This is a genomic window from Achromobacter sp. 1014246743 (assembly GCF_059760725.1).
In genome coordinates, this window is the sequence record NZ_JCBANA010000039.1 from 1 (window position 1) to 55040 (window position 55040).

General features: G+C 68.7%; 53 protein-coding genes and 1 pseudogene (1 of these 54 running past the window's edge). 28 read left to right on the forward strand and 26 right to left on the reverse strand.

The features are described 5' to 3' along the window. Window positions 1-400 (reverse strand): annotated as a pseudogene (locus tag AC6LJ2_RS17315) (NADP-dependent malic enzyme); the annotation flags it as partial. 106 nt (window positions 401-506) lie between these two features. Here AC6LJ2_RS17315 and AC6LJ2_RS17320 point away from each other — a divergent pair. The 6 genes from AC6LJ2_RS17320 (at window position 507) to AC6LJ2_RS17345 (ending at window position 5298) form a co-directional block, all read left to right on the forward strand. Next, window positions 507-1466, forward strand: coding sequence for a LysR substrate-binding domain-containing protein (locus tag AC6LJ2_RS17320; RefSeq protein ID WP_498151801.1), 960 nt, complete (start codon window positions 507-509; stop codon window positions 1464-1466). A 138-nt stretch (window positions 1467-1604) separates the two neighbouring features. Further along, window positions 1605-2144, forward strand: coding sequence for a hypothetical protein (locus tag AC6LJ2_RS17325; RefSeq protein WP_445657365.1), 540 nt, complete (start codon window positions 1605-1607; stop codon window positions 2142-2144). Beyond that, window positions 2072-2638 (forward strand): hypothetical protein, encoded by a 567-nt coding sequence (locus tag AC6LJ2_RS17330; RefSeq protein ID WP_263910166.1) that lies wholly within the window; start codon window positions 2072-2074, stop codon window positions 2636-2638. Before AC6LJ2_RS17325 ends, AC6LJ2_RS17330 begins: the two co-directional genes overlap by 73 nt. A gap of 107 nt (window positions 2639-2745) precedes the next feature. Further along, window positions 2746-3540, forward strand: a complete 795-nt coding sequence (locus AC6LJ2_RS17335) for an AraC family transcriptional regulator (protein ID WP_498151802.1) — start codon at window positions 2746-2748, stop codon at window positions 3538-3540. Window positions 3541-3687: 147 nt separating this feature from the next. Next, window positions 3688-4578, forward strand: coding sequence for a DMT family transporter (locus AC6LJ2_RS17340; RefSeq protein ID WP_498151803.1), 891 nt, complete (start codon window positions 3688-3690; stop codon window positions 4576-4578). Window positions 4579-4581: 3 nt separating this feature from the next. Continuing rightward, window positions 4582-5298, forward strand: a complete 717-nt coding sequence (locus AC6LJ2_RS17345; protein WP_263910162.1) for a phenylalanine--tRNA ligase beta subunit-related protein — start codon at window positions 4582-4584, stop codon at window positions 5296-5298. Between the two features lie 7 nt (window positions 5299-5305). Here AC6LJ2_RS17345 and AC6LJ2_RS17350 read toward each other — a convergent pair whose 3' ends face one another. Further along, window positions 5306-5782, reverse strand: coding sequence for a MarR family winged helix-turn-helix transcriptional regulator (locus AC6LJ2_RS17350; RefSeq protein WP_263910161.1), 477 nt, complete (start codon window positions 5780-5782; stop codon window positions 5306-5308). A 284-nt stretch (window positions 5783-6066) separates the two neighbouring features. On the opposite strand from AC6LJ2_RS17350, the gene AC6LJ2_RS17355 reads away from it, so the two are divergent. Beyond that, a complete protein-coding gene (locus tag AC6LJ2_RS17355) occupies window positions 6067-7419 on the forward strand; it encodes an MATE family efflux transporter (RefSeq protein ID WP_498151828.1) in 1353 nt (450 codons plus the stop codon). A gap of 73 nt (window positions 7420-7492) precedes the next feature. Here AC6LJ2_RS17355 and AC6LJ2_RS17360 read toward each other — a convergent pair whose 3' ends face one another. Then, on the reverse strand, window positions 7493-8383 hold the full coding sequence (locus AC6LJ2_RS17360; RefSeq protein ID WP_263910158.1) for a LysR family transcriptional regulator: 891 nt from the start codon (window positions 8381-8383) through the stop codon (window positions 7493-7495). A 124-nt stretch (window positions 8384-8507) separates the two neighbouring features. Here AC6LJ2_RS17360 and AC6LJ2_RS17365 point away from each other — a divergent pair, with 124 nt between their 5' ends. Together AC6LJ2_RS17365 and AC6LJ2_RS17370 are read left to right on the forward strand one after the other, a co-directional pair. After that, window positions 8508-8924, forward strand: coding sequence for a sel1 repeat family protein (locus AC6LJ2_RS17365; protein WP_498151804.1), 417 nt, complete (start codon window positions 8508-8510; stop codon window positions 8922-8924). Continuing rightward, window positions 8921-9691, forward strand: coding sequence for a sulfite exporter TauE/SafE family protein (locus tag AC6LJ2_RS17370; protein WP_263910156.1), 771 nt, complete (start codon window positions 8921-8923; stop codon window positions 9689-9691). Before AC6LJ2_RS17365 ends, AC6LJ2_RS17370 begins: the two co-directional genes overlap by 4 nt. Before the next feature lie 13 nt (window positions 9692-9704). On the opposite strand, the gene AC6LJ2_RS17375 is transcribed toward AC6LJ2_RS17370, so the two are convergent. From AC6LJ2_RS17375 to AC6LJ2_RS17385, 3 genes are all read right to left on the reverse strand, one after another. After that, window positions 9705-10565: an SDR family NAD(P)-dependent oxidoreductase gene (locus AC6LJ2_RS17375; protein WP_263910154.1), complete on the reverse strand. Its 861-nt coding sequence runs from the start codon at window positions 10563-10565 to the stop codon at window positions 9705-9707. Between the two features lie 246 nt (window positions 10566-10811). After that, complete coding sequence (locus AC6LJ2_RS17380) at window positions 10812-10967, reverse strand: hypothetical protein (RefSeq protein WP_263910153.1); 156 nt, start codon at window positions 10965-10967, stop codon at window positions 10812-10814. Window positions 10968-11140: 173 nt separating this feature from the next. Then, on the reverse strand, window positions 11141-12028 hold the full coding sequence (locus tag AC6LJ2_RS17385; RefSeq protein WP_263910152.1) for a LysR family transcriptional regulator: 888 nt from the start codon (window positions 12026-12028) through the stop codon (window positions 11141-11143). A gap of 112 nt (window positions 12029-12140) precedes the next feature. On the opposite strand from AC6LJ2_RS17385, the gene AC6LJ2_RS17390 reads away from it, so the two are divergent. Together AC6LJ2_RS17390 and AC6LJ2_RS17395 are read left to right on the forward strand one after the other, a co-directional pair. Then, window positions 12141-13043: an alpha/beta fold hydrolase gene (locus AC6LJ2_RS17390; protein WP_263910150.1), complete on the forward strand. Its 903-nt coding sequence runs from the start codon at window positions 12141-12143 to the stop codon at window positions 13041-13043. A gap of 139 nt (window positions 13044-13182) precedes the next feature. After that, complete coding sequence (locus AC6LJ2_RS17395) at window positions 13183-13515, forward strand: hypothetical protein (RefSeq protein WP_263910149.1); 333 nt, start codon at window positions 13183-13185, stop codon at window positions 13513-13515. A gap of 94 nt (window positions 13516-13609) precedes the next feature. Here AC6LJ2_RS17395 and AC6LJ2_RS17400 read toward each other — a convergent pair whose 3' ends face one another. Together AC6LJ2_RS17400 and AC6LJ2_RS17405 are read right to left on the reverse strand one after the other, a co-directional pair. Next, entirely contained in the window at window positions 13610-14146 is a 537-nt protein-coding gene (locus AC6LJ2_RS17400; protein WP_498151805.1) for a GNAT family N-acetyltransferase, read from the reverse strand. Between the two features lie 9 nt (window positions 14147-14155). Beyond that, the gene (locus AC6LJ2_RS17405) at window positions 14156-14743 is read right to left on the reverse strand and encodes a helix-turn-helix domain-containing protein (protein WP_498151806.1); all 588 of its coding nucleotides are present in this window, start codon (window positions 14741-14743) and stop codon (window positions 14156-14158) included. A 91-nt stretch (window positions 14744-14834) separates the two neighbouring features. Here AC6LJ2_RS17405 and AC6LJ2_RS17410 point away from each other — a divergent pair, with 91 nt between their 5' ends. From AC6LJ2_RS17410 to alkB, 3 genes are all read left to right on the forward strand, one after another. Continuing rightward, entirely contained in the window at window positions 14835-16376 is a 1542-nt protein-coding gene (locus AC6LJ2_RS17410; protein ID WP_498151807.1) for a phospholipase D family protein, read from the forward strand. Window positions 16377-16476: 100 nt separating this feature from the next. Continuing rightward, entirely contained in the window at window positions 16477-17172 is a 696-nt protein-coding gene (locus AC6LJ2_RS17415) for a 2OG-Fe(II) oxygenase (protein ID WP_263910141.1), read from the forward strand. Window position 17173: 1 nt separating this feature from the next. Beyond that, window positions 17174-17833 (forward strand): DNA oxidative demethylase AlkB, encoded by a 660-nt coding sequence (alkB, locus tag AC6LJ2_RS17420; protein WP_498151808.1) that lies wholly within the window; start codon window positions 17174-17176, stop codon window positions 17831-17833. A gap of 2 nt (window positions 17834-17835) precedes the next feature. On the opposite strand, the gene AC6LJ2_RS17425 is transcribed toward alkB, so the two are convergent. Next, complete coding sequence (locus AC6LJ2_RS17425; protein ID WP_445657373.1) at window positions 17836-18378, reverse strand: carboxymuconolactone decarboxylase family protein; 543 nt, start codon at window positions 18376-18378, stop codon at window positions 17836-17838. 116 nt (window positions 18379-18494) lie between these two features. On the opposite strand from AC6LJ2_RS17425, the gene AC6LJ2_RS17430 reads away from it, so the two are divergent. From AC6LJ2_RS17430 to AC6LJ2_RS17440, 3 genes are all read left to right on the forward strand, one after another. Beyond that, window positions 18495-19373, forward strand: a complete 879-nt coding sequence (locus AC6LJ2_RS17430) for an AraC family transcriptional regulator (protein WP_263910136.1) — start codon at window positions 18495-18497, stop codon at window positions 19371-19373. 81 nt (window positions 19374-19454) lie between these two features. After that, entirely contained in the window at window positions 19455-20447 is a 993-nt protein-coding gene (locus tag AC6LJ2_RS17435) for a formylglycine-generating enzyme family protein (protein ID WP_498151809.1), read from the forward strand. A 95-nt stretch (window positions 20448-20542) separates the two neighbouring features. Next, entirely contained in the window at window positions 20543-20929 is a 387-nt protein-coding gene (locus AC6LJ2_RS17440; protein ID WP_498151810.1) for a VOC family protein, read from the forward strand. A gap of 43 nt (window positions 20930-20972) precedes the next feature. Here the strand turns inward: AC6LJ2_RS17440 and AC6LJ2_RS17445 are convergent, their stop codons facing one another. Beyond that, window positions 20973-21512: an MgtC/SapB family protein gene (locus AC6LJ2_RS17445; RefSeq protein WP_263910132.1), complete on the reverse strand. Its 540-nt coding sequence runs from the start codon at window positions 21510-21512 to the stop codon at window positions 20973-20975. 94 nt (window positions 21513-21606) lie between these two features. Beyond that, window positions 21607-23235: an RNA repair transcriptional activator RtcR gene (gene rtcR, locus AC6LJ2_RS17450; protein WP_263910131.1), complete on the reverse strand. Its 1629-nt coding sequence runs from the start codon at window positions 23233-23235 to the stop codon at window positions 21607-21609. 200 nt (window positions 23236-23435) lie between these two features. Between rtcR and AC6LJ2_RS17455 the strand changes: the two genes are divergently transcribed. The 3 genes from AC6LJ2_RS17455 (at window position 23436) to AC6LJ2_RS17465 (ending at window position 26706) form a co-directional block, all read left to right on the forward strand. Next, complete coding sequence (locus tag AC6LJ2_RS17455) at window positions 23436-24665, forward strand: RtcB family protein (RefSeq protein ID WP_263910130.1); 1230 nt, start codon at window positions 23436-23438, stop codon at window positions 24663-24665. Window positions 24666-24720: 55 nt separating this feature from the next. Continuing rightward, entirely contained in the window at window positions 24721-25758 is a 1038-nt protein-coding gene (rtcA, locus tag AC6LJ2_RS17460) for an RNA 3'-terminal phosphate cyclase (protein ID WP_498151811.1), read from the forward strand. A 174-nt stretch (window positions 25759-25932) separates the two neighbouring features. Further along, a complete protein-coding gene (locus AC6LJ2_RS17465) occupies window positions 25933-26706 on the forward strand; it encodes an SDR family oxidoreductase (RefSeq protein ID WP_445657375.1) in 774 nt (257 codons plus the stop codon). Between the two features lie 75 nt (window positions 26707-26781). Here the strand turns inward: AC6LJ2_RS17465 and AC6LJ2_RS17470 are convergent, their stop codons facing one another. Next, window positions 26782-27471, reverse strand: a complete 690-nt coding sequence (locus AC6LJ2_RS17470; RefSeq protein ID WP_263910127.1) for an HAD family hydrolase — start codon at window positions 27469-27471, stop codon at window positions 26782-26784. 137 nt (window positions 27472-27608) lie between these two features. On the opposite strand from AC6LJ2_RS17470, the gene AC6LJ2_RS17475 reads away from it, so the two are divergent. From AC6LJ2_RS17475 to AC6LJ2_RS17485, 3 genes are all read left to right on the forward strand, one after another. Next, window positions 27609-28364 (forward strand): DNA-3-methyladenine glycosylase family protein, encoded by a 756-nt coding sequence (locus AC6LJ2_RS17475; protein WP_498151812.1) that lies wholly within the window; start codon window positions 27609-27611, stop codon window positions 28362-28364. After that, window positions 28361-29035 carry a 2OG-Fe(II) oxygenase gene (locus AC6LJ2_RS17480; protein ID WP_498151813.1) on the forward strand — a complete coding sequence of 225 codons (675 nt, stop codon included), beginning with the start codon at window positions 28361-28363 and terminating at the stop codon, window positions 29033-29035. The genes AC6LJ2_RS17475 and AC6LJ2_RS17480 overlap by 4 nt, the downstream gene beginning before the upstream one ends. Before the next feature lie 288 nt (window positions 29036-29323). Next, window positions 29324-29710: a helix-turn-helix domain-containing protein gene (locus AC6LJ2_RS17485; RefSeq protein ID WP_498151814.1), complete on the forward strand. Its 387-nt coding sequence runs from the start codon at window positions 29324-29326 to the stop codon at window positions 29708-29710. A gap of 93 nt (window positions 29711-29803) precedes the next feature. Here AC6LJ2_RS17485 and AC6LJ2_RS17490 read toward each other — a convergent pair whose 3' ends face one another. Beyond that, window positions 29804-30802, reverse strand: coding sequence for a Bug family tripartite tricarboxylate transporter substrate binding protein (locus AC6LJ2_RS17490; RefSeq protein ID WP_445657380.1), 999 nt, complete (start codon window positions 30800-30802; stop codon window positions 29804-29806). An 86-nt stretch (window positions 30803-30888) separates the two neighbouring features. Between AC6LJ2_RS17490 and acnA the strand changes: the two genes are divergently transcribed. Genes acnA through AC6LJ2_RS17505 form a run of 3 tightly spaced genes read left to right on the forward strand, consistent with a single transcriptional unit; the run spans window position 30889 to window position 35621 of the window. Then, window positions 30889-33594, forward strand: coding sequence for an aconitate hydratase AcnA (gene acnA / locus AC6LJ2_RS17495; RefSeq protein WP_498151815.1), 2706 nt, complete (start codon window positions 30889-30891; stop codon window positions 33592-33594). 24 nt (window positions 33595-33618) lie between these two features. Then, on the forward strand, window positions 33619-34515 hold the full coding sequence (locus tag AC6LJ2_RS17500; protein WP_498151816.1) for a GntR family transcriptional regulator: 897 nt from the start codon (window positions 33619-33621) through the stop codon (window positions 34513-34515). A 50-nt stretch (window positions 34516-34565) separates the two neighbouring features. Continuing rightward, window positions 34566-35621, forward strand: a complete 1056-nt coding sequence (locus tag AC6LJ2_RS17505; RefSeq protein WP_445657382.1) for a lactonase family protein — start codon at window positions 34566-34568, stop codon at window positions 35619-35621. Between the two features lie 52 nt (window positions 35622-35673). Here AC6LJ2_RS17505 and AC6LJ2_RS17510 read toward each other — a convergent pair whose 3' ends face one another. The 10 genes from AC6LJ2_RS17510 to AC6LJ2_RS17555 form a co-directional block, all read right to left on the reverse strand. Continuing rightward, the gene (locus tag AC6LJ2_RS17510) at window positions 35674-38136 is read right to left on the reverse strand and encodes a TonB-dependent siderophore receptor (protein WP_498151817.1); all 2463 of its coding nucleotides are present in this window, start codon (window positions 38134-38136) and stop codon (window positions 35674-35676) included. Window positions 38137-38319: 183 nt separating this feature from the next. Then, the gene (locus AC6LJ2_RS17515; protein WP_263910115.1) at window positions 38320-39273 is read right to left on the reverse strand and encodes a FecR domain-containing protein; all 954 of its coding nucleotides are present in this window, start codon (window positions 39271-39273) and stop codon (window positions 38320-38322) included. Beyond that, window positions 39270-39791, reverse strand: coding sequence for a sigma-70 family RNA polymerase sigma factor (locus tag AC6LJ2_RS17520; RefSeq protein ID WP_498151818.1), 522 nt, complete (start codon window positions 39789-39791; stop codon window positions 39270-39272). The genes AC6LJ2_RS17515 and AC6LJ2_RS17520 overlap by 4 nt, the downstream gene beginning before the upstream one ends. A 72-nt stretch (window positions 39792-39863) precedes the next feature. Beyond that, window positions 39864-42335, reverse strand: a complete 2472-nt coding sequence (locus AC6LJ2_RS17525; RefSeq protein WP_498151819.1) for a TonB-dependent siderophore receptor — start codon at window positions 42333-42335, stop codon at window positions 39864-39866. Between the two features lie 109 nt (window positions 42336-42444). Continuing rightward, window positions 42445-43458, reverse strand: coding sequence for a FecR domain-containing protein (locus tag AC6LJ2_RS17530; protein ID WP_498151820.1), 1014 nt, complete (start codon window positions 43456-43458; stop codon window positions 42445-42447). Next, window positions 43455-43964 (reverse strand): sigma-70 family RNA polymerase sigma factor, encoded by a 510-nt coding sequence (locus AC6LJ2_RS17535; RefSeq protein WP_263910112.1) that lies wholly within the window; start codon window positions 43962-43964, stop codon window positions 43455-43457. The genes AC6LJ2_RS17530 and AC6LJ2_RS17535 overlap by 4 nt, the downstream gene beginning before the upstream one ends. 153 nt (window positions 43965-44117) lie before the next feature. Then, on the reverse strand, window positions 44118-46439 hold the full coding sequence (gene fhuE / locus AC6LJ2_RS17540) for a ferric-rhodotorulic acid/ferric-coprogen receptor FhuE (protein WP_498151829.1): 2322 nt from the start codon (window positions 46437-46439) through the stop codon (window positions 44118-44120). Between the two features lie 208 nt (window positions 46440-46647). Then, complete coding sequence (locus AC6LJ2_RS17545) at window positions 46648-47652, reverse strand: FecR family protein (RefSeq protein ID WP_263910110.1); 1005 nt, start codon at window positions 47650-47652, stop codon at window positions 46648-46650. A gap of 52 nt (window positions 47653-47704) precedes the next feature. Beyond that, a complete protein-coding gene (locus tag AC6LJ2_RS17550) occupies window positions 47705-48208 on the reverse strand; it encodes a sigma-70 family RNA polymerase sigma factor (protein ID WP_263910109.1) in 504 nt (167 codons plus the stop codon). A gap of 154 nt (window positions 48209-48362) precedes the next feature. After that, window positions 48363-48605, reverse strand: coding sequence for a hypothetical protein (locus AC6LJ2_RS17555; RefSeq protein ID WP_263910108.1), 243 nt, complete (start codon window positions 48603-48605; stop codon window positions 48363-48365). A gap of 305 nt (window positions 48606-48910) precedes the next feature. On the opposite strand from AC6LJ2_RS17555, the gene AC6LJ2_RS17560 reads away from it, so the two are divergent. Next, a complete protein-coding gene (locus tag AC6LJ2_RS17560) occupies window positions 48911-50986 on the forward strand; it encodes a PTS sugar transporter subunit IIC/EAL domain-containing protein (protein ID WP_498151821.1) in 2076 nt (691 codons plus the stop codon). On the opposite strand, the gene AC6LJ2_RS17565 is transcribed toward AC6LJ2_RS17560, so the two are convergent. Continuing rightward, a complete protein-coding gene (locus AC6LJ2_RS17565; protein ID WP_175191481.1) occupies window positions 50979-51821 on the reverse strand; it encodes a prohibitin family protein in 843 nt (280 codons plus the stop codon). The two genes, AC6LJ2_RS17560 and AC6LJ2_RS17565, sit on opposite strands and share 8 nt — an antisense overlap. 234 nt (window positions 51822-52055) lie before the next feature. Continuing rightward, window positions 52056-52856 (reverse strand): arylamine N-acetyltransferase family protein, encoded by an 801-nt coding sequence (locus AC6LJ2_RS17570; RefSeq protein WP_498151822.1) that lies wholly within the window; start codon window positions 52854-52856, stop codon window positions 52056-52058. Window positions 52857-52979: 123 nt separating this feature from the next. On the opposite strand from AC6LJ2_RS17570, the gene AC6LJ2_RS17575 reads away from it, so the two are divergent. Next, entirely contained in the window at window positions 52980-54434 is a 1455-nt protein-coding gene (locus AC6LJ2_RS17575; protein ID WP_498151823.1) for an aminotransferase-like domain-containing protein, read from the forward strand. 6 nt (window positions 54435-54440) lie between these two features. Here AC6LJ2_RS17575 and AC6LJ2_RS17580 read toward each other — a convergent pair whose 3' ends face one another. Beyond that, window positions 54441-55040, reverse strand: the 3' portion of a protein-coding gene (locus AC6LJ2_RS17580; protein WP_498151824.1) for a DMP19 family protein. 45 nt of this gene lie beyond the right edge of the window; only the last 600 of its 645 coding nucleotides appear in the window; its start codon lies off the right edge, out of view; it ends in the stop codon at window positions 54441-54443.

Genomic DNA, 55040 nt, shown 5'->3' on the forward strand with positions numbered 1-55040 from the left:
TGCCGCCGAAGGTGGCTTCCAGGCCGGCAATGATCTCGACCAGCTTGTCCGGGTCGGTTTCGTTGATTTCGATGTCGAACACGTCCAGGCCGGCGAACTTCTTGAACAGCACCGCCTTGCCTTCCATGACCGGCTTGGAAGCCAACGCGCCGATGTTGCCCAGGCCCAGCACCGCGGTGCCGTTGGTGATCACGCCCACCAGGTTGCCGCGGCCGGTGTAACGGAACACGTTGGCCGGATCCGCCACGATTTCCTCGCAGGCCGCCGCCACGCCCGGCGAGTACGCCAGGGCCAGGTCACGCTGGTTGGTCAGCGGCTTGGACGCCACGACGGAGATCTTTCCCGGGGTGGGAAACTCGTGATAGTCCAGAGCGGCCTGGCGGTCGGATTGCGAATTCATGGGGCGGCGCCTCCTCGTCTTGAATAGGGAAAATTCTAGGGCCGAAGACATAAGGCGATCATTCAGATTTAATATTGTCACATCACCTTTTCATTATGGCTTGTCTATGACGCCGTTTTCCCCGGACGAGGTTATCCGGAAACTGACCTCGCGGCTGAAGATGCGGCACCTGATGCTGCTGCTGCAGATCGAGCAGCACGGTTCGCTGACGCGGGTGGCCGAGCACATGGCCACGAGCCAGCCGGCCGTGACCAATGCGCTGGCCGAGCTGGAAAGCATGTTCGACGTGCCGCTGTTCGAACGCTCGGTACGCGGCATGACGCCCACGCCGCTGGGCGCGGTGGTGCTGGCCCGTGCCCGCGCCCTGGTGCACGACCTGGGCCACCTGGTGCAGGAAATGGAAGCCGTGGCCGCCGGCCATGCCGCCCACCTGCACATCGGCGTGATTCCGTTCGTGTCGGGGCAGATGCTGTCAGCGGCCATCGCCCGCACCGTGCCGCAGGGGCGCGGCATTACCGCCACCATCCACGAGGGCCAGGGGCCGGCGCTGCTGCGCCAACTGCGCGACCACACGCTGGACGTGGTGGTGGGCTGGGCCACGCCGTCGGTGGACCTGCGCCAGATCGATTTCGAGGTGCTGTACCACCAGCCGCCGCGCCTGATCGCCAGCCGCCGCCTGGCCGCGCGGCTGGGCCGCACGCGGCTGGAATGGAACATGCTGGCCGACCTGGACTGGATTCTGGGCACGCCGGACAGCCCGATCCGCGAGCAAGTCGCCGACATTTTCCTGCGCGCCGGGCTGGCACCGCCGACGCCATCGGTGCAAAGCGATTCGTCCAAGCTGATCGGCGAGATGATCGTGGCCAGCGACCGCGCCGTGTCCATCCTGCCGGCCGACATCGCCGATGAGCTGGTGCGCATCGCCGGCGCGGCGATCGTGCCCTATTCGTTCGACTGGACCCTGCCGCCCATTTCATTGTTCACCCGCGCCGACGGCCTGCGTCGCAATGTCGACGCGCTGTTTGCCGCCGCGCTACGCGAGGTGTTCGATCGCGCAGGACGCTAATGGATACATTTATGTACGCATAGCAATACATTTGGTATCCGTAGCCAGCGATTCATCAAGAACTGTAAAGACTCGTCAACCCGGCCCTGCTGCACTCCTATACTGCCCCGCGCATAGCATTCCAGGAGGCCTGTAGCAGTGTTCACCCGTCAACGTTTGTTTCTGCGGTGCGTGGCGCTTGCCACGCTTTGTACCGGCACACTGTCAGGCTGCAATTCGCTGCTATCCGAAGGTACCGGTGCCGGCGCGGGCATTGCCGGCGCCGCCATCGCCAACCAGATCACCGACAACGCCACCGTCGCCACCGGCATCGGCTTGGGCGTGCAGGCCGGTGCGAAGGCGGCCCTGGCCTATGCCCAACGCAAAACGCGCGGCGAAGAACAAGACGCCATCGCACGCGCAGCCGGCCCCCTGGCGGTCGGCGATGTGGCGCCCTGGAGCGTCGAGCATCAATTGCCGCTTGACCGTGACGCCCAGGGGCAGGTGGCCATCAGCCGGCTCATGGGCAATGACGACCTGCAATGCAAAGAGGTCGTGTTTTCGATCGACACGCCCGCCGAAAAACCGCAGACCGATCCGCAACGAGCGTTCTACGTCACCACGATATGCCGCGACGGCGAGACCTGGCGCTGGGCCAGCGCCGAACCGGCGACGGCCCGCTGGGGGGCATTGCAGTGAGGCCGGTCGGCATCGCCCTGCTGACGATCGCTGCGACGCTGGGCCTGGCCGGGTGCCAGAGTTCGTCCATCGGCAGCGCCACCGGCGCCATCGTGGGCACGGCCAGCGGTGCCGCCACCGCCAATCCGGTGGCCGGCTTCGCCATCGGCGTCGGCGTGCAGGCGGCGGTCGATGCCAGCGTCAAGTACGTCATGCGCGAATGGAAGAACGACCAGCAGAACGTCATGGCCAACGCCGCCGGCCAGCTGGACCCCGGCCAGGTGCGCCAGTGGCAGATCCGCCGCTGGCTGCCGTTCGGCAATGAACAAGGCAGCATCCAGGTGCTGCGCGAGATCGACACGCCGCTGGCGCGTTGCCGCGAAGTGCTGTTCACCGTGACGGCAGACAAGACGGCGGCGCAGGCCTACGTGAGCCAGATCTGCCGGCAGCCGGCCGGGCAATGGAAATGGGCCGCCGCCGAGCCGGCCGTGACGCGCTGGGACGGCCTGCAATAACCCGGGCCGGACGGCCCCAGGCCGCCCCCCCCCCCCAGCGCGCTCGCTTGATCCCGGACTTGCCGCGCGGCGATACTGCACGTTCGCCCCTGTTATCCGGACCGCCCATGCCCCACAGCCAGTTCGTCATGCCGCGCAGCGCCCTGGCGGGCGTGCAGGCGGTGGCCGCGCGCAGCGGACGCACCTTCGCACGGCATACCCACGACCAGTTCGGCATCGGCGTGATGTGCCACGGCGCGCAGGTCTCGCACAGCGGCCGCGGACAAGTCGAGGCCGGCCCGGGACAAGTCATCACGGTCAACCCCGGCGAAGTGCACGATGGCGCGCCCATCGGCGGCGAACGAGCCTGGCAGATGCTGTACCTGGACCCCGCCGTGGTCGCGGATGCGGCAGAGGGCCTGCCGCGCAGCGGCGAGTTTGCCTTCGAACACCCCGTCCTGGACGCCCCTGCGCTGGCCGCGGACGTGCAGGCCCTGTATGCGCAGGCCATCTCGCCTGCCTCGCCCCTGGCGTGCGATGCGCTGCTGCGGCGGATTCTGGCGCGCGCGGGCGGGCGCGCCCTCCCGGTGCGCGAGGCCGGCGCGCCCGCCGCCATTCGCCATGCCATCGGCCTGATCGACGATGCGCCCGCCGCGGTGCTGTCGCTGGCCGATCTGGCCCATGCCAGCGGCCTGAGCCGCTTCCAGGTGCTGCGCGCGTTCAGCCGCGCCACGGGCATGACGCCGCACGCCTATCAATTGCAGCGGCGCCTGCTCCTGGCGCGCAGCCTGCTGCGCCAGGGCACGGCGCTGGCCGAGGCAGCCGCCGCGGCAGGCTTTGCCGACCAGAGCCACATGACCCGGCTGTTCGCGCGCGCCTATGGGGTGTCGCCAGGGCGCTACGCGCAGGCGGTCGCGCGCTGAATCACCGCAGGCGGCCGCGGCCCGGGGGACGCCCCGCTACGCGCGGCGGACCCGTCGAACAGACCTGGGCGGCCCTGCAATTTCGTTCAAGACCGCGCCGCGCGCTGGCGTCTACGCTGCGGTTCTCGTTGAACACAGCCGCACTTCATGAACAGAACTTTGCAGGGCCACGCCTGCCTGGCCGCGGCCATGGCGCTGGTGGGCAGCACGGTGGTGGCCAGCAAGATCATCGCCGCCGGGCTGCCGCCGTTCACCGCCACGGCGTTGCGCTTCGCCGCGGCATTGCCTTGCTTCGCGCTGCTATGGCGCCTGACCGGCACACGGCTGCCGCGCCTGCAATGGCGCGACTGGCTGCTGCTGACGGCGCAGGCCATTGCCGGCAGCGTGGGCTACACCACCTTGCTGATCGCGGGCCTGCAGCGCACGTCCGCGGTGGACGCCGGGGTGATCCTGGGCACCCTGCCCCTGGTGTCGGCCGGCATCGCCATCGTGGTGCTGGGCGAACGGCCTGGCCGGGCCACCCTGCTGGCGATTGGCGCGGCGGCAGCCGGCGTCTGGCTGATGACGCGCAGCGGCGCGGCGGACAGGGCGGGCTCCCTGGCCGGCAACGCGCTGGTGCTGGGCGCGGTGCTTTGCGAAGGGCTGTTCATCCTGCTGCACAAGCGCCTGCGCTCGCCGGTGCCGCCCTTGGCGCTGTCGACCCTCCTGTGCGCCATCGGCCTGGCGGTGTGCGTGCCGGCCAGCCTGGTGGAAGCGCCCTGGACCCTGGCGGTTTCCGCCGACGCGTTGATCGCGGTAGCCTATTACGCGCTGGTGCCGACGGTGGGCGGGTTCCTGCTGTGGTACGCGGGGGCTGCCCGTGTGCCCGGATCGGACGCCGCGCTATTCACCGCTATTGCGCCGGTATCGGCCGTGCTGCTGGCGGCCGCGTTGCTGGGCGAAAGCCTGTCGGCCAGCCAGTTCTGGGGCATGGCCTGCGTGCTGGGCGCCGTCTTCATCCTGGGTGGGGCACGCAAGCCCGCCGCCGTCACGAGGTAAGCCATGCTGTTCCGCCATGCAAGCGCCATCTGGCGCGATTACCCGCAGTTGTCCGCCGGCGTGCTGCACCTGCGCGGCGTCCACGCGCAAGCGTCCGTCGCCGCTCATGCCGAACCCTTCATCGCGCGGGCCCGCGCGCGGCTGGCGCAAGGCAGTGAATCCGACCTGCCCGAGATCCAGGCCTGGCGGCGCGCCTTTGCCAGCATGGGCGTCAAGCCCACGCAGTACCGCTGCGCCTCGGAAGCGCTGCTGCGGCGCCTGCGCAAGGACGGCGCGCCGCCGCCGCTGCACCCACTGATCGACTTGTGCAATGCCGTGTCGATGGCATACGCGATCCCGGTCGCGGTGCTGGACTTGAGACAGGTCGGATCCGCGCTGGAAGTCCGTCCCGCCGATGGCACCGAAACCTACCTGACGTTCGGCGGCGAAACGGAACATCCCGAGCCCGGCGAAGTGACCTACGCCGACCCGGAAGGCCGCGCCCATGCCCGGCGCTGGACCAACCGGCAAAGCGGGCTGTCGGCCGTGCGCGACGACACGCGCGACGTGCTGATCGTGGCCGAGGCCCTGCACGCGAGCGCGGCCGATGATGTGGCGCGGCTGGTGCAGGAATTGCACACAGCGCTGGCGGACCTTTGGCAGCCGCCGTTGCGCCACGCGTTGCTGACGGCGCAGTCGCCGGCTTTTGAGGTCCGGCGGGACGCCGCGAAGCCGGAGTAAGTTGCCTTCAACCGCGGCTGAACGCCAGGGCGAATTCATCCGAAAAAATGTCGGCCAGCGAATGCCGCAGGGCGGCGGCGCGCTCGGCGCCATAAGCGGCCTCGAAACGCTGCTGCGCGTCTTTCCACAGGCGCCTGGACTCGGCCAGCTTGGCGCGGCCCGCGTCAGTCAGCGCGACCCGGCGGCTGCGGCCGTCGCGTTCGTCGCGCGCCATGCTGACATAGCCGTCGCGTTCGAGCGGTTTGAGGTTGTGCGCCAGCGCCGAGCGGTCCAGCACCATGGCGCGCGCCAGGTCGGTCATGGACGGCGTGCCGGCGCGCGCGATGTGCACCAGGATCGAATGCTGCGAGACCTTGAGGCCGCAAGGGGCCAGCACCGTGTCGTAGAGCTGCGAGACGCGGCGGGTGGCCTTGCGCAGGGCGGCGCCGTTGCAGATCAGCGGGTCCTGGGGGATGGTGGAGGCGAAGGGTTCGGCGTCGGACATGGTGGCTTCGGACGACTTGGTTGAGCGGGAATGACGGCAGCGCAAGCGGTGGAAAGCGCCCGCGGCAATGCGCAGGGACCTGAACAGGCGGCGGGTCGCGACCGCGCCAGGCGGGCCCGGTCCATTACGCTACTTCCACGCCGGACTGGAGTCTAGCCCATTCTTGACAGATATTGGCATATGCACGTAAATTTTCCGCACGCTCCCCTTATGGCCTTCCCGTCCCCATGTCCGCCATCCCCGCCGCGCCCACGCCCCGCCCCGCCAACGCGCGCCTGCAGGCGATGCTGCACGCCCCCATTGCCCCCACGCTGGCCCGGCTGGCCTGGCCCAACATCCTGATGATGCTGGCACAGTCGGCCACCGGCTTGATCGAAACCTGGTTCCTGGCGCGGCTGGGCACGCCGGTGCTGGCCGGGGTGGCGCTGGTGGTGCCGGTGCTGATGCTGATGCAGAACATGTCGCAGGGCGCGATGGGCGGCGGCATCTCGGCGGCGGTGGCGCGCACGCTGGGCGCGGGCCGCCAGCAAGAGGCCGACCAGCTGGTGCTGCACGCGGTGGTGCTGAATGCGGCGCTGGGCGCGGTGTTCTGCGTGCTGCTGCTGGTGTTCGGCCCGCAGCTGTATCGCGCGCTGGGCGCCGATGGCGCCGCGCTGGACGCGGCGCTGGCGTACTCCAACGTGATCTTCGGCGGCATCGTGCTGATGTGGCTGATGAATGCCTTTGCCAGCGTCATCCGCGGCACCGGCAACATGTTGGTGCCGGGCGCGGTGATCTGCGGCGGCGCGCTGCTGCTGGTGCCGCTGTCGCCCTGCCTGATCTTCGGCTGGGGCCCATTTCCCGCATTGGGCGTGGCGGGCGGCGGCTGGGCGCTGGTGACCTACTACGCGGTGGGCACGCTGGTGCTGGGCGGCTATTGCCTGAGCGGCCGCAACGCCGCGCGCCTGACGCGCAGCCGGCTGCACCTGAGCCTGCTGCGCAGCATCCTCAGCGTGGGCGCGCTGGCGACGCTGAACCCCTTGCTGACCAACGGCCTGGTGGCGCTGACCGCCGCGCTGGTCGGCGCCTACGCCGGCACCGCGGCAGTGGCCGGCTACGGCATCGCGGTGCGGCTGGAGTATCTGATGATTCCGCTGGCCTTCGGCCTGGGCGCGCCGATGGTCGCGATGGTGGGGTCCAACATCGGCGCCGGCCAGCCCGAACGCGCGTTGCGCATCGCGTTGACGGGCGGCGCCATGGCCTTCGTGCTGGCCGAGATCATCGGCCTGGCGGCGGCATTTTTCCCCGAAGCCTGGTTGCGGCTGTTCGGCGCCCAGGACCACATGCTGGAAGCGGGCGCGGCCTACTTGCGCATCGTCGGACCGCTGTATGGATTTTTCGCGCTGGGCTTTTCGATGTATTTTGCCTCGCAGGGCGCGGGGCGCTTGAAGTGGCCGTTGCTGGCGGGATTCCTGCGGCTGCTGATCGGCGCGGGCCTGGGCGGCGCCGCCTTGCATTTCACCGGATCGCTGACGGTGTTCTTCGCCATCGCGGCGGCGGCCATGTGCCTGTACGGCCTGATCATCCTGGGCGCGGTCGCGTCGGGGTCGTGGTTCGAGCCCGGGCATCTGCGCAAGCCGGGGCTGGCGGCGCGTTAGCCGTGGCGCGGCGCCGGCTTGGCCGGTATCCCGCCAAGCGGCAGGGCCGCGCCATGACGTGGCAGGATACGCGCTACGACTTGGGCGCGTCGCGCAGCGCGTAGGCCACCAACTGTTGCGCATACGCCGGCAGTTCCCCGCGCACGCACAGCACCAGGTCGCGCACCGCCCAATCGTCCACCAGCGCCACGCGCCGCACGCCGGCCGCGCGGCCATGCCGCACGGCCGCCACCCGCGGCATGATTGCCACCCCCACCCCAAGCCCCACCATCCGGCATACGGCGTCGAAGCTGCGCAGGCGCACCCGATACGACAGCACCTTGCCGCTGCGGCGCGCATGGTGCGCAATGTGTTCCTGCAAGGCGCTGCCTTGCACCAGGCCGACGAATTCCTCGTCCGCCACCTCGGCCAGGGTCACGGTCTGGCGTCCGGCCAAGGGATGGCCCGCCGGCACCACCAGCGCCAGCGGGTCATGCCGAAAGCGCAGCACCTGCAAGCCATGGAGGTCGGTGGAATCGGCCAGCACGCCGATATCGCAGGTACCGGCGCGCAGGGCGTCGGCGATTTCGTAGCTGAGGCGTTCTTCCAGGTCCACCGACACGCGCGGGTGGTCCTTGAGGAATTCGCCCAGCACCTGCGGCAGGTATTCGCTGAGCGCGGTGGTGTTGCACAGCACCCGCACGTGGCCCTTGAGCCCCTGGCCGTAGTGGTCCAGTTCGCCGCGCATGCGATCCATCTGCGCCAGCACCAGGCGGGCGTGATGGGCCAGCGTGCGGCCGGCGGGCGTGGCCTGCACGCCACGATGTTCGCGCAGCAGCAGCGGCACGCCCAGCGTGTCTTCCATGCCGCGGATGCGTTCGCTGGCGGACGCCAGGGTCATGTGCGAACGGCGCGCGCCCGCCGTGATGGAGCCGGTCTCCTGCACATTCAGGAACAGGCGTAGGTCGGTCAGATCGAAGCGCATGCAAAAAAGCGTAGCACGGCAGGCTCAGGCTGTTCCATAGGCCAGGTACGCGAGATCCCGATACGGCGTTACGCAGGCCCGGGTGCAGAATCTGCCCATTCATCCTCGATGAAGGGAGATTTCCATGAAAATCCAGATGCTGCGACATCAACTGGCCCTGTGGCCCTTGGCCTTGCTGACGGCCCTGGCCCTGCATTCCTCAGGCCGGGCCGAAGCCCCGGCCGGGCTGTCGACCTATACGACCCCGGTACAGAAATACGCGCTGGCGCTGGAGGCCCAGACCCAGGGCGACTATCCCGCCATGCTGGCCTGGCTGCGCGCCGCGGCGCGCGACGGCCACGCGCCGGCCCAGCGCATGCTGGGCATCGCGCTGCTGGGCGGTCCTGCCCTGTACGGCGGCGTCCAGCCCACCGATCTGTGCGAGGGCCGCCAGTGGCTGTTGCGCGCCGCCCGGCAAGGGCAGGACAACGCCGACGACGTGGCCTACGCGCTGTTCGGCCGCCCGCGCGATGCGCTGACCGCCCACTGCGAGGCCGCATGAATCCGTACGACGGGATGGCCGGCGGCACGCCGGCGCTGCTGGCCGCGACGGTAGCCGTTTTTATCCTGGCAGGCGTGGTGAAGGGCGTGGTGGGGCTGGGCCTGCCCACCATCTCCATGGCGCTGCTGGCGCTGGTGATGGCGCCGGCGCAGGCGGCGGCGCTGCTGATCGTGCCGTCGCTGATCACCAACCTGTGGCAGGCGCGGCCCTGGCCGACCTTGATGCCGGTGCTGCGCCGCATTGCCGGCATGCAGGTCGGCGTGTGCGTCGGCACGATTGCCGGCGCGCTGTGGCTGGGCGCGCCCTCGGGCCACTGGGCCAGCGTCTGCCTGGGCGCAGCGCTGGTGGCCTATGCGGCCTGGGGGCTGTTCGGCACGCCGCCCGCCGTCCCTGCGCGCCACGAAGGCGCATGGGGCGTGGCGGTGGGCGCCATCACCGGCGTCATCACGGCGGCCACGGGCGTGTTCGTGATTCCCGCCGTGCCGTTCCTGCAGGCGCTGAACCTGGGCAAGGACGGCCTGATCCAGGCCATGGGCATTTCCTTCACGGTGTCCACGGTGGCGCTGGCGGCCGGGCTGTGGCTGACCGGCAGCTACTCGCCGGCCGCCGCAGGCGCGTCAGTGCTGATGCTGCTGCCTGCGCTGGGCGGCATGGCGCTGGGGCAGTGGCTGCGCGACCGGCTGTCGGCGCGCACCTTCAAGCTGTGCTTCATGGTGAGCCTGGCGCTGTTGGGCGCCTACCAGGCGGCGCAGGGCCTGGCCGGGTAGACGCCGCGGCGCATCAGGCCGCCAGGCGGCGCTCGTCCCTGCGCCGTTCGTCCGCCCTGCGCTCGTCCACAAAACCGATCGACACCGACATCTCGCGCCAACGCGCCAGCTCCTGCTGCACCGATTGGATCTTGGCGCGTGCCTGGTCGAAGGCATCGCGGCCCAGGAACAGGTGCAGGGGCGCGTATTGCGCCTGCGCGGCCTGGATCAGGGCGCGCGCCGCCTTGACCGGATCCCCGGCCGGCGCGGCGATGCCCGACAGGTCGGTGCGCCCGGCTTCGGGATGGCTCGCTTGCGGCGCGCCCGCCGCCTGACCGTGCATCGCGCCCGGATACACCACCGACACCCGCACGCCATACGGCGCGGCTTCGGCAGCCAGGGCCTCGCTCAGGCCGCTGACGGCGAACTTGGTGGCGCTGTAGGCGCCCCACCCCGCGTAGCCGCCATCAAACCCCAGGATCGACGACACATTGAACACGTGGCCCGCCCGCTGTGCCCGCAGGCGCGGCATCACCGCGCGCACCACGTTCAGCACGCCGAACACATTGATATCGAAGGTATCGCGCAACTCACCGTCCGACAGCGTTTCCAGCGGTCCCGCCAGGCTGCAGGCGGCGTTGTTGACCACCACGTCGATGCGGCCGAAACCCGCGATGGCGGTGTCGACCGCGCGGTGCACGCTGCGCGCGTCGGCCAGGTCCACGGCCAGCGGCAGGAAGCGGCCTTCCAGCTTGGCATCCACCGCGTCGAGCAAGGCGTCGACGTCGCGCGACGTGGCCGCCACCTTGTGGCCCTGGTCGAGCAGCATCCTGACCAATGCCAGGCCCAGGCCGCTGGACGCGTCCGTCACAAACCAGATTTTTTCGGTGCTCATGCGATCTCCCTCTACTTGCGGCAGCCGGCAACACGCCGGCAACCCGCCCATGCCCATCGATTCACGCGGAACCCATCGACCCCAAGCGTGAGAGGGATATTAAGAATCGCACGGGGCAGCGTACAGGCTCGTTCTTGCGTGAAACCTGCCTATTTCTACAGGCTTGCCGGCACGGCCACCGTGGCGGTGCGGCATCGCCGCGGCCAGGCGGCGGCTTGGCGCCCTGCCACCCGGCGCGGTGCGGGTTCAGCCCAACGCGCTGCGATAGTGCTCGCTGTCGAATCGCGGCGCGGAATCCGCGGGCGGCGCGTCGGTGACGGCGGCGGGTGCAGGCGCAGCCGCGGCGTCGACGCCAAAGAGGGAAAGTTCAGCGGTGACCAATGCAAGCAGGAAATTTGCCATGATGACTCCTTTGATTCACATGCCCGGACCGGCGGCGGCTGCGTCGGTCTTATATAAGACATAGGGGTCCATCTTGCTGACGGCGGCGCCGCGCGTCCATTTGCTTGTGTCAATCGCGGCGATTGAGGCAACTTAAGGCCGCGCAATCCGGCGAAAAACTGGACGCAGGACACTCACCGTGCAAAACGGCGTCGCTGCCCCGTCTGGCGCACCGCCGCGACCAGCGACTGCACCGCCGGTTCGGCCGAGCGCAGGAAGGCGTAGAAGCGCGCATTGGGCAGCGCCGGCATGCCGTCTTCGCGCGATAGCGCGCGCAGGCCCTGGCGCAACTGGCTGCGCGCCACCGGGGCCACGGCAAAGCCTGCCTGCGCGGCGGCCAGGCAGCCCGCCATGCTGGCGCTTTCAAAGGCGGGCAGCCAGGCGCGGCGCGCCGCGCCCAGCGCGCCGATGGCCGCCTCGCGATACACACAAGGTTCCGGAAACACCGCCAGCGGCACCTGAGGCCCTGACTTCCAGGGCTTGTCTTCGGCCCAGGCCCAGACCAGCTCTTCTTCCCACAACAGTTCGCCCTCGTCCTGCACCCGCGCGCATTGCTTGCCAAACACCACGTCGAGCTTGCCGCGCGCCTGCTGACGCAGCAGGTCTGCCGTAACGCCGACCTTCAATTCGATCGAGGCCTCGGGATGGGCGCGGTGGAACGCTTGCAGCACTTCGGCCAGCCAGGCGCCGGCAAAATCTTCCGACGAGCCGATGCGCAGCCGCCCTTTCAGACGCGCACCGCTCAGGCGGGCGCGCGCCTCGCGTTCCAGGTCGACGATGTTGCGCGCATACGCGTACAGCGTTTCGCCGGCCGCGGTGAGCTCGAAGCTGCGGGTGGTGCGTTCGAGCAGCACGGAACCGGCCACCATTTCCAGGCGCTTGATATGGCCGCTGACCGCCGAGGGCGTGAGCGCCAGCGCGTCGGCCGCCAGCGCAAAGCCGCCGTTGTCCACCACTTCCAGGAAAGTGCGCAGCAGGGTCAGGTCAAGCACGGCGCCGGTCGGTTCGGCCAAGGTATCCATGGAGTCGATTCCGCAATACATGATTTGTTGATAATACACACTGATTATTCACCAATCATGACCATGCGCGCCGCTATCGTAAGGCTTCCCGCTACTGCAAGGATGCAATGCCATGGCCCCCTACGCCACGATCCGCACCCCGCGACTGGACATCGCCTACCTGGAATGGAACCCCGCCGGCGCACGCACCGCCGTGCTGCTTCACGGCTGGCCGGACAGCCCCGAAAGCTGGCGCACGGTGGCGCAGCGCCTGGCGGCCGAAGGATACCGGGTGCTGTGCCCGGCACTGCGAGGCTTCAGCGCCACGCGCTTTCTGGACGCGGCCACGCCACGCAGCGGCGAACTGGCCGCGCTGGGCCGCGACCTGCTGGATTTCATAGCGGCGCTGGGGCTGATGCGGCCGCTTCTGGTGGGCCATGACTGGGGCGCACGCGCCGCCGCCAACGCCTGCGGCCTGCAGCCGGCCGTGGCCTCGCACCTGGCATTGCTGTCCGTCGGGTACGGCACCAACGACCCGTCGCAGGCATTGCCGCTGCCCCAGGCCCGCAATTATTGGTACCACTGGCTCATGGCAACGCCTCGCGGCGCGGATACGGTGCGCAATGATGGGCCTGCGTTCGCGCGATATATGTGGGATACCTGGTCCCCCGCCGGCTGGTATGCCGAGGCGGAATTCGCCGAGGCGGCGCGCGCCTTCGACAACCCCGACTGGGCCAACGTCGTGCTGCATTCCTATCGCCACCGCTGGGGTTTCGAAGCCGGCGACCCCGCCTATGCGGGCGACAACGCGCAGTTGACGCCCGCGCCGCGGTTGGCAGTACCCACGCTGGTGCTGCACGGGAGCGCGGACACCTGCAACCTGCCGGCCACATCCGAAGGTCGGGCACACTATTTCACCGGCGGATACGAGCGGCGGGTGCTGGACGGCGTAGGCCATTTCCCGCAGCGTGAAGCGCCGCAGGCCGTGTCCGACGCCATCCTGAAGTTCTGCGCCGCGCTGCCCGCCGCTCGTTGATTTCCCCGTCCGCACGGCCGACAGTCGAGCCCGGCCCGGCAGGAAAACGGCGAATGACGGATAATCCCGGATGTTTCCCGCCGCAACGCCGGCGGTTTTTTTCTCGGGCGCCTCTGCCCGACAGCATTCGGAGTCAGCTATGTATCGCGGCATTGAGGCGATTGAACACTTCATGGAATCGGTCGGCCTGACCTGGCGCCCCGGCAGCACCGAAGGCGCCGACCTGCGCGTCAGCTACCGCATCGGCAATACCCGCCCGCTGAACATCGACTGCACGCTGGTCGAATTCCATTGCGACGCCAAGCGCCCCAAGGTCTGGGTGCCCGAGTTCTCGCGCACCAGCTTTCACCAGTGGTTTGAAGTGCCCTTCCAGGAATTCGAGTACACGCCCGGCGGCTCGATGCTGAAGATCAAGGCCCCCGCCCGCGGCAATGCGCCGCCCTACAGCGTGGGCATCAAGCCGCTGGCCTGATCGCCCCGGCGCCTGGCGGCCGTCTCGCGCGGCCGCTCAAGGCGCGCAATGCCTGCCCGGCAGACGCCGGGCCACACCGCGCACGCAGACCTGGCTACACCGCCTTGTACATGATGGTCGTGCCGTCCAGCTTGGACGGATCCCGCACATCGCGGGCGAATCCCGGTATCACCCCCACCGTCACATAGCCCAGCGAGCCGTACAGCGGCTCGGCGCTGTCCCCCGTGCGGGTGTCCAGCGTGATCAGGCTGCGGCCCAGTTCCACCGCCAGCTTTTCCGCGTCCTGCATCAGGCGCCGCGCGATGCCGCGCCGCCGGAAGTCCGGGTGCACCAGCAGCTTGCGGATCTCGGCGCGGTGCGGCTGGTTGGGCGGCGTATCGCAATCGAGCTGCACCGAACCGGCTACGCGGCCGTCCTGCATGGCCACCAGCAGCGACGCCTTGCCCGCCGCCAGCGACGGCAGCACCTTGTCACGCCAGAAGGCCTGCGCGTCTTCCTGCGTATAGGGCAGCACGAAACTGACGCTGGCGCCGTCCTGCACGCAGGCCTGCAGCAACGCGCCCAAGCCGGGCAGAAGGTCGCGGGCCTGGTCCGCGGAAGGGCGAATGTATTCAAGCGTGGCAATGGACATGACGGGTTCTCAGACAATGAAGAGCAGGTAACGGGCGCCGCAGTGCGGCGGAGTATCGAAAGCGCTGGCGCCTTGCAGCTGATAGCGCAGGCAGTCGCCCGGCGCCAGGGTGTAGGCCTGGCCGTCGACGGTCAGGGAGAGTTCGCCTTCCAGCATCACCAGATGGTGTTCCATGCCGGCGCGCGGCGCCTGGTCGTAACGGATATGGGCATCGGCGGCCAGCTCGCAGGCCAGCACTTCGCCAGCCAGCTTCTGCGATGGCGGCGACACCGACCGGCGCGTGAAGCCGGTGCTGTCGTCGACCCACAGCGCCTGCGCGGCGGCCGGTACCAGCGGCGCAAAATCGTCCTCGACCATGCGCATCAGCCGCGACATGGTCAGGCCATAGGCGCCGCACAGCTTGCCCAGCACGTTGGCGGTGGGGCTGACTTCGGCGTTTTCCAGGCGCGACAGCGTGGCGCGGCTGACGCCGGCGCGGCCGGCCAGTTCGTCCAGCGACCAACCGCGCGCCAGGCGCAATGCCTTCAGGCGGCCGGCCAGGCGCTGGTCCAGGTCAGGGTCTTGGGGCGAAGTGCCCAGGCTTGATGAATTTTCCATATTAGAGAATTTCTCTCAAATACGGAAAACCGTCAAGCCCTGTCTTTCCCTGCTCCGGCTGCCTTGTCGACAATTCGGCACAATACGGCGTATGCATACCGCCCGATTCGTCTCCCTGACCGTCCTGTGCCTTGGCTTCCTGACGGGCTGCAGCCTGCCGCCCCTGGACGCTCGCAACGCCTCGCAGGCGCTCACCCCGGAAGCCTCCCGCGATACCGCGCTGGGCCGCGCCATTGCGCCGCTGGCTGCCGAACACCCGGGCAAATCGGGTATCCACCCACTGGCCGATGCCTACGACGCGTTTGCCGCGCGCATGATGCTCGCGCGCGCCGCCCAGCGCAGCCTGGACGTGCAGTACTACATCTGGCACGACGACATGACGGGCACCATGCTGCTCGAAGCGCTGCACGAGGCCGCCGACCGCGGCGTGCGCGTGCGCCTGCTGCTGGACGACAACGGCACCGCCGGACTGGACAAGGTGCTGGCGGCGCTGGACGCACACCCCAACATCGAAGTGCGCCTGTACAACCCGTTCGTGGTGCGCTGGCCCAAGTTCGTCGGCTACCTGACCGACTTCCGGCGCCTGAACCGGCGCATGCACAACAAGTCGTTCACGGCCGACAACCAGGCCACCATCGTCGGCGGCCGCAACATTGGCGACGAGTATTTCGGCGCCGCCAACGGCGTGCTGTTCACCGACCTGGACGTGCTGGCCATCGGCGCCGCCGTCAACGACGTGTCGACCGACTTCGACCGCTACTGGGCCAGCGAATCGGCCTACCCGGTGGACCGGCTGCTCAAGCCGGCCGCTCCCGGTGCGCTGGCCGAGTTGGCGCGTTCTGCCAACATGGTCGAAAAATCTCCCGAGGCCGCGGCCTACGCCGAGGCCATGCGCAAGCTGCCGTTCATCCAGCAACTGCTGCGCGGCGAATTGACGCTGGAATGGGCCGACACCCGCATGGTCAGCGACGACCCGCGCAAGACGCTGGGCACGGCGCCGCCCGAAGCCATGCTGCCGCACCAGTTGCACGAGATCGTCGGCGCGCCCAAGGTGGACGTGGAACTGGTGTCGCCCTATTTCGTGCCCACGGCCAGCGGCACCGAGGCCTTCGTGAAACTGGCGCAGAGCGGGGTGAAGGTGCGCGTGCTGACCAATGCGCTGGAAGCCACCGACGTGGCCGTGGTGCATTCCGGCTATGCCTCGCGCCGCCGCGACCTGCTGGCCGGCGGCGTCGAGCTGTTCGAGATGAAGCGCCAGGCGGGCGCCGAGCGCAACAAGAGCCTGGGGCCGTTCGGCAGTTCCGGTTCCAGTCTGCATGCCAAGACCTTCGCGGTGGACGGACGCAGCGTGTTCGTGGGCTCGTTCAATTTCGACCCGCGCTCGGCACGGTTGAATACCGAACTGGGCTTCGTGATCGACAGCCCGACGCTGGCGCGCCACATCGCCGAGGCCTTCGACAACGACATCCCGCGCACCGCCTACCGGGTCTGCCTGGACGACAAGGGTGCGCTCTATTGGCTGGAGCAGCGCGATGGCAAGACCATCCGCCATGACACCGAACCCGGCACCACCGCATGGAAGCGCTTTTCGGTGTGGTTCATGTCGCTGCTGCCGATCGAATCGCTGCTGTAGCCCCCGCCACGAAGGCAACTTGCGGAGTGCCGCGCCTGTCGCCGCGGCGTAGACTGAACCCCATCCCGACTCTGCCGCATCGCCCTTTGCCGTCGCCACCATGAGCAAGCTGGACACCCTGGACTGGACCCGCATCACCGCCGACCTGGACGCCCACGGCCACGCCGTGGCGGCAGGTCTGTTGACGCCCGCGCAGTGCCAGGCGCTGGCCGCCGCTTATGCCGACGATGAACGCTACCGCAGCCGCATCGTCATGAGCCGCCATGGCTTCGGCCGGGGAGAATACAAGTACTTCGCCTATCCGCTGCCGCGGCTGCTGCACAACCTGCGCACCGCCCTGTACCCGCGCCTGGCGCCCATCGCCAACCGCTGGAACCGGCAGATGGGCATTGCCGTGCAATACCCGGACGACCACGCCGCGTTCCTGGCGCGCTGCCACCAGGCCGGCCAGCGTCGGCCCACGCCGCTGATCCTGCAATATGGCCCGGGTGACTACAACTGCCTGCACCAGGACCTGTACGGCGAACACGTGTTTCCGCTGCAGGTGGCCGTGCTGCTGTCGCAGCCGGGCGAGGACTTCACCGGCGGCGAATTCGTCATGACCGAAACCGACAGCCATGGCCAACGCGCCGAAGTGCTGCCGCTGCAACAGGGCGATGCGCTGGTCTTCACCGTGAACCAGCGCCCGGTCGCCGGCGCGCGCGGCTGGCGCCGGGTGGCCATGCGCCATGGCGTCAGCGCCCTGCGCGAAGGCCGGCGCCATACGCTGGGCGTGATCTTCCATGATGCGACCTGACATGAGCCCTACCCTGGATCTGTTCGGCGACGACGACACCGCGCAATCGGGCCGTGAAATGCTGGGCGAGCAATCGGTGGTGCTGCGCGGCTACGCGCTGCCCGATGCGGCGGCGCTGCTGGCCGGCGTGGATGCCGTGACGGCCCAGGCGCCGTTTCGCAACATGGTCACGCCGGGCGGCTACACCATGTCGGTGGCCCTGACCAACTGCGGCCGCTATGGCTGGACGACAGACGCGCATGGCTACCGCTACAGCCGCAACGACCCGTTGTCGGGCCAGCCCTGGCCCGACATGCCCGCTGCCTTCGACGACCTGGCGCGGCGCGCCGCTGACCAGGCGGGCTTTCCCGGCTTCACGCCGGACGCCTGCCTGGTCAACCGCTACGAACCCGGTTCGCGCCTGTCGCTGCACCAGGACAAGGACGAGCGCGACTACGGCTCGCCGATCGTGTCGGTCTCGCTGGGCATGCCGGCGGTGTTCCTGTTCGGCGGCCACGACCGCGCGGACAAGGCCCGCCGCGTGCCGCTGTTCCATGGCGACGTGGTCGTCTGGGGTGGCGTGGACCGGCTGCGCTTTCATGGCGTGATGCCGTTGAAAGATCATCCGCATCCACTGCTGGGCAGCCGGCGGATCAACTTCACGATCCGCCGGGCCGGCTGAATTCAGGCCGCGCGCAGCGCCACCTTCGGAAAGTCCACCGGCACGTCGAACGCCACGTTGACGTAGTTGGTGAACAGGTTCAGCGCCACGTGCGCCAGCAGCTCGACGATCTGGCCGTCGTCAAAGCCGGCCTGGCGCAGCGCGGCGACGTCCGCATCGCGCAACTGGCCGCGATCGCGCACCAGCTTCAGCGCGAAGTCCAGCGCCGCCGCCGTCTGCGGGTCGTCGGCGCGGCCGGCTTGCGCGGCGGCCATCTGTTCGGCGCTGGCGCCGGCTTTCCGGCCCAGCGCCGTATGCGCGGCCAGGCAGTATTCGCAGCGGTTGCTGTCGGCCACGGCCACGGCAACCTTCTCGCCCAGTTGCGCGGGCAGCACGCCGCCGCCCAGGGCGCCGAACGCGGCCCACAGGCTTTGCAGGGCGGCGGGCGAGTTGGCCACCGCGCGAAACATGTTGGGCGTGGCGCCGAACGCGCCATGGATCTGGCGCAGGATGTCCCGGCTGGCAGCCGGGGCGGACGTGGCATCGACGAGAGGAATGCGGGACATGAGCGTTTCCTTTGAATGAAAGGGCCGGGCCGGAATGGCTGTGGGCTGGAACCCAGTATTCCGCTTTCCGCAGTAGCATTGGATACCTTGCGTCCACAAAACATATCCATTCGTCCATGTCCGAGCCATCAGCCCCGGTCGACCGCCTGTCCGCCCTGCTGGAGCAGTTCCGCGCCCGCGCCCGGCTGTTCCACAGCGGCGCGATGTGCGGGCTGACCCGCTTTGCACCCGAAACCGGCCGCGGTTTCCTGCACGTGCTGCGGCGCGGCCAGATGGAAGTGCGGCACCCGGTGGGCGCGGGCCTGCCGCGGCGGCTGGCCCTGACCGAACCGACGCTGCTGTTCTACCCGCGGCCGGTGCGGCACGATTTCCACAACCCGCCGCAGGATGGATCCGACTTCACCTGCGCCACGCTGGATTTCGACGGTGGCGCGCGCAACCCGCTGGTGCGCGCGCTGCCTGCCCTGATCGCGCTGCCGCTGGCCCGCGTGCAGGGGCTGGAGCAGGCGCTGGCGCTGCTGTTCGCCGAAACCGAATCCGTGCGCTGCGGCCAGCGCCTGCTGGCCGACAGGCTGTTCGAAGTGGTGCTGATCCAGCTGCTGCGCTGGCTGATCGACCACCCCAGCGAAGCCGGCATCCAGGCCGGGTTGATGACAGGGCTGGCCGACCCCCGGCTGGCCCGCGCCCTGGTGGCCATGCACCAGGCACCTGGCGCGCCCTGGACCCTGGCCGACCTGGCCGGCCAGGCGGGCATGTCGCGCAGCGCCTTTGCTGCGGCGTTCAAGGCGGCGGTCGGCCAGCCGCCGGCCGACTACCTGGCCGACTGGCGTCTGGCGCTGACCCAGGCTCGGCTGCGCGACGGCCGCCCGGTCAAGGCGATTGCCGCGGAACTGGGCTACGCCAATGCCTCGGCCCTGTCGCGGGCCTTCAGCCGCAAGCTGGGCGTGTCGCCGCGTGAATGGCTGGAAACCCCGGCGGCGGCGCCTGCTCAGTAGTTCCCGAGTGAGGGTTCCCCAGGGCTGGCGGCGCCGATGCCGCGGGCCTACTATCTGCCCTTTCCTTCCTTGCGGCCCGTCATGCGCCTTCCCATCGCCCTGGCATTGCTCTGTACGCTGGCCGCCGTGCCGGCCTGGTCCGCCGAACCTCCTGCCCTGGTCGAAAACTCGCTGGGCATGACCTTCGTGCATGTGCCTGCCGGCACCTTCCAGATGGGCAGCGACGAAACCGCCGATGCCCTGGCGCGCGACTTTCCCCACTACCCGAAAGAGCGCTTCACGCAGTTGTTCGACGAAGCCCCGGTGCACACGGTTCGCATCACCCGGCCGTTCTATCTTGAACGCACCGAGGTCACGGTGGGCCAGTTCCGCCGCTTCATCGAGGCGTCCGGCTACGTGCCCGAATCCGAGGCCGACGGCACCGGCGGCTACGGCTACAACGCCGCCTACGATCCCGACAAGACCGAACGCGGTGACGCCTTCGAAGGCCGCGATACCCGCTATTCGTGGCGCAACCCCGGCTTTGCCCAGACGGATGAGCACCCCGTGGTCAACGTCAGCTGGAACGATGCCACCGCCCTGGCACGCTGGCTCAGCCAGCAGGAAGGCCGCGTCTACCGCCTGCCCACCGAAGCCGAATGGGAATACGCGGCCCGGGCCGGCGGCCGCGCCCGCTATCAACACGGCGACGACCCGGCGGGCCTGCCGGACGTGGCCAATACGTTCGATGCTGACGCGGCGCCGTTGTGGCCCAGGTGGCAGGCCTTTGCGGCCCCGCGCAGCGACGGCCACACCTTCACGGCGCCGGTCGCCCGCTACGCCCCCAATGCCTTCGGGCTGTACGACATGCATGGCAATGCCTGGGAATGGGTGGCCGACTGGTACGGCGAAGACTATTACGCGCAATCGCCCCAGGACGACCCGCAGGGCCCGGCCAGCGGCAATGTGCGCGTGCGCCGCGGCGGCTCGTGGCACACCTGGGCGTTGTACGTGCGGTCGGCCTACCGCAACTGGAATACCCCCGAAACACGCTATCCGCTGGTCGGTTTCCGGCTGCTGCGCGAGGCCGACTGAGGCCTGCCCGGCGATCGCACCGCGGACGGTGACAACAGCCCCCGGCGTATAGCGGTTAGCATAGCCGCACATACCACTACAAAGAGAGTCCTGACATGCATTCGCTGGGCCGTCTCGTCCTGCTCGTCAACGATTACGACACCGCCATTTCTTTCTACCAGGACAAGCTGGGCATGGAGGTGTTCGTCGACATGGCCGTGGGCCAGCAACGCTTCGTGCACCTGCGCCTGCCCGAGCAGCCATCGGTGGGCGTGTGGCTGTTGCAGGCCCAGACCCAGGCGCAACGCGACCGCGTCGGCGACCAGACCGGCGGCCAGCCGGTGGGCGTGTTCTACACCGACGACGTCGTGCGCGACCACGGCCGCTTCGTCGCCCGGGGCGTGCGCTTCACGCGTGAACCGGTGCACGACAATTTCGCCGTCTACGCACACTTCATCGACCTGTACGGCAACGAGTTCGTGCTGGTGCAATTGAAGAAGTAGGCAGGTGCAGGCCGCCGGCAGCAACCGGCCGGCCTGGCGCGCGTCACGCGGTGTCGCGTTCGATGGGGCCCTTTTCGCTTTCGATGACGCGCCTGGCGCCCCGGTCGGCGATGCGGGCTTCGACCCGCCGCAACACCGCCAATACGAACAGCGCCATCAGCGTACTGGCCACGGCGGTGGCCTCGCGGCCCATGCCGGCGGCCACGCCGATGGCGGCCGTCATCCAGATGCTGGCCGACGTGGTCAGGCCACGGATCTCGCGTTCATTGCTGAGCTTGATGATGGCGCCTGCGCCCAGAAAGCCGATGCCGGCGATGACGCCCTGCAGCACCCGGCTCAGGTCGCCCACCTGCATGCCGTTCTGCAGCGGCACCAGCACGAAGATCGCGGCGCCCAGGGCCACCAGCATATGGGTCCGCAGGCCGGCCGCCTTGCCGCTGCGTTCCCGCTCGTAGCCCAGCAGGCCGCCCAGGATGACCGCCATGCCCAGGCGCAGCACGATGCGCGTGGCTTCGCCGACGTCCGGAATGTCGGCAAATTCGCTGCGCAGGGTGCTCCAGACTTCCAACCAGATTTCCGACATCGCCGTCTCCGGGCAAGGGGTGAACGCTGAATGACGCGGCGCCGGGCATCGCCGCGCCGGCCAGAACCAGCATAGCAGCGACAAGGACCTGGCCCTATAGGGGCGCCACCCAGGCCGCGTCTGTCCGCAACTGGTCCCAATGCAGCCCATGCTTGCCCAGGTACTTGCGCAGGCGGTCCGCATCATTGACCACGCTGCGTTCGGCGCGGGACGCCTGGAACAACTTGCGGCCGGCGTCCGACAGGCTGCGGGCCTGGGCGCAGACCTGCAGCACCGCTTGCAGTTGCAGCTGGTCGAACAGATCCATGGCGTCGACGCGCGCGTCGCCCAGCAACGCCCGCAGGTCCGGCGCAGCCGGCGTGGCCGCCGCGTCCTGCCCGTCGCGTTGCCACAGCCAGCGCAGCCGGGAAATCTCGGCCTCTACCAGTTCCAGGCTGATGCGCCCGCCTTCGGCCAATGTGGCCAACCGCGCGATGCTGGACGACAGGTCGCGAAAGTTGCCGCGCCACGGGGCCTCGGCACTCTGCGCGAAGGCCAGGTAGGCCTGGCGGGCTTCGACATTGAAGCGCGCGGCCCGATGGTGCTCGGTGGCGTAGGCCGCCAGCAGGTGGTCGATGTTGGGCTCGATGTCTTCGGCTCGCGCGGCCAGGCCGGGCAGGTCGTAGGTCCACATATTGATGCGGGCGTACAGGTCTTCGCGAAAGCGCCCCGCCGCGACCTCGCGCCGCAGGTCGCGGTTGGTGCCGGCGATCAGCTGGAAATCACTGTCGACCTCGCGGTCGGCGCCCACGGGATAGAAGCGCCGCTCTTCGATGGCCTTGAGCAGCATGGCCTGTTCGTCCACGCCCAGTTCGCCGATCTCGTCCAGGAACAGCACGCCTTCGTGCGCGGTGCGCAGCAAGCCGGCGCGGTCGGCCGCCGCGCCGGTGTAGGCGCCCTTTTTGTGGCCGAACAAGGCCGCCGCGGCCGTGTCGCCGCGCAGCGTGGCGCAGTTGACCTCGACGAACGGCCCCGCGATATGGTGCCGCGCCTTTTTCAGTTCGAACATGCGCCGCGCCAGGAACGACTTGCCGGCGCCGGTGGGCCCGGCCAGCAGGATGGGCGCGCGGGACCGCAGGGCCACCCGCTCGATCTCGGTGATGAGCGCGTTGAACCTGGCGTTGCGGGTGGCGATGCCGCGCTTGAGGAAGTCGACCGCATCGCGCTGCTCGTCGGCAAAGCGCTGGGCAATCACGTCATAGCGCGACAGGTCCAGGTCGATCAGCGCCAGGTCGCCCGGCTGGCCCGGGCGCTGCCGCCGCGGCGGCGCCGTCTGCACCAGCACGCCGGGCAACACGCGCGATTCCACCAGCAGGAACTGGCAGATCTGCACCACGTGCGTACCGGTGGTGATGTGAGCCCAGTATTCTTCGCGCTCGACATCGAAGGGATAGGCGCGCGCCCATTGGTACAGGCAGTGGTAGACCTCGCCAAAGTCCCAGGGGTCGGCCAGGTCGACTTCGACCAGGTTGACGACGGTTTCCGGGGACACGGCCGCGATGTCGGCCTGGATCAGGTCGGCCAGCCGTCGGTGGCGGGCGGTGTACAGCAATTCCATGCGGGTGATGACACGGTCTTCGTGCTGCGTCAGCGCCACGGTGGGGCGCCACTTTTCCCAACGGGCAGGCCCCGTGCCGGCATCGAGCTGGGTGCCGATGAACCCCACGACCACGATCGGTTTCATTTTCTATATTTCTAGCTATATTTATAACTTATCAGGATTCTAGAGGCAGCCCCTGCGACTGGCAACCCTGGCGCAATGGCCACCATTTCCTTTCACATCAAAGGCTTGCAAGATTCATGCAGGCTATTTTCAAAAGCTGGCACGGCGATTGCATAGAGAGAAGCAGGCGGCGCGCAAGGCCCGCCGCCCCTCACCATGCAATGGAGAAGAACATGACGTACAAGCTGCACCAAGTCGCCCAGGGCGTTCCCGTGAAGATGTGGACCGAAGGCGTGCCGGTCGAGGGCGAAGCCCTCCAGCAACTGGAAAACGCCGCCCGCCTGCCCATCATCTACAAGCACATCGCGGCCATGCCCGACGTGCACTACGGCATCGGCGCGACGGTGGGTTCGGTGATTCCGACCATCAAGGCCGTGATTCCGGCCGCCGTCGGCGTGGATATCGGCTGCGGCATGATGGCGTGCAAGACCACGCTGCACGCCAACGACCTGCCGGACAACCTGGGCCCGCTGCGCACGGCCATCGAGAAAGCCGTGCCGCACGGCATCTCGCCGCGCCGCAGCGGCCGCGACCAGGGGTCGTGGGAAACGCCGCCCGATGAAGCCGATATCGCCTGGCGCACCCTGTCGCCGGAATTCGAAGCGCTGTGCCAGGACTACCCGCGCCTGCGCAACACCAACAACTACAAGCACCTGGGCACGCTGGGTACGGGCAACCACTTCATCGAAGTGTGCCTGGACGAAGCCGGGTCGGTGTGGTTCATGCTGCACTCGGGGTCGCGCGGTGTCGGCAACGCCATCGGCACGATGTTCATCGAGCTGGCCAAGAAAGATGCCGAGCAGCACCAGCGCAACCTGCCCGACCAGGACCTGGCCTACTTCGAGGAAGGCTCGAAGTACTTCGGCGACTATGTCCGCGCGGTGGGCTGGGCGCAGAAGTTCGCGCGCGCCAACCGTGAAGTGATGATGCATCGCGTGGTGGGCGCCGCGCGCTCGGTGATCGGCAAGCCGTTCGAGGCGCACATGGAAGCGGTGAACTGCCACCACAACTATGTCAGCCGCGAAACCCACTTCGGCGAAGAGGTGCTGCTGACCCGCAAGGGCGCGGTAAGCGCCAAGGCCGGCGAACTGGGCATCATTCCGGGCAGCATGGGCGCCAAGAGCTACATCGTGCGCGGCAAGGGCAACCCGGAAAGCTTCATGAGCTGCAGCCACGGCGCCGGCCGCAAGATGAGCCGCACCAAGGCCAAGAAGCTGTACACGGTGGCCGACCAGGTGGCCGCGACCGAGGGCGTGGAATGCCGCAAGGACGCCAACGTGATCGACGAGATCCCGATGGCGTACAAGGACATCGACGCCGTGATGCAGGCGCAGCAGGACCTGGTGGAAGTGGTCTACACCCTCAAGCAGATCGTGTGCGTGAAGGGTTGAAAAAACCGGGCTGAACCAGCCCGGTTGAACAAGACGTTGAACAAGAAGAATGGCAATGATTGAACTGGATGGTTCCGAAGGAGAAGGCGGCGGGCAGGTGCTGCGCACCGCGCTCGCGCTTTCCATGATTACCGGCGTGCCGCTGCGCATCGAGCGCATCCGCGCCAGGCGTTCCAAGCCCGGCCTGATGCGCCAGCATCTGGCCTGCGTGCAGGCGGCGATGCAGATCAGCGGCGCCGAGTGCGAAGGCGCCGAACTCGGCTCGCAGCAGTTGCGCTTCACGCCGGGCCCGATACGCGCGGGCGATTACCGCTACGCGATCGCCAGCGCCGGCAGCTGCATGCTGGTCTTGCAGACCGTGCTGCCGGCGCTGCTGCGGGCCGACGGTCCCAGCCGCCTGGAATTGCAGGGCGGCACGCATAACCCGCTGGCGCCGTCGTTCGATTTCCTGGCGCGCGCCTATGCGCCGCTGGCGCGCCGGCTGGGCGCGGGGTTGACGCTGGACCTGCGCCGCCGCGGCTTCTATCCGGCGGGCGGCGGTGCGGTGACGGCCGAGATTACGCCCCCGGTGAAGGGCTTGGTCCCCGTGGATATCGCGCAGCGCGGCGCGGTGCAAAACCTGTCCGCGGAATGCATCGTGGCCGGCCTGCCGCGCGCCATCGCGCGGCGCGAACTGGACGTACTGGCCGAGCAACTGGGCTGGACGCAGGACCAGTTGCTTGTCGCCGCCTCGCACCAGAACGAAGGCCCGGGCAATGCCCTGACCGCCACGCTGGCGCATGCCGAGGTCACCGAGGTTTTCACGGCATACGGCGCCAAGGGCGTCCATGCGGAAACGGTGGCCGGCACGCTGGCGCGCGAGGTCGGCGCGTATCTTGCCAGCGACGCGGCACTGGGGCCGCACCTGGCCGACCAATGGCTGTTGCTGCTGGCGCTGGCGGTGCACGACAGCGGCACGCCGGCGTATTTCACCTGTTCCGAGATCACGGGGCACACCAACACGAATGCGTCGGTGATCGAACGCTTCCTGCCCGTGGCCATTCGCCATGCCGCGCAGGCGGGCGGGCATCGCGTCGATATCTCGCCGGCTTGAATGCCGGCGCTAACGTCGTTCGGAATGCAGGCGGGCCGTTGCCTGATATCGGCCACGGCTGTTCGGCCGCAGGCATCTGGTTTACAACTGCGCTGTACGACACCGGGTTGCCCGGGTCGATTTCCCACAGCGCCCCGGCATGTCGTCGGCGGGCGCGACCGCGAGGAGCTTCGGATGGATTTGCAGCTGCAAGGCAAGCGCGTGCTGGTGACAGGCGCGTCCAAGGGCATCGGCCTGGCGTGCGCCATGGCGTTCGCGCGGGAAGGCGCCGAGCCGATATTGGTCGCGCGCGACGGTGCGGCGCTGCAGGCCGCGGCCCAGGCGATCCAGGCGCAGACGGGCACGTCCGCGCGCACGCTGGCGCTGGACCTGGCGCAAGCAGGCGCGGCGGCGCGCGTGCTCGATGAAGCGGGAGCGGTCGACATTCTGGTCAACAATGCCGGCGCGGTACCCGGCGGCGCGCTGGACCAGGTGGAGGATGCTCGCTGGCGCGCAGGGTGGGAACTGAAGGTGCACGGCTACATCGACCTGGCCCGCCACTACTACCCGCTGATGCGGCAGGCCGGCACGGGCGTCATCGCCAATGTCATCGGCATGGCCGGGTCGGCCCCGCGCGCCGACTACATCTGTGGCGCAGCCGCCAACGCCTCGTTGATTGCCTTCACCCGCGCCCTGGGTGGCGATGCGCCGCGCCACGGCGTACGCGTCTTCGGCGTGAATCCGTCGCGCACGCGCACCGACCGCGTGCTGACGCTGGCCAGGCAACGTGCACAGGCGCGCTGGGGCGACGAATCGCGTTGGGAAGAAACCCTGTCCGACCTGCCCTTCGGCCGCCTGATGGAAGCCGAGGAAGTGGCGGACATGGTGGTGTTTGGCGCCTCGCCCCGGGCGGGCTACCTGAGCGGCACGGTCATCGACCTGGACGGCGGCGAGCAGTACGCCCGTTGAGCCTGACGGGCAGATCGGTCCCGACATGGCGGTCCCGCCCTGACCGGACGGGCCGCCACGTTTTCAGCCGGCGTTTCAGCGCGCCGCGGCCCAGCCGGCCAAGAGGGCCGGCAATTGCTTCATGTCGGTGAACACGTGCGCCACGCCCACGCCCCGCAGGGCCTCGGCGCTGCTGTGGCCGTTGCCGTCGGGGCTATAGCCGAACACCGTGGCGCCTGCGGCAACGCCGGCCGTGGCGCCGGTGATGGTGTCTTCGACCACCGCGCAACGCGTCGGGTCCACGCCCAGCGCGCTGGCAGCCGCCAGGTAGACGTCGGGAAAGGGCTTGCTGCGCGGCATTTCGTGGCCGCTGAAGACCCGCTCGCCAAAGCAGTCGGCGATGCCGACCTTGGCCAGCTGCAATTCAACCTTGCGACGGTCGGCACCCGACGCCACGGCGATACGGCCGTCCAGCGTCTGGTGCAGGGCCCGCACCGCATCCGGCGCGCCGGGAATTTCAAGCAGTTCGCGGTCCAGGGCGCCATTGCGGCGCTCGCGGAACTGCGCGAACCAGTCGGGCGACAGCGCCACGCCGGTCTTCGATTGAATCAGGGGCAGCTCGTCGCGCACGGCCTTGCCGGTGAAGATGCGGGTGGCCTCTTCGAACGTGATCGCCCAGCCCAGCTCGTTGAGCATTTCGGTCAGGACGCGGGCGGTGATGGGTTCGGAATCGACCAGCACGCCGTCGCAGTCGAACAGCACGGCGTCAAAGGGAAAATCAGTCATTGCGGGCAGCAGGGGAAGAGTCCGGGAAGCCCTAGAGCATACTGCACCGCAGCAGCGGGTCGCGACCGCAAGCACCGGAGTGCCAATTCCCGCATGGGCCGCTATGCTGTCCTTCCCCCTGCCACGCCCCGTCGTCCATGACGCCACCGAAATCCGATCCCACCGCCCCCGCGGCCTCGCCGCGCAAGCCTGCCCGCCACTCCGCCCGCGAGGCTCCCCCGGCCGTTGCCGCCGCAGCGCCCCCGATTCCGCCGCCGCCCACCGCCCTGTACAGACGCGCCGCCAAACACCTGGCCTCTTTGGACGACGACTGGGCCCGCCACGTCGCCGCCATCGGCCCGTGCCGCCACGAGTCGCGGCCGGCGCGCGACCCTTACCAGGCGCTGGTGCGCGCCATCGCCTACCAGCAACTGCATGCGCGCGCCGGCGACGCGATCCTGGGGCGATTCCTGGCGCTGTACCCTGGCCAGACGTTTCCGCCGCCCGCCGCACTGCTGGGCACCGACCCGCAGGCGCAGCGCGACTGCGGCTTTTCGGCCTCGAAGCTGGCCACCATCCGCGGCATCGCCCAGGCGGCGCTGGACGGCGTCATTCCCGGCCGCGACGAAGCGCTGGCGATGACGGACGATGCGCTGATCGAACGCCTGGTGGCGCTGCGCGGGGTAGGCCGCTGGACGGTGGAAATGCTGCTGATCTACACGCTGGAGCGCATGGACATCCTGCCGGTGGACGACTACGGCGTGCGCGAGGGCTACCGCCGCCTGAAGCGGCTGGACAAGGCGCCCTCGCCCGCCCGGATGCGCACGATCGGCGAGGCCTTCAGCCCCTATCGCACCATCGCGGCATGGTATCTGTGGCGCATGCCGGCATCGCCAATGCCGCAGGCCGCATGAGCGCGGTGGCTCAGGGCCTGGATCGCTACGACTGGGCGCGCATCGAACAGGCGCTGGATGCCGAAGGCTGGGCACTATTGCCCGCGCTGTTTACGCCAGCCCAGGCGCGGGAATTAGCGCAGCGGCTCGACGACCCAAAGGGCAACGACAAGGCCGGCGGCATCCACCGCTTGCCCACCCTCGCCGGGCAAGGCGAACGCGCCTCGCTCGGCGCACCCTTGCCCATGGCGCTGGCAGGATTGCAGGCGGCGCTGCATGCGCGGCTTGAATCACTGGCGCGGACCTGGGCGCAGCGGCTGGGGCGCGACACGCACAGCCTGCCGCTGGCACTGCCGAACGCCGCCGTGATCCACCGCCTGCGCGAAGGCGATTCCCATCCCTTGGAATACGACGCCGATGAATCGGCCTTTCCGCTGCGGCTGGTCGCCCTGCTGACTGCCCCGGGCCACGACTTCACGGGCGGCGAATTCGTCATGACCGAGCAACGCCCCCGCCAGCAATCGCGCCCCCTGGTGCTGCCGCTGGCCCTGGGCGACGCCGCCCTGATCGCCGCCGCGCACCGCCCCATTCGCGGCGCGCAGGGCGACTACCGCGCGACCTTGCGCCACGCCATCAGCCGCGTGCGCAGCGGGGTGCGGGTGGGGCTGGAACTGCCGTTGGGGCCGCTGTGACACGCGCCACCTGGCAGGGCGGCCACACCGTCTTTGACCCTTAAAACGTCAATATTTAAACTTTTTTATGTCTTTAACATCAAAATATTGATGTTTTTTCGGAAAATTGGGCCTAAGCCGGAATTGATGCGGATTCAGTCCTATAAATGGCAATATTCTGGTGTTTTCACGTGAATAGCGTAAAAATACTGTTTATATGGCTCAACGCACTGCCCCTCTTCTTCCCGCAACCAACCAATTGCTCGCGAATTCGGCGAGCGGCTCAAGCTTGCGCGCTTGCGGCGCAAATTGACTGCCAAGCAGGTGGCGGAACGCGCCGGCATGTCGCCGACCACCCTGCGGTCGCTCGAAGCCGGCGGCCCGGGCGCCACCATTGGCGCCTACCTTGCCGTGATGCAGGTGCTGGGCCTTGAGCAAGACCTGCAACACATGGCCGCCCGCGACGCGCTGGGCCGTCAGCTTCAGGATGCCCGTCTGATCCGGCAAGGCAGCACACCACCCGATATACAGCTCGCCCATCCCGCGGACCACACCGCGTCGACACTGGCCGAACCGACGACGCGCATCGCCGCCTATTCGCAACGGCAACCCGACGCCACGCAGGGCGTCACGGCGCAAGACTTGGCGGCGCTGCTGCAGCCCCCACCCACCCGCCCTCGAGGCCGCAAGTCATGACGACGATCGGGGTGTACGGCGATTGGGACGGCTTACCCCAGCCCACGCGGCTCGGCTGGCTGCACTCCCGCAAGACACGTGCGCACGAGACTATCAATTCTCCGCCGTGATATGCCCGTCCGCCACGACCTTGGCGAACACGGCGGTCTGGGCCTGGATGAAATCGCGGAACGCGTCCGGCGACATCGGCTGCACCTCGCCGCCCAGTTCGCGCAGGCTGGCCACCAGTTTTTCATCGCGCAGGCAACGGTCGATGGCGGCGGCGAGTTGCTGGCGGACCGCGACGGGCGTGGCGGCCGGCACGAAAATGCCGAACCAGTTTTCCAGCGCGTAATCCTTGAGCGGTGCGTATTCGGCCACGGCAGGAATGTCGGGCGCAAACGAGGCCCGCTTGGCCGACGTGACGGCCAGCGGCTTGACCTTGCCGCTCTTGATGAACGGCAGCGCGCCCGCCAGGCTCACGAAGGTCAGGTCGACACTGCCCGCGGCCACATCCACCAGTTGCGCCGACGCGCCCTTGTACGGCACGTGGACCATCTTGATGCCGGCCAGCGATTGCAGCAGTTCGCCGTTCAGGTGCTGGGGGTTGCCGACGCCGCTGGTGGCGTAGGTCAGGCGGTCCGGGTTGGCGCGGCCATAGGCCACCAGTTCCTGCACCGTGGCGACCGGCAGCTTGGGGCTGGCCACCAGCACGTTGGGCACGCGCGCCACCAGCGCGATCGGCGCCAGGTCGCGTTCGGGCTGGTACTGCATCTTGCCCTTGAACACCAGCGGATTGATGGCGGTTTCGCCGGCCGAGCCCAGCAGCAAGGTCGTGCCGTCGGGCACTGAGCGCACCACCGTCTGCGCGCCCAGCATGCCGCTGGCGCCCGGCTTGTTTTCCACCACCACGCCCTGCGGCAGTTCGGCGCGCAGGCGTTCGGCCAGCAGACGGCCCATGCCATCGACGCCGCCGCCCGCGGCGAACGGCACGATCAGCGTAATGGGCCGGCCGCTGCCGACGCCGGGCGGGGGGGCATCTGCGGCATGCAGCGGCGTGGCGGCTGCCAAGGTCAGGGCCGCGCTGGCGGCAAGCGTACGGATGAGGGTCATGGTCAGTCTCCTGGGTGGCCTGCGTCGTGGCGGCCGGGTTTTTCCTTAATTGCATTTTATGCATTCAATATGCAAAACTGGCAGCTATGGAAAACACCAATGCCTCGCCGCGCCGCACCGGCTTCACGCTGGATGGCGTGGCCTACACCCATATCGACCTGGCCGCGACGGTCGGCCCCGACTACCACCGCCTGCCGGTGGTGCTGCGCCTGCTGCTGGAAAACGCGCTGCGCAACATGCAGGGCATTGAGCGCGACGAGGCCGTGGCCGCGCTGATGGCCTGGCTGGCGCACGGCACCAGCGAAGCCGAGATCGCGTTCCAGCCCGGCCGCGTGCTGATGCACGACACCACCAGCACGCCCGCCCTGGTCGACATCGCCGCCATGCGCGATGCGCTGGACGAGGCCGGGGTAGACCCGCGTGTGCTCAACCCGGTGCTGCCGGTGGACGTTTCGGTGGATCATTCCCTGGCCGTGCAGGCCTATGCGCAGCCCGATGCCGCCACGCAGAACCTGGCGCAGGAACTGCGCCGCAATGCCGAGCGCTACCGCTTCCTGCGCTGGGCCTCGAAGGCTTTGTCGAACGTGCGCATCCATCCGCCCGGCACCGGCATCATGCACACCATCAACCTGGAGCAACTGGCCACCGTCGTGTGCCATGACGCGGGCGCGCTGCACCCGGACATGATGATCGGCACCGACAGCCACACGCCGATGATCAACGGCATCGGCGTGCTGGGCTGGGGCGTGGGCGGCCTGGAGGCGCAGACGGTGATGTTCGGCATGCCGACCCTGCTGCGCATTCCCGACGTGATCGGCGTGCGCCTGACCGGGAAGCTGGGCCCGGGCGTCACCGCCACCGACCTGGCGCTGACGGTGACGCAGCGCCTGCGCGCCATCCAGGTGTCGGGCGAATTCGTCGAATTCTTCGGCGCCGGCGTTGCGACGCTGTCAGCCGGCAGCCGCTGCGTGGTCGCCAATATGGCGCCCGAGTACGGCGCCACCACCGGCTATTTCCCTATCGACGACGCCACGCTGGATTACCTGCGCCAGACCGGCCGCGACGCGGCCCACATCGCGCGGGTGGGCGCCTATGCCGCCAGCGCGGGCATCGGGCTGGACCCGGCGGCCCACCCTCGCTACACCCGCGAGATCGAAATCGCGCTGGACCAGGTGCAGATGCACGTGGCCGGCCCCAAGCGGCCGCAGGACCTGCACCCGTACCGCCAGACTCGCGAGATCCTGGCCGCGTTGAACTTCCAGGCGCAAAGCGCGCCGCAATCCGTGTCGCCGGCCGATCGCACATCCACGCCGGACGCCAGGCCCACATCCGCCCAAGCCCCCGCCTTGCCGCGCCACGCCATCGCCATCGCCGCCATCACCAGCTGCACCAACACGTCGGATCCGCGCCTGTTGATCGCCGCCGGCCTGCTGGCGCGCAAGGCCCGCCGCGCCGGGCTGACGGTGCCGGCCTGGGTCAAGACTTCGTTGGGCCCCGGCTCGCCCGCGGCCGCCGACTACCTGGCGCGGGCCGGCCTGCTGGACGACCTGGCCGCGGTGGGCTTCGACATCGTCGGCTATGGCTGCACGACCTGTATCGGCAACTCGGGGCCGCTGCCCCAGATCGTGCAGGACGCCATGGCCGCCGGCGCCGTCCACCCGGTGGCCGTGCTGTCCGGCAACCGCAATTTCACCGGCCGCATCCATCCCGACCTGGACCTGGGCTTTCTGATGTCGCCGCCGCTGGTCATCGCCTTTGCGCTGGCCGGCGATGCCGAACGTGATCTGTCGCGCGAACCGGTGCAGGTCGCGCCCGACGGCCGCGCCGTGTACTTGCGCGACCTGTGGCCCGACGACGCCGAGATCGACGCCGCGCTGACGCAGGGCCTGCGCGCCGACGACTTTGCCCGAGCCTTCCGGATAGCCAGCGCCAATCCGCAATGGCAGGCGCTGCAATCACCCGACACGCCGCGCTTTCCATGGCACCCGGCATCGACGGCGCTGCGGCGCCCGCCCTTTGCCGCCGCCGGCCCCGCCAGCCAGCTGGGCCGCTACGCTGCCTGGCCGCTGCTGGTGCTGGGCGACGACGTCACCACCGACCACCTGTCGCCCGCCAGCGCGATTCCGCCAGGCAGCCTGATTGCCGACTTCCTGGTCGCGCAAGGCGACGACCGCGACGACCTGAACGTGTTCGCCTCGCGCCGCGGCAACTGGGAAGTGATGATGCGCGCCGCCTTCTACAGCAAGAGCCTGGTCAACCTGCTGTGCCCTGGCGCCCCGGTGGGCCATACGCTGCACGCCCCCAGCGGCCGCCTCGAACCCATCTGGGAAGCCGCCGACCGCTATCGGCGCGACGGCGACGCGGTGGTGCTGCTGGCCGGCGAACGTTTCGGCACCGGCTCGTCGCGCGACTGGGCCGCCAAGGGCCAGCGGCTGCTGGGCATCCGCGCGGTGCTGGCGGTCAGCTTTGAACGCATCCACCGGTCGAACCTGATCGGCATGGGCATCCTGCCCCTGCGCCTGCCCGCGGGCGTCACGCCGCAGACCCTGAATATCCAGCCCGGCGACCGCATCGACATCGACTGCCCCGCCGACGCCCTGGCGCCGCGCCAGGCCGTCGCGGTGCGCGTGCTGCGCGCCGATGGCCGCCAGGAACCGCTGACCGCCACGGCCGCCGTGGAAACCCAATTGGAACTGCGTCTGTTGCGGATGGGCGGGGTGATTCCCGCTATCCTAGCGGATACCCTCGGCGCCCATGGACAGGCGCCGGCCGAACCGGGCCCAGGCAGCTGAGGCCCCCGCAACCCGGGCCATCCCATGAGCGCGCAGACCAACACCGTAAGCAAGATCCTGGAGCTGATCCGGCAAGACCGCCTGCCCGGCGGCGCCCACCTCACGGCCCAGAAACTGGCGGATCGCCTGCGCCTGTCGCGTTCGCCGGTCAATGACGCGCTGGGCATCCTGGAGCAGCACGGCATCGTGGCGCGCAAGCCCAACCGCGGGTATTTCCTGCAGCATGCCTATGACGCCCTGGCGCAGGCGCCCATGGACCTGGCCCCGCCCACCGCCGACGACATCGTCACGCAGCGCTATTTCCAGCTGGCCGACGAACTGCTGCGCGGCGAGCTGCCGATGCAGTGCAGCGAAGCGCTGCTGCGCAGCCGCTACGCGCTGACCCAGGCGCAGACCCAGGCCTTGCTGGCGCGCGTGGCGCAGGAAGGCTGGGCGCAGCGGCGCCCGGGCTACGGCTGGGAATTCTCGTCGATGATGACCACGCCCGATAGCCTGTTGCAGTCGTACCGGCTGCGCCTGGCGCTGGAGCCGGCCGCCTTGCTGGAACCCGGCTTTCGCATCGACAAGCCCGTGCTGGAACGCTGCCGCGCCGCCGAACGCCACCTGCTGGACGGCGGCATCGCCACCGACACGGCCGACCAGTTGCACGACCGCGGCGTGCGCTTTCATGAGTCGCTGGTCGAAGCCTCGGGCAATCCGTTCTTCATCGACACCATCAAGCGCGTCAACCGCGTGCGCCGGCTGCTGTCGTACCGCTCGATGCAGGACCGCAGCCGCTACAAGCAGCACTGCGACCAGCACCTGGAAATTCTCGACCTGCTCGAACGCGAGCGCAACGAAGAGGCCGCCCAGGCGCTGGCCGCCCACCTGCGCAGCACGCTCGACAACCTGACCCGCATCAGCGGCATCCTCGCTTCATAGGGCCTGCCTGGCATGGCCTTTTTCTTGTCTTACTGGAACAGGCCCTGGCCATGCACGTCTACATCGGTTCCCGCACCACCCGCGAACGCAACGCCCGCGGCGATGGCATCAGCGTCTTCGACTATGCGCCGGAGACCGGCGCGCTGACGCTCACGCAAGTCGTCGGCGATCTGGTCAACCCGTCATACCTGCTGCCGCACCCGTCGCTGCCCGTGCTGTATGCGGTGCATGGCGACCGCCGCGAAGTCAGCACGCTGCGACGCGATGCGCGCAGCGGCCGGCTGACGCTTTGGCGCAGCCAGTCGTGCGACGGCCTGAACCCCGTGCATCTGGCGCTGGCGCCGTCGGGCCGCTACCTGATGGTGTCCAACCACCTGAGCGGCACGCTGGCCGTGCTGCCCGTGGCCGCAGACGGCAGCCTGGAACCCGTGGCGCAGCAGATCGCCATGCCGGGCGAGCCGGGCCCGCACCGCAAGGAACAGCCCCACGCCAAGCCGCACTACAACCTGGTGGACCCGACCGGGCGCTACGTGATGGTGCCCGACAAGGGCCTGGACCGCGTGTTCCTGCATGCCTTGCACGACGACCGCGTGGGCGATCCGGCGGTTCATGTCGCCACTGCGCGCGAAGGCGCCGGCCCGCGGCACGCCGTGTTTCATCCCTCGGCGCCGTGGGCCTATGTCATCAACGAACTGGACAACACCGTGACGGCGTACGCGTTGGACGAACAAGCGCTGCGCCCCTTCCAGGTGCTGCCCTCGTTGCCCGATACGTACACCGGCAACAGCCGCGCCGCGGGCATCGCGATCGACGCGCGCGGCCGCCACCTGTATGTGTCGAACCGCGGCGACGACAGCATCGCGGTGTTCCGTGTGGAGGCGCAGACCGGGCGACTGGCCCCGGTGCAGCACGCCGCCACGCACGGCAGGACGCCAAGATTTTTCACGCTGGCGCCCGATGGCCGCTTTCTCTTCGCGCTGAACGAAGACAGCGACACGCTGGAACGCTTTCGCGTGCATCCCGACGACGGCACGCTGGCCCATGACGGCGGCACGCAGCGGATCGGCAGCCCGGTGTGCCTGGTGTTCGCGCCCAGGCTGGCGTAGTCATTCAAGGGCGGGGCACGAGGCCCGCCCTGTTCGCAGGCCCCGGACGCCCTTAGAAATCCATCGACGCCGACAGCATCAGCGTGCGCGGCACGCCTTGCGAGATCGTGCCGTACGATGCCACGCCCGACCAGTAGCCGCGGTTGAACACGTTGACGACGTTGGCACGCAGCGTCACGTCCTTGCCCTGGATCTTCGTCGCATAGCGCGCGCCCAGGTCGAAGGTGGTCCACGACGGCACCGATTGCGTGTTGGCCTGGTTGACGTATTCCTTGCCGGTGTGAATCACGCCGCCCGTCACCGTCAGCCCCGCCACCCACGGCGTATCCCATTCGGCGCTCAGGTTCGCCATCACACGCGGCACGCCCACCGGCTGGTTGCCCAGCACGGCGCGATTGCTGGAGCGCGTCAATTCCGCGTCCAGCAGCGTCACGCCGCCCAACAGGCGCAGGCCGCGCAACGGCTCGCCCGACAGGTTCAGCTCCAGGCCGCGGTTGCGCTGCTCGCTGTCGGCGGCGTACACGTTGCCGGTCAACTGGCCGCTGGGTTTGGTGATCTCGAATGCGCTCAGGGTCAGCATCGCGCTGTCCAGGTCGACCTTGATGCCCACCTCTTTCTGCTTGGCCTTGTAGGGCTTGAACACCTGCCCCGCGTTGCTGGCGGTGGCCGGCGCCACGTCGCCCTTGCTCAGGCCTTCGATGTAGTTGGCATACAGCGACACATTGCTCCACGGCTTGACGACCAGGCCGGCCAGCGGCGTGGTGGCGCTTTCGTCATAGCTGAGGGTGCGCGCGCCCGTGGTGGCGTTGAAGTTGCGCGACTCGATGCGCTGCTGGCGCACGCCCAGCGTCAATTGCGCGCGGTCGTCCAGGATGCTCATGGTGTCGGCCAGCGCAAAGCCGGTCAGGTCCGACGACGACACCTTGGGCAGGTTGGCGGGCGCGGGAATGAACTGCTCGGGGCGCGTCACGGGATGGTAGATGTTGGACGACAGCGGCGTGCCCAGCACGCTGGCCTGCAGGTTGCGATCGCTGTACAGGCTGCCCATGAAACTGATGGCGTGGCGCACCGGCCCCGTATCCAGCTTGGCGCGCAGGCCTGCGTTGTAGGTGCTGCGGTCGATCTGGAACTTGGAGTTGTTCGGCGTCACCAGCGTTTCGCCGGCCGCGTTGACGATGGTGGGCGTCTGGTCGGACAGGCGCGTCACGTACGTGTCCGAGCCGCCCGCATCGGCGAACACCGTCAGGCGGTCGCTGATGTCGTATTCCACGCGCAAGAGCGCCGACTGCCCCTCGGACTTCCACCAGCCCCAGGGCTGGGTCGCATTGCGGCGGCCGTCCGGTGCGCCCGGCACCTGCAGGCCCGAGGCCACCAGGAAGGGCCGCGTCGGCGCGTCGACCTTTTCGTTCTGCATCAAGACGTCCAGCGTCGCCCGCAACCGCGTGCCCTGGTAGTCCAGCGACAGGGCGCCGATGTCGGTGCGCGAATGCAGATTGTCCAGCGGCGTATCGCCCTGGCGGTGCATGGCATTGACGCGCACCCCCCATTCGCCGTCGTTGCCGAAGCGCCGGCTCAGGTCCACCCGGCCGCCGAACTGGGACGAGCCCACGTAGTCGGCCGACAGGCGCGTCAGGTCCTCGGGCAAGGCGCGCTTGGGCACCATATTGATCACCCCGCCCACGCCGCTGTTGGGCGACATGCCGTACAACAGCGCCGCAGGGCCCTTCAGCACTTCGACGCGTTCGATGTAGTCGGTGAACACGTGGTAATTGGGCGCCACGCCATAGACGCCGTCGAAGGCGATCTCGCCCAGGTTGCCTTCGCCGATGGGAAAGCCGCGGATGTAGAACGAATCGGTCACGCCGCCGATCTGCCCGGTGAAGCGCACGGAGGAATCCACGTTCAGCGCATCGGCCAGGGTGACGGCCTGGCGGTTGGCCAGCAGGTCCGACGTGTAGTGGGTGACGCTGAAGGGCGTATCCATCACGTCCTGGTTGCCCAGCAGGCCCACGCGGCCGCCGCGGGCCACCTGGTTGCCGGTGTACTCGGCCGGCAACGCCGACGAGTTCACGCCCGCCGCGGCCACGGTCACCGCGGGCAAGGTCGTCACGCCCGCTTCCGGCGCCGGCAGCTTGCGCAGCGAATAGGCGCCGCCGCCTTGCTCGGCCAGCGCGTAGCCGGACCCGGCCAGCAGGTGCGCGAAGCCGTCGCGCACCGTGTAGACGCCATTCAAACCGCTGCTGCGCTGCCCTGCCAGCACGGCTGGGTCGAACGACAGCGGCACGCCCGCCGCCGCGGCAAATTGCGCCAGCACGTCGCCCAAGGGGCCGGCGCCAATGGCGTAGGCCTTGCCGGCCGGCGCACTGGCCGCCTCGGCCGCACGCGCCGACGGCGCCGCGGTGGCCGCGAACAGCAGCGCCACCCCCAGGCTGACGGCCCGCACCGCGCTTACCGCGGGCGATGACGCGGCCGGGGGACGGCAAACGGACTGGGGATGCGAGCTTCGGGAAACCATGTGACGATCCTTCGTTAGGGGCGGGGCGTCGCGGCCGGGCCGCGATCATTCACCCGGTACACCGGACGAAGGCGAAAAAAGTGTCAGGAAATCGGCGATCAATTTGTAACGGGCCGCCAGGGGTATCGGCCTGCTGCGCCGTCAGACAGCCTGTCCCCCGCGAGGTCTTGCAGCGCCCCCGCTTCAACGCGCCGTAACGCTGACCCAGTAGGGCGTGACCCGGCTGATCCGCACCGGCAGCGTCTTTTCCAGCAGGCGCAGGCCGGCGTCGATGTCGTGCAGCGGAAAAGCGCCCGACACCCGCAGATCGGCCACGGCCGGATCACAGCGCAGAAAGCCGCGGCGATAGCGCGCCAGCTCGTCCACCAGATCGGCCAGGCGCCAGTTGGTCGCGGCCAGCATGCCGTGCTCCCACGAGGCCTGCGCGGCATCCGCGTCGGTGGCCGCGGCGACGTGCCCGGCATCGAACACCGTCTGCTGCATGGCCTGCAGCACGCGATGCGCGCCGCCGCCCGCCGGACCGATATCCACGGCGCCTTCGAACACCGCGACGCGCACGCGGCGGCCTTCGTCGCGCACCAGGAAGCGCGTGCCCAGCGCCTGCACCGTGCCCTGCGCCGTGCGCACGATGAACGGCCGGTGCACCGGCGACGGGTCCTTGCCGGTGGTCAGCAGGATTTCACCGGCCCGCAGCCAGACGACGCGCTGATCCGCGGTGTACAGGATGTCCACGGCCGTGGCGGTGTTCAGGATCAGCTGCGTGCCGTCGGCCAGTTGCAGGCGGCGCTGCTCTCCGGCGGCCGTGCGCGCATCGGCCGCCCACTCGCGCCACGGCAGCTCGCGCCAGGCCAGCCACGCGGCCGGCCCCAGCGCCAGCAGGCCCGCCACGGTGCGCAGCACCTGGCGACGCCCCGGCCGGTCCAGCCCCCGCAAGGCCTGCGCCCCCAGGGCGGGCGGCACCTGCCCGAAGCTGCGCAGCATGTCCTGGGCGCGGGCCCAGGCCGCGGCGTGCGCCGGGCTGCGGCCGCGCCAGCGTTCAAAGGCGGCATGGTCCGACGCCGACAGCGCTTCCGACTGGAACCGCACCAGCCAGCCGGCGGCCTCCTCCAGCAGTGCGCGGTCCGGCGCCGCCGTCATGCCGCGCTCGCGTGATAGGCCACCAGGCAGGCCATCAGCGCCTTCTGCATGTGGCGCTTGACCGTGGCCAGCGACACGCGCTGCACCCGCGCGATGTCGGCATAGGCCATGCCGTCGAATTGCGAAGCCAGGAAGATCTCGCGCGTCTTGGCGGGCAAGGTGCGCAGGGTGGCGTCGATGGCGTAAAGGGTTTCGAGGATCAGCGCCCGCACTTCCGGCGACGGCGCCTCGCAAGGCGGCAACTGCGCGGCCGCCGCCTGGTAGGCGTCTTCCAGCGCGCGGCGGCGCCAGTGATCCACCACCAGGCCCTTGGCGATGTGCGTCAGCAGCGCACGCGGTTCGGCCCCGCCGCCCTCGCGCACGCGCGCCCCCATCAGGCGCACGAAGGTGTCATGCGCCAGGTCGGCGGCATCGAAGGAATTGCCAAGCTTCTTGCGCAGCCACCCGGACAGCCAGCCGTGGTGGTCGCGGTAGATCTGCGTGACAGCGTCGTTGGGCAGGGAGTCGGTCGAGGACACGGCGCGGCTCGCGATGGAATCTAAATGGGAATAATTATTATTTTACTCCATCGCGGCCGCCCCGCCCCCGGGCTACAGTTTCGGCGCGTAGCGCACCGTCAGCATCACATTGCGGGGCTCGCCGTAGTAGTTGTTGCTGCTGATCGTGTTGTAGGACGGCACGTAGTACTTCTTGTCGAACACGTTGTTCAGGTTCAGGCCGAAGCTGAGCTCGGACGTGGCCTGGTACCCCACGCGGGCATTCCACACGGAAAAGCCCGCCAGCGCGAACTTGCGGTCCGAACTCAGCGTATGCGTCTGCGTGTTGACGCCGGCGCCCACGCTCAGGCGGTTCCAGTCACCCGGCAGCTTGTAGTTGGCCCACAGGCGCAGCATGTGCTTGGGCGTCCACGTGTTGAAGATCTTGCCCTGGTTGTCCGGGTCTTCCAGGTACTTGGTGGTGTTGTAGGTGTAGCCGGCGAACAGTTGCAGGCCCTGGATCACCTCGCCCGACACTTCCGCTTCGAAGCCCTGGCTGCGCACCTTGCCGGCCGCGCGCGAGCAATACCAGCCATCGCAGGCAAAGCCGTTGTCGTAGTCGGTCACCGAGCGGTTCTTGTGGTCGTAGCGGAACACGGCCAGCGCCACGTTGACGCGGCCATCGGCCAGCTCCCCCTTCACGCCGGCCTCGTAGTTGGCGCCTTCCACCGGCTTGAGCAACGCGCCCGATACGCTGCGATCGGTCTGCGGCTCGAACACGGACGTATAGCTGGTGTAGACCGACCAGTCGCGGCTCAGGGCGTAGACGATGCCGGCATAGGGAATGAAGCGGCCGGATTCCGTCGTGGCCGAGGTCTCGCCGGCCGACCGGTACGTGAAGTCATACCAGCCCACGCGGCCGCCGCCGATCAACGACAGCGACTCGGTGGGCTTGACGCGCCACGTGCCGTAGATGCCCTTCTGCCGGATGTCGTAGGCGCTGCGGTTGTCGTAGCCGCTGGCGGCCGCGATGCTGTCGATATCCTGCCACGGCCGGTCGTGGTCGATGTCGAAGATATTGCCGTCGCTATTGCTCCAGGCCCGCGTGAAGCGGTCTTGCGTGGTGAGCTTGGAATAGTTCGCGCCCAGCACGACTTCCTGCTTCATGCCCAGCGCCGTGAAATCGCCGCTGACCGACATGTCCAGGCCGCGCTGCCTGCTGTCGAAGTCCACGCCGAAATTGCCATACGACAAGCCGCTGCCGTCGCGCTGCACCGCATTGGCCACGCGCTGGTGCACGGTGGTGTTCTTCTCGTTCATGGCAACGCCGCCCAGCTTGAAACGCCAGGCCTCGTTGAAGCGGTGTTCCAGGTCGGCGTAAAACACGGTCTGGTCGTTCTTGGCGCGGTTCCAGGTCGACCCCGTGTAGGTGGAACGCGGCAGGTCGATGTCGCCGCCATCGGCAAAGCGCGGAAAGCCCACGAACATGGGCCGCGAGCGGCTGAAGCGGTTGCTGACCGCGATGCCGGCGGTGGTGTCAGGGCTGATGTCGTAGTCCAGCGCCGCGTACAGGTTGCGGGTCTTGTCCCACACGTAATCGGTGTACGAATGGCTGCGGTCATCGTCCAGCACCACCCGGCCGCGCAGCGTGCCGGCTGCGTTCAACGGGCTGCCGGCGTCCAGTTGCAGGCCATAGCGGTCCCACGAACCGACCTTGCCCGTGACCACCACCGAGGGTTCCGCGCCGCCGCGCTTGCGCACCAGGTTGACGGCGCCGCCCGGGCTGCCGGCCCCTTGCAGCAGGCCGGCCGCGCCGCGCAGGATCTCGACGCGGTCGTAGAACACCAGCGAATCCTGTTCCCAGTTGCCCAGGCTGTAGTTGTTGCGCAAGAGCGGCACGCCGTCGTACTGCAGCATGTCCACCGGAAAGCCGCGCGCGTTGATCGCGATGCCCGGGCCCACGCCTTGCACGCCCACCATGCCGGTGGTGTTATTGATCGCGTCCGGCAGGCTAGTCATGTCCTGGTCGTCCATGCGCTGGCGCGTCAGGATGGTGATGGACTGGGGAATGTCCTTCAAGGCCTGCGTGGTCTTGCCGATGGTGGCCGCGGGCGAGGTATACGACCCCGTGCCATCGGTGGTGGCCTGATAGCTGCCGGTCACGGTCACCGGCGCCAGCGTCTGCGCCTGGCCCGTCCCCGCCTGGCGCAATCGATAGCCGCCCTCGCCACGCGCCACGGCCTGCAACCCGGTCCCTGCCAGCAGCCGCTCCAGCGCCGCATCCACGGAATAGGCGCCCGACACGCCGTCGGTGCGCGCGCCCTGCGTCAGGGCCGGGTCGGACGCCACCATCACGCCCGCCTGCATGCCGAAGGCGCCCAGCGCCGCGCCCAGCGGGCCGGCAGGCACATCGAAGGACACCGTGCGCGCGACCGGCGCGGCCTGGGCCTGAACGGACGCGGCGGGCCACACCGCCACCACCAGCGGCAAGGCCAGCGACAGCGCCACGCACAGTCGCGTGCGCGGCAGGACGCCGCGGCGGGCGGCATTGGCGGCGCGGGCCGCGGAAAGGGAATGGCAAGGCATGAAGAAGTCCTGGTTCACGAAGGATGGGCGCCGCCCGTCTGGCGGGCTGCTTTCCCTACATGACGCGTGAGAACGCCGATCACGCCGTTGCGGTTACAAATCAATCGCGTCAGGCCAGGTGGACGTTGACCCAGTAGCGCGTATAGCGCTGGACCCGTACCGGCAGCACGTCCTGCAGCATCGACAGCACCTGGTCCGTGTCCACCACCGGAAACGCGCCCACCACCCGCAGATGCGCCGCCTCCGGCGCGCAGCGCAGCACGCCAGGGCGGTAACGCCCCAGTTCTCGCAGAAAGTCGGCCAGCGGCATGGCATCGGCCAGCAGCATGCCGTCCAGCCAGGCCGAGACGCCCGGCGCCAGCGCCGCCGGCACGAAGTCGCCCGCAGCGGAAAACTCGGCCTGCCCGCCCGCCGGCACCCGCCGCGGCGCCGCGCCGGCCTGCCCGTTCGCGACATCCACCGCCCCTTCCAGCACGGCCACGCGGACGCGTCCCGCGCCCAGGTCGCGCACCAGGAAGCGCGTGCCCACCGGCGTCAGCACGCCGGCGCGCGTTCGCACAGTGAAGGGACGGCCGCGCGGATCCTGCCCGGTGGCCACCAGGATTTCCCCTTCGCGCAGCACCAGCTCGCGCCGCGTATCCGTGTAGCGCAGGTCCACCGCGCTGCCGGCATTCAGTTCGACGCGAGTGCCATCGGCCAGCACCACGCTGCGGCGTTCACCCGTGCCGGTGCGCAGGTCGGCAGCCAGCTTGCGCAGGGCCTCGCGGTCGTTGACGGCCCGGGCGCCCAGCCCGACGCCGGTCGCCGCCATCATCCAGCGGATGGCGTTGCGCCGCGCGCGGATCAGCGGCGCCTGCTGCAGCGTGCGCGAGGCGACGTCGGCGCCGGCCTGCTCGGCGCCCAGGGACACGCCCCGGGTCAACGCGCCCAGCCGTTGCCAGGCCAGGTCGTGGGCGGGCTGCGCCTGGCGCCAGCGCTCGAAGCGATCGCGCTCGGTGGGCGTTGCGCCATCGCGCAGCCGCGCCCACCAGTCGGCCGCCTGGCGGATCACCTTGGGGTCGAGCTTGCCGGCTTCCGGCGCCAGCGGCCGGAGCAGACGGACGCTATCCAGCGGGCCGCTCACCCGTAGACCGCCGCATAGCAACGCACCAGCGCTCGGGCCAGCGATTTCTGCACGGCGTTGGGCGTCAGGCCCAGGCGTTCGCCGATCTCGATGTTGGACAGGCCGTCGATCTGCGCCATCAGGAAGATGCGGCGGCTGGTCATGGGCAAGGTATCCAGCAGTTCGCAGACCTGTTCCAGCGCCTCCAGGATCAAGGCGCGTGACTCCACCGACGGCTCCACCGCCGCCGGTTGCAAGGCCAGGGATTCGGCATAGGCCGCTTCCAGCGCGGCACGGCGCGCGCGCCCGATCAACAGGCGGTTGGCGATGGTGCGCAGGTAGGCGCGCGGCTCGCTCAGGGGCTGGGCGACATTGGCGCGGATCAGCCTTTCGAACGTGTCGTGGGCCACGTCGGCGGCATCGGACGCGTTGCCCAGCTTGCGTTGCAGCACGGTGCGCAGCCAGGAGTGGTGCGCCTGATAGACGGACTGCACCTCGGCATGAGGCGCTAGGGAAGTGGAGTGCATGACGGCCCGGCCCCCGGCCGGGGCCACCAGAGACGTTAATGTAATGGAAACTATTCTCATTATAGTCCGGCCGGCCGCCTTGAACAGATCCCCGCTGCGGCCTGGAACGTGCAGCCTCGACCGTCGCATGCCCGACGGCCGACGCCCGTGACGCTAGAACGTCGCCTTCAGGTTCAGGAACACGCTGCGCGGCTCGCCGTAATACACCTGGTTGGCCACGCCGCCCAGGTAGTACTTCTTGTCGAACAGGTTGTTCACGTTCAGCTGCGCCGACAGGCGCGAATTGAAGTCGTAGCGCGCCATCAGGTTGAACAGCGCCGTGGCCTTCTGCTTGGCGGTCACGCTGCCCTCGTCCAGTTCGACGGTGCTGTACGTGCTGATCTGCCAGTTGACGCCGCCGCCGACGGTCAGCTTGTTCCAGGCGCCCGGCAGGCGGTAGGTCGTGAACAGCATGGCGGTCGCGCGCGGGCGTTCGGTGTTGACCGACACGCCGTGCACGTCGCGGCTGGTGTAGTACGTGCCGCCCAGCGTCGTGTTCCAGCCCGGCGCCAGCTGGCCGGTCACTTCCATTTCAATACCGCGGGTGGTGACGCCATCGGCCGTCTTGTAGGCGCCGTCGGTGGACCCCGGCACCAGGTAGCCCGGGTCCGGCACGCCGGTCTTGCTTTCCTTCACCTTGAACAGCGCCACCGACGCATTGAGGCGGCCATCCAGGTATTCGCCCTTGACGCCCACTTCGTAGTTCTGCCCTTGCACCGGGTCCAGGTAGTTGCCGCTGCGGTCGCGGTAATCCTGGGGCTGGAAGATGTCGGTATAGCTGGCGTAGGCCGAATAGGTGCTGTTGATGTCGTAGACGACGCCCGCGTAGGGAATCAGGCGCGAGTCTTTCTGGTCGCGGGTCGGCGAGCGGGATTGCCACGTGGCATAGCGGCTGCCGGTGATCAGCGTCAGGCTGTCGGTCAGCGACCAGCGCGCGGCGGCGTACGCGCCGCGCTGGTGCGTGATGGTGTCGCGCAGCGTGGTCGTCGTCCAGTTGGGCTGCGCGTACGAGCCGTCCCAGTCGTAGAACGAGCCCGTGTCGGGCATCCCGCCCTCGCGGCCATAGCTGTAGAAGTCTTCGCTGTAGCGGCTGCGCATGGCGCCCAGCACCAGCTCGTGGCGACGGCCCAGCAGCTGGAACGGCCCCTTGACCTGCAGGTTCAGCGAGGTCTGCTGCGCATACGAATTCCAGTAACCCGGCAACGCCCCCAGGCCCTCGCCGGTGTCGCGGTCCGGCTGGCCGTACAGGTACAGCAGCTTGGCGTCGTACTTGCTTTTGCGCAGCGACCAATCGGCCTTGGCTTCCCAGTCATTGTCAAAGCGATGCGACAGCGACGCAAAGGTGGTGCGCTGCGTGGTGTGCCAATAGGTCCAGTCGGCCGCGGTGGTCCTGGACCGGCGCCAATCGGTCGGCGTCCCGTCGCTGAACACCACCGGCAGGCTGCCCCAGGTGGTGCCGCGCGGCCGCTTGTCCTGCGAATCCATGCCCACGCTCAGCGTGGTGGACGGCGTCAGGTCCGCATCGATCACGCCGTAGAACACCTTCTTGTCGGTGTGGTACAGGTCGATGTACGAATCCTTCTTCTGGTACAGCGCGACCATGCGTGCACGCACCGTGCCTTCCTGGTTCAGCGGCGTGCTCAGGTCCACCGAACTGCGGAACTGGTTCCACGAGCCCACCCCGGTGTTGATCGAGCCGGTGAATTCACGGCTGTTGGCATGCTTGCGCACCAGGTTGATCGACGCCGACGGATTGCCCGCGCCGGTCATCAGCCCCGTGGCACCGCGCACCACTTCGATGCGGTCGTAGATGATCGAGTCGTTGTCGGATTCGCCGTACATCGACAGGCCGATCGTGGTGGGCACGCCGTCGTACTGCAGGTTGTCGATGTAGAAGCCGCGCGACCAGAAATCGGTGCGGTCGCTGTCTTCGGCCACCACCTGGATGCCCACCACACTGCCCATCACCTCGTCCAGCGACCGCAGGTTCTGGTCGTCGATGCGCTGGCGCGTCACCACCGACACCGACTGCGGCGTTTCGCGCAGCGACAGCGACAACCCGGTCGCGGTCGCTGTCGCCGGCGTGGTGTAGGACCCCGTGCCCTCGGTCACGGCCGGATCGCGCGCGCCCAGCACCGTCACCGGCGCCAGGCTGGCCACCTCGCCGTCGCGCGACAGGATGATGCTGTCGCCCTGCCAGCGATAGGCCACGCCCGTGCCTTGCAGCAGGCGGGCCAACGATTGCTCGGGGCTGCCGCTCATGCGCAGGCCGGGGCTGCGCACTCCCGCGACCACCTCGGGCGCGTAGAACACGCGCTGGCGGGTCTGCGCGGCCCATTGCAGCAAGGCATCGCCCAGCGGCATGGCGGCGATGTCCACCGCCACGGCCTGGGGTGGGGTTTGGGCTTGTACGGCGGAGCTGGCACCGAGTGCCATGGCCAGCGACAGCGTCAGGGAAGACAGGGCAAAACGGGTGGCGGCGCGCACGGGGCGCCAGACGGGAAGATTCACGGTCAGCTGCGGATTCGGTTCAACGGCAAGAAGGAAAGTCCCCGAAGCGGGAACGCGGCGCGACGCGCCTTCTTGCCTGGAACGATGCAGCGGCGGAAAAACCTGAATGTTTTGTCCGCTTAATTTGTAACAGTCAGCGCGCCGACACCTCGATCACGCCGTTGGCCGCGGGGGCCAGCTTCACAGGCGCCACCGCCGGCAGCGCATCCAGCAACGCTTCGGGGCGGTCCAGGCTGAACGAGGCGGACACGCGCAGGCGCCCCGCCCGGCTGTCGGCCACGCGCAGCGGCGTGGCCAGGTAGCGGTTCATCTCGCTGACCACCTCGGCCAACGGCGCGTTCTTGAACACCACGCGCCCCGTCTGCCAGGCCAGCGCCGTCTCGACGTCGGCGGGCGCCGGCACGCCGATGGCGCCGCTGCCGGGCACGCGGATGCCATGGCCGCCGCGCAGCACCGCCAGGCCCAGGTTCCACCAATGGCCACCGGTGACTTCCACCGTGCCGGACCGCACCAGCACCGTGACGACGTCTTCGTCGCGCCGAACATCGAACACCGTGCCGGTCACGCGGACCTCGCCGCTGCCGGCACGCACCAGGAACGGCCGCTCGGCATCGGGGCTGACGGAAAAGAGAATCTCGCCGCCCTGCAATTCGACCTCGCGGCGCCCGCCGTAGAACTTGACCTCGGCCAGCGTGTTGCCGTTGATCTCGAGCACCGAGCCATCGGGCAGCGTGACCTGCTTGCGTTCGCCGCGGTCGGCGCCCACCACGGTGGTGAACGACGGCGCTTCGCCTGGCAGGCTCCACCAGCCCGCCAGGGCCACCAGCGCCAGCAAGGCGCAGGCAAAGGCCACGCGCAGCGGTGCCGCCGACGGCAGCCATCGGCGTGCCTTGGGCCGGGCCGGTACGGATCCGCCCAGCAGGGCCTGGACGCGGTCTTGCGGCAGCCGCTCGGCCGCCTGCCCCAGTTGCTGCATGCGGTCGAATTCCCGTGCCGCGTCCGGCTGCTCGCGACGCCAGCGCGCGAAGGCGCGGCGTTCGCGGCGCGTCATGTCGCCCGAATGCCAGCGCGCAAACCACCAGGCGGCGGTGGCGGGCTGGCGCGGGTCGTCGGCATCGCGGGTAAAGGACTCGGTCATCGGTGGCTGCCGTCCGCGTCGGGGCGCGAATCTGTTGTGAAGGAAGGCGGCGTCACGGCGCGTGCTCGCGCAGACGCTCCTGCACGTATTCGATCGCCCGCATGACGTAGCGTTCAATCATATTCTTGGATAGCCCCATGTAGGTGGCCACCTCGGCCTGGGTCCAGCCTTCGATGCGGTTCAGCACGAACGCCTGGCGGCACTTGGGCGGCAGTTCCCCCAGGACGCGGGCCAGGTCGTCGGCCAGCCGCGCCGCCCGCAGCGGGGCATCGGGATCGGGCGCGGCGGGTTGATCGGCTTCGGCCAGGTCGTCCAGCGGCACGTGCTGCTCGCGCCCCTGGCGACGCCAGCGGTCGATCAGGCGGTGCCCGGCCACCTGGAACAGATAGCCACGCGCCCTGGCCGCCACGCTGCCGTCCGCCTTGAGCAGATGCTCGATCGCGTCGTGCGCGGCGTCTTCGGCGTCGTGCCGGTTGCCCGACCGGCGCGTCCAGGCGCCGATCAGCTCGTCATAGCAGGCGAGCCATCCGGGGCGGGACGAGGCGGGGCGGGACATGGGTCGATCCGGTAGCGTAGGGGGGGAACGCTGCGGATTTTACAAATAATTCTCATTATCGCAACTGGCGCCCGCGATCCGTGCCCGCTACGGGCCGCGCGTTCCGGTCCTGTCCCCCAGGGAAATCAGACGCATCTGATCTGGTGATTCGGTCCTAGTAATCCATCGGCACATGGCTCTGGGCCGCACGCAGCTCCTGGATATGCCGTTCGGCCTCTTCGCGTTCGGCCGCCGGCGGCAGCGCACGCCAGCTCACCATGTTGCCCGGCGCCCTGGCCGGCATCCATCCCAGCACGCTGTACAGCGAAATCGCGGTACCGCCCGTATCCAGCCTGGTCTCGTAATAGCCCTGCCGCTCCGGCGTCTTGTCGCCGGGCACCCACTCCAACTGAGACATCCTGTCGTCCTCTCGGTAAAGCCCTTGCGTGAAGCCGCCGTCCCACGAAACCGGCGACTTCCCATTGATCGTATCGCCCTGCCTGTCGCCTGATAAGCGCACGATGCGCCGCCTTTTCAATTCTTGACAGAGGGGAATCCCTAGGATTTTTTCGAAACGCGATTGCTAAAGCGGGAACTCAGGCGCTAGGATTCCGCAAAGCATTCTTACAAAGCCCAGGTCGCCGGCACGATGCGGCCCCTGGGACAGCCCTCCCTCGGTAGCGGGCTTTTAAGGGCGACACCGGTATGCCGACATCGAGCTTCATGCGCTATCCGAAAGATCGGCTGGCGGCCCTGGCCGGCGCAAGCGCGCTGCGTGCCATCCGCGAAGGCCTGCTCTGGACGATGCCCTGCCTGCTGGTGGCTGCGCTGTTCCTGGTGCTGGCCATCGTCGCCCGCCATCTGGGGCTGCCGCCCCACGTGGCCGACGTGCTGTCCGGCGTCCACGACAAGCTCAACGCGGTGATGCCGATGCTGGTCAGCACGTCGATCGGCTACATGCTGTCGATCCGCTACCGCGTGCCCAACCTGCCGGCCGCCTTTCTGTGCCTGTCGTACGTGGTCATCGCCGAAGGCCTGCTCGCGCCCTACCCCCACGCCGCCGCCACCCTGACCCTGTTCATCGCCATCGTCTCGCCCCTGGGCACCGTGCCGCTCCTGTCCTGGTTGCACCGGCGCCGCTGGACCCGGCTGGCCCCCGACGGCCTGATCGGCGAAAACGTACGCGGCACCCTGAACATGGTCGTGCCGGGGCTGCTGGTCGCCGCCGTCATCGTGCTGATCCTGAGCGCGATACTGCGCATTCCGGGCGTGGCGCAGTTCAACATCCCCGTCGACCTGGCCTCGCTGGACAGCCCCTTCACGACCGGCCCGATGATCGCCGCGATGAACTCGGTCTTCTGGTTCTTCGGGATCCACGGCTATCACGCCATGGCGCCCATCCTCGACGTGCTGGACCAGGCCACCTCGCTGAACGCCGCCAGCGCCGCCGCCGGCTACCAAGGCATGTACGCGCTGAACAGCACGCTGCTGGGCGCCTTCGCCTTCATCGGCGGCGCCGGCGCGACGCTGTCGCTGGTGGCCGCCATTCTGGTGTTCTCGCGCAGCGAATCGCTGCGCCTGCTGGCGCTGGCCAGCATCCCGGTATCGCTGCTGAACGTCAACGAGATCCTGCTGTTCGGCCTGCCGCTGATCCTGAACCCGCGCCTGCTCATGCCATTCATCCTGGCGCCGGTGTGCAACGTCGTCATCGCGCTGGCCGTGGTGCAGCTGGGCTGGCTGGACCCCGCCACCGTGACGCTGCCGCTGACCTCGCCCGTCCTGCTGAACGCGTACCTCGGGTCCGGCGGCCACCTGGGCGGGGTGGTGCTGCAGGTGTTCCTGATCGCCCTGGGCACCTGCATGTACGCGCCCTTCGTGGTCGCGCTGGAACGCCAGCGCAAGGCCGACGCCACCGTCTATTTCAAATCGCTCGACACCACCTTCCCACGGCTGCAGGAAGAATCCCTGCTGTTCGCGCACGATCCGGTGGTGTCGACCTACGCCAACCGCGCCCGGCGCAGCGCCGAGATCTCGCGCATCCGCACCATCAGCGAATACGACTTCTACCTGGAATACCAGCCGCAGGTGTCGCTGCGCACCGGCTTATGCACCGGTTGCGAGGCGCTGCTGCGCGCCACCGGGCCCGAAGGCACGCAGCAGGCGCCGCTGGAATTCCTGCGCTGGCTGGCGCAGGCGGACCTGATGCGCGAGGTGGATCTGTGGGTGGCCAAGCAGGCGGTGCTGCAATGCCAGGTCTGGCGTCGGGCCGGCTTCACGCTGCCGCTGACCATCAACGTCACCAGCAGCACGCTGACGTCGGCCTCGTACCTGGACAAGCTGGTGAAGGTGCTGGAGCAGGCTCGTGGCCAGGTCTCGGTGGAACTGACCGAAGACGCGCTGGTGGAAGACGCCGAGGCGCTGCACACGGCCTTCGGCCGCCTGCACGGCATCGGCTGCCGCATCTACATCGACGACTTCGGCACCGGCTATTCGGCGCTGAGCTACCTGCACCAGTTCGAGATCGACGCGGTCAAGATCGACCGCAGCTTCGTCGTGGCCCAGCGCAGCGAGCGCGGCGCGCAGGTCATGAGCGGCCTGCTGCGCTTTTGCGAAGCGCTGGACCTGCAGATCATCGTCGAAGGCGTGGAAACCCAGGAACAGATTTCGGCGCTGGCATCCAGCGCCGAAATCATCGTGCAAGGCTGGTTCTACAGCCGCGCGCTGCCGGGCGAGAACGTGGTGGATTTCGCGCGGCGGCGCAGGCAGGCCACCGCGCAGGGCGCCAGCGCGCCTACTTGATGCCGATGAACGGCATTGCCGAGCCGGGCACCTGCGTGGCCGGCAGCACGCCATCCCATTTCTCGACGGCGTTCAGGCTGACCAGGTTGGTGTTGGCGGCCAGGGCCTCGGCCTTGGCGCGGATGGACGCCGCTTCGGCCTCACCCCGCATGCGGATGCCGTCGGCTTCGGCCGTGAACTGCTGGCGGCGCGCATCGGCTTCGGCCTTGGCCTTGACCACCTGGATCTCGGCGTTGATCATCGCCGTTTCCTTCTGCTGGCGCGTGGTCTCGATCTGCACCTGGGCCAGCATGCGCTGTTCGATGGAATGCTCGTAAGCCTGCGAGAAGCCCACTTCCTCGATCTGCACGCCCACCACCTGCACCGGCGCGCCTTCCATGGTCTTGAGCACCGCGTTGTTCACGTCCAGGCCCAGCTTCTGGCGTTCCTGGATGGCGCGCACGGCGGTGTACTGGCCGAATACGTTCTTGACCGCGTCGGGCGTCTTGCGTTCCAGAACGCGCATCTGCAGGTTGCCGATGGTGCCGTATTCGGAATACAGCTCGGCCACGTGCTCGGACGGCACGCGGTAGGTGACGGATACGCGCAGCGTGGCCGGTTGCTGGTCATAGCTGTAGGCTTCCAGCTTCTCGAACACGAAGGTGTGGTCGCGCACCGACACCATCATGACGCTGTCGATGAACGGCGTCTTGAAGTCCAGCCCCGGTTCGGACACGCGCACCAGCTTGCCGTTGCGCAGCACCACGCCGCGTTCGCCCTGGTCCACCTGGAACCACGAGCCGAACGCGATGAACAGGATCAACAGGAACAGCACGCCCGTGACCACGGCCACCATCAGGCTGCGCGGCTTGGCGGATTTGACGATCTGCAGGTCGGTCGGCTTCACTTGGAGTCCTTTTCTGATTTATTGCGTTTACGGTCCGAGAGCACGGCGGCGATGCCGCGCGCGAGCAGATAGGCGACCACGGCCGCCCCAACCAAGATCAGGAAATAACGCATCTGGCAGTCCCCCCCGGGATAGAAGCCAGCGATTCTAGCGCGTGTCCGTCCCCGAATATCGACAGAAAAGTTACGGTTGTTTCATCTTGTCAGATGAGGCCGGCGCCGCCACCGCCAGGCCAAAGCGCCCTTGCAGCGCCTCGGTCACGCCCGCCTCGTCCAGCGTGGATTCCTCGACCGAATCCGCGCCGACCACCTTCAGCGCATTGCCCAGCAGAATGCTGCGGCCGGTTTCGGCGTGCAGCACCACCACGCGCTTCTGCACGAAGATGGCGTCCGGATGCGTCGAGTTCAAATAATTGGCCGGCGCGAAATCGATCCATTCCTGCGGCGACAGATCAAAGCCGTACTGGTTCTGCCATTGCCCGCCCGCCCACGCCTTGAGCAGGAAGTCGCCGTCCTCCGTCCGGCTCAGCATGAAGCGGTCCATGTCCTGGCGCACCTCGCGGTCCAGGTCCGCCAAGGCCAGCGGTGCGCGGATGCCGTAGCTGCCGAACCCCAGGTCGCACAGCCAGTCCGCGCCGCTGGCGTGCACCACCAGCGCCATGTGGGTCCTGGGCCGCTTGACCGGGTAGAACATCGGGCGCGCCGCGACGTAGCGATACGGGATGCCCAGCGCCTGCAAGGCCATGGCGAACAGGCCGTTGACCTCGTAGCAGTAGCCGCCGCGGCCGCGTTCCAGGATCTTGTCGACGATGTCTTCGGGCACCAGCGACACGCCGAGGCCCGCCTGCACATCCAGGTTCTCGAATGGCACGGTGAACAGCTGGCGCCGCATCAGCGCGGCCACGGTGGCGATGTCGGGCGCCACCGGACCGTCATGGCCGATGCGTTCAAGGTAACGGGACAACGTGAAATTGCGGGCTTGCATGGTGTGCGTCTTCCGAAGGTAAGCGACAAGGGAAAGGCCACATCATGCGGGCGCCGACGCCGTTTCGCGACGACAGGCCGGCGCCAGGCTATGCTGCACAGATATCCACTTCCGGCATCTGTCATGCAGCACAGTTATTCCGTCCTTGCCGCGCGGTTGAAGACCGCCATCCGGTCTGGCCAGTACCCCGTGGGAGAGCGCCTGCCGTCGGTGCGCGAACTCGCGGCGGCGCATGCCGTCAGCGTGTCCACCGCCACGCGCTGCTACCGTCAGCTGGAACGCGAAGGCTACGCCGACGCCCGCTACAAATCGGGCATGTACGTGGCCGACTGGAAGGCGCTGCGCCAGGCCCGCAGGGCGGCGCCAGCGGCTGCGCCCGCGCCGTCTGCCGGCATGGAATACGAGCGCCTGGCGTCGCTGCAGCACCGCATGACGCAGCTGTACGCCTTGACCGCGCAGCCGCTGCCGCTGGCCCTGCACCTGGCCAGCGCCGCGCCCGAGTGGTATCCCTGCGATGCACTGTCCCGGCTGGCCCAGCGCCAGCTGCGCCAGCAGCCGCTGGCGCTGGGCGCCTATCCGTCGGGCACCGGCCTGCCGGCCTTCAAGGCCGAACTCATCGCCCACCTGGCGACCTGCGGCATCGACGCCACGCCGGATGACGTGCTGGTCACCAACGGCGCCACCGAAGCCATGCAGATCGCGCTGCGGTCGGTGGCGCGGCCGGGCGACACCGTCATCGTGGAATCGCCGGTGTACTTCGGGCTGCTGCAAACCATCGAGAACCTGGGCCTGCGGGCGCTGGAGGTACCCTGCTCCCCCGGCCAGGGCCTGAGCCTGGAGGCGCTGGAATATGCGCTGGAACACCAGCCCGACGTGCGCGCCATCGTCGTCATGCCGACCTTCCAGAACCCCTTGGGCGACTGCATGCCCGATGCGGCCAAGCAGCGCCTGCTGAAGATCGCGCAGCGCCACGACATCACCGTGATCGAAGACGACGCCTTCGGCGACCTGGGCCACAAGACCGATCGCCCCCCGGCCGTGAAAGCGTGGGACCGCGACGGTCGGGTGATCTACTGCGGCTCATGCAGCAAGAGCCTGGCGCCCGCCTTCCGCCTGGGCTGGGTGCTGGGCGGGCGCCGCCAGCGCCAACTGGAATCGCTGAAGATCAGCAACTCGCTGGCCGCACCCCTGTTCGAGCAACAGGTGCTGGCCGACTACATGAAATCGGGCAAGCTGCCCGCCCACCTGCGCAAGCTGCGTACCCGGCTGGCGTCGGTTGTGCCGCTGGCGCGCGACAGCGTGCGCCAGCACTTTCCGGCGGGCACGCGCGTGCGCGGCCCGGAAGGCGGCTGGTGGTTGTGGGTGGAACTGCCCGAGCACGCCGACACGCTGGCGCTGCTGCGCAACGCGGTGGCGCGGGGCATCTCGTACACGCCGGGCACCTTGTTTTCGGCCACGGGCAAATACGGCCACTGCCTGCGCCTGAACATCGCCCGTCCCTGGACGCCCGCCCTGGCCGCCGGCCTGCGCACGCTGGGCGACGCCGCGCGGCAGGCGCAGGCTGCGTCTGCCAGCTAGGCCGAATCAGCCCGCCGCCGCCCCGTAATACGCCAGGCCCAGCCGGGCCAGGTTGTCCGGGTACTCGAAATACGCCTCGTCCAGTTCCTGCAGGCGCGCCTGTTCGTCTTCGGTCATCGCGCCGTAGATGTCGTTCAGCTGCACCACCTCGGGCGATTCCTCGAAGCGGTCGATCAGGCCACGCATGTCCGCCAGGATGGCATGCGTGCGCGCCGCCCCGATCTTCTTGAGCGCGCCCAGCGCCAGTTGGCAGGTGGGGTCGCCCCAGTTGCACAGGAACTGCATGAAGCCGCCGTTGTTGATGTCGGCTTCCATGCGCCACAACGCCACCAGTTCCTGGTCGCGCGGCGACAAGCGGTCGAGCTGCCACTCGGCCGCCTGCAGCGTGGCCAGCGCGCGCTCGTACACCGCGTCCCACAGCAGGTCGCGCACGTTCAGCATGCCTTCTGCCGACGGCGCCAGCAGCGCCGGCCAGACCACGCCGTGGCCGTCGTCCACCAATTGCCACTGCGCGCGCTCGGCCGGGCTGCCTTTTTCCAGCCGGATGTGGCGGCGGATCGGTTCATGCAGCGTACGGCCGTTGGCCAGGGTCAGGACAACGTGCGT

Bases quoted from the DNA above. Each gene is read 5' to 3' on its own strand.
- AC6LJ2_RS17375 (WP_263910154.1), bottom strand. From the start codon at position 10,565: ATGAGCACCGAAAAAATCTGGTTTGTGACGGACGCGTCCAGCGGCCTG.
- AC6LJ2_RS17565 (WP_175191481.1), bottom strand. From the start codon at position 51,821: ATGGTGGCCGTGGTCACGGGCGTGCTGTTCCTGTTGATCCTGTTCATC.
- AC6LJ2_RS17345 (WP_263910162.1), top strand. From the start codon at position 4,582: ATGCTGTTCCGCCATGCAAGCGCCATCTGGCGCGATTACCCGCAGTTG.
- AC6LJ2_RS17355 (WP_498151828.1), top strand. From the start codon at position 6,067: ATGCTGCACGCCCCCATTGCCCCCACGCTGGCCCGGCTGGCCTGGCCC.
- AC6LJ2_RS17455 (WP_263910130.1), top strand. From the start codon at position 23,436: ATGGAGAAGAACATGACGTACAAGCTGCACCAAGTCGCCCAGGGCGTT.
- AC6LJ2_RS17570 (WP_498151822.1), bottom strand. From the start codon at position 52,856: ATGCAAGCCCGCAATTTCACGTTGTCCCGTTACCTTGAACGCATCGGC.
- AC6LJ2_RS17500 (WP_498151816.1), top strand. From the start codon at position 33,619: ATGAGCGCGCAGACCAACACCGTAAGCAAGATCCTGGAGCTGATCCGG.
- AC6LJ2_RS17395 (WP_263910149.1), top strand. From the start codon at position 13,183: ATGTATCGCGGCATTGAGGCGATTGAACACTTCATGGAATCGGTCGGC.
- AC6LJ2_RS17440 (WP_498151810.1), top strand. From the start codon at position 20,543: ATGCATTCGCTGGGCCGTCTCGTCCTGCTCGTCAACGATTACGACACC.
- AC6LJ2_RS17350 (WP_263910161.1), bottom strand. From the start codon at position 5,782: ATGTCCGACGCCGAACCCTTCGCCTCCACCATCCCCCAGGACCCGCTG.
- AC6LJ2_RS17475 (WP_498151812.1), top strand. From the start codon at position 27,609: ATGACGCCACCGAAATCCGATCCCACCGCCCCCGCGGCCTCGCCGCGC.
- AC6LJ2_RS17550 (WP_263910109.1), bottom strand. From the start codon at position 48,208: ATGTCCCGCCCCGCCTCGTCCCGCCCCGGATGGCTCGCCTGCTATGAC.
- AC6LJ2_RS17430 (WP_263910136.1), top strand. From the start codon at position 18,495: ATGTCCGAGCCATCAGCCCCGGTCGACCGCCTGTCCGCCCTGCTGGAG.
- AC6LJ2_RS17330 (WP_263910166.1), top strand. From the start codon at position 2,072: ATGCCGCGACGGCGAGACCTGGCGCTGGGCCAGCGCCGAACCGGCGAC.
- AC6LJ2_RS17340 (WP_498151803.1), top strand. From the start codon at position 3,688: ATGAACAGAACTTTGCAGGGCCACGCCTGCCTGGCCGCGGCCATGGCG.
- AC6LJ2_RS17560 (WP_498151821.1), top strand. From the start codon at position 48,911: ATGCGCTATCCGAAAGATCGGCTGGCGGCCCTGGCCGGCGCAAGCGCG.
- rtcA (WP_498151811.1), top strand. From the start codon at position 24,721: ATGATTGAACTGGATGGTTCCGAAGGAGAAGGCGGCGGGCAGGTGCTG.
- AC6LJ2_RS17465 (WP_445657375.1), top strand. From the start codon at position 25,933: ATGGATTTGCAGCTGCAAGGCAAGCGCGTGCTGGTGACAGGCGCGTCC.
- AC6LJ2_RS17555 (WP_263910108.1), bottom strand. From the start codon at position 48,605: ATGTCTCAGTTGGAGTGGGTGCCCGGCGACAAGACGCCGGAGCGGCAG.
- fhuE (WP_498151829.1), bottom strand. From the start codon at position 46,439: ATGGCACTCGGTGCCAGCTCCGCCGTACAAGCCCAAACCCCACCCCAG.
- AC6LJ2_RS17385 (WP_263910152.1), bottom strand. From the start codon at position 12,028: ATGGATACCTTGGCCGAACCGACCGGCGCCGTGCTTGACCTGACCCTG.
- AC6LJ2_RS17515 (WP_263910115.1), bottom strand. From the start codon at position 39,273: ATGACGGCGGCGCCGGACCGCGCACTGCTGGAGGAGGCCGCCGGCTGG.
- AC6LJ2_RS17480 (WP_498151813.1), top strand. From the start codon at position 28,361: ATGAGCGCGGTGGCTCAGGGCCTGGATCGCTACGACTGGGCGCGCATC.
- AC6LJ2_RS17370 (WP_263910156.1), top strand. From the start codon at position 8,921: ATGAATCCGTACGACGGGATGGCCGGCGGCACGCCGGCGCTGCTGGCC.
- AC6LJ2_RS17425 (WP_445657373.1), bottom strand. From the start codon at position 18,378: ATGTCCCGCATTCCTCTCGTCGATGCCACGTCCGCCCCGGCTGCCAGC.
- AC6LJ2_RS17505 (WP_445657382.1), top strand. From the start codon at position 34,566: ATGCACGTCTACATCGGTTCCCGCACCACCCGCGAACGCAACGCCCGC.
- AC6LJ2_RS17335 (WP_498151802.1), top strand. From the start codon at position 2,746: ATGCCCCACAGCCAGTTCGTCATGCCGCGCAGCGCCCTGGCGGGCGTG.
- AC6LJ2_RS17510 (WP_498151817.1), bottom strand. From the start codon at position 38,136: ATGGTTTCCCGAAGCTCGCATCCCCAGTCCGTTTGCCGTCCCCCGGCC.
- AC6LJ2_RS17400 (WP_498151805.1), bottom strand. From the start codon at position 14,146: ATGTCCATTGCCACGCTTGAATACATTCGCCCTTCCGCGGACCAGGCC.
- AC6LJ2_RS17365 (WP_498151804.1), top strand. From the start codon at position 8,508: ATGAAAATCCAGATGCTGCGACATCAACTGGCCCTGTGGCCCTTGGCC.
- AC6LJ2_RS17535 (WP_263910112.1), bottom strand. From the start codon at position 43,964: ATGCACTCCACTTCCCTAGCGCCTCATGCCGAGGTGCAGTCCGTCTAT.
- AC6LJ2_RS17575 (WP_498151823.1), top strand. From the start codon at position 52,980: ATGCAGCACAGTTATTCCGTCCTTGCCGCGCGGTTGAAGACCGCCATC.
- AC6LJ2_RS17545 (WP_263910110.1), bottom strand. From the start codon at position 47,652: ATGACCGAGTCCTTTACCCGCGATGCCGACGACCCGCGCCAGCCCGCC.
- AC6LJ2_RS17380 (WP_263910153.1), bottom strand. From the start codon at position 10,967: ATGGCAAATTTCCTGCTTGCATTGGTCACCGCTGAACTTTCCCTCTTT.
- AC6LJ2_RS17320 (WP_498151801.1), top strand. From the start codon at position 507: ATGACGCCGTTTTCCCCGGACGAGGTTATCCGGAAACTGACCTCGCGG.
- AC6LJ2_RS17390 (WP_263910150.1), top strand. From the start codon at position 12,141: ATGGCCCCCTACGCCACGATCCGCACCCCGCGACTGGACATCGCCTAC.
- AC6LJ2_RS17360 (WP_263910158.1), bottom strand. From the start codon at position 8,383: ATGCGCTTCGATCTGACCGACCTACGCCTGTTCCTGAATGTGCAGGAG.
- acnA (WP_498151815.1), top strand. From the start codon at position 30,889: ATGGAAAACACCAATGCCTCGCCGCGCCGCACCGGCTTCACGCTGGAT.
- AC6LJ2_RS17415 (WP_263910141.1), top strand. From the start codon at position 16,477: ATGAGCAAGCTGGACACCCTGGACTGGACCCGCATCACCGCCGACCTG.
- AC6LJ2_RS17490 (WP_445657380.1), bottom strand. From the start codon at position 30,802: ATGACCCTCATCCGTACGCTTGCCGCCAGCGCGGCCCTGACCTTGGCA.
- AC6LJ2_RS17435 (WP_498151809.1), top strand. From the start codon at position 19,455: ATGCGCCTTCCCATCGCCCTGGCATTGCTCTGTACGCTGGCCGCCGTG.
- AC6LJ2_RS17405 (WP_498151806.1), bottom strand. From the start codon at position 14,743: ATGGAAAATTCATCAAGCCTGGGCACTTCGCCCCAAGACCCTGACCTG.
- alkB (WP_498151808.1), top strand. From the start codon at position 17,174: ATGAGCCCTACCCTGGATCTGTTCGGCGACGACGACACCGCGCAATCG.
- AC6LJ2_RS17445 (WP_263910132.1), bottom strand. From the start codon at position 21,512: ATGTCGGAAATCTGGTTGGAAGTCTGGAGCACCCTGCGCAGCGAATTT.
- rtcR (WP_263910131.1), bottom strand. From the start codon at position 23,235: ATGAAACCGATCGTGGTCGTGGGGTTCATCGGCACCCAGCTCGATGCC.
- AC6LJ2_RS17470 (WP_263910127.1), bottom strand. From the start codon at position 27,471: ATGACTGATTTTCCCTTTGACGCCGTGCTGTTCGACTGCGACGGCGTG.
- AC6LJ2_RS17410 (WP_498151807.1), top strand. From the start codon at position 14,835: ATGCATACCGCCCGATTCGTCTCCCTGACCGTCCTGTGCCTTGGCTTC.
- AC6LJ2_RS17525 (WP_498151819.1), bottom strand. From the start codon at position 42,335: ATGCCTTGCCATTCCCTTTCCGCGGCCCGCGCCGCCAATGCCGCCCGC.